The 57,671-nt window shown below is 49.2% G+C and carries 51 protein-coding genes (2 of these 51 cut by a window edge); 48 read left to right on the top strand and 3 right to left on the bottom strand.

The genetic code is table 11. The features are described 5' to 3' along the window. A protein-coding gene (locus SPSPH_RS16655) for an MFS transporter (protein WP_233139145.1) crosses the window boundary here: on the bottom strand, positions 1-622 show its start. Its footprint begins 665 nt before the window's first position; only the first 622 of its 1,287 coding nucleotides appear in the window; its start codon is at positions 620-622; the stop codon falls past the left edge of the window. Positions 623-1,028: 406 nt separating this feature from the next. On the opposite strand from SPSPH_RS16655, the gene larA reads away from it, so the two are divergent. The 46 genes from larA to SPSPH_RS16425 all read left to right on the top strand — a co-directional run bounded on the left by larA (position 1,029) and on the right by SPSPH_RS16425 (position 54,350). Continuing rightward, a complete protein-coding gene (larA, locus tag SPSPH_RS16650; RefSeq protein ID WP_075757124.1) occupies positions 1,029-2,324 on the top strand; it encodes a nickel-dependent lactate racemase in 1,296 nt (431 codons plus the stop codon). Positions 2,325-2,597: 273 nt separating this feature from the next. After that, positions 2,598-3,368, top strand: a complete 771-nt coding sequence (locus SPSPH_RS16645; protein ID WP_075757125.1) for an MlaE family ABC transporter permease — start codon at positions 2,598-2,600, stop codon at positions 3,366-3,368. 33 nt (positions 3,369-3,401) lie between these two features. Next, positions 3,402-4,160: an ABC transporter ATP-binding protein gene (locus SPSPH_RS16640; RefSeq protein ID WP_075757126.1), complete on the top strand. Its 759-nt coding sequence runs from the start codon at positions 3,402-3,404 to the stop codon at positions 4,158-4,160. Further along, a complete protein-coding gene (locus SPSPH_RS16635; RefSeq protein ID WP_233139146.1) occupies positions 4,157-5,428 on the top strand; it encodes an MlaD family protein in 1,272 nt (423 codons plus the stop codon). Before SPSPH_RS16640 ends, SPSPH_RS16635 begins: the two co-directional genes overlap by 4 nt. Before the next feature lie 136 nt (positions 5,429-5,564). Then, positions 5,565-6,914, top strand: coding sequence for a TolC family protein (locus SPSPH_RS16630; protein WP_075757127.1), 1,350 nt, complete (start codon positions 5,565-5,567; stop codon positions 6,912-6,914). Positions 6,915-7,146: 232 nt separating this feature from the next. Continuing rightward, the gene (locus SPSPH_RS16625) at positions 7,147-11,478 is read left to right on the top strand and encodes a translocation/assembly module TamB domain-containing protein (protein WP_075757128.1); all 4,332 of its coding nucleotides are present in this window, start codon (positions 7,147-7,149) and stop codon (positions 11,476-11,478) included. A 20-nt stretch (positions 11,479-11,498) separates the two neighbouring features. Further along, positions 11,499-12,137 (top strand): sigma-70 family RNA polymerase sigma factor, encoded by a 639-nt coding sequence (locus tag SPSPH_RS16620; RefSeq protein ID WP_075757129.1) that lies wholly within the window; start codon positions 11,499-11,501, stop codon positions 12,135-12,137. A 220-nt stretch (positions 12,138-12,357) separates the two neighbouring features. Then, the gene (locus tag SPSPH_RS16615; protein ID WP_143559018.1) at positions 12,358-12,945 is read left to right on the top strand and encodes a hypothetical protein; all 588 of its coding nucleotides are present in this window, start codon (positions 12,358-12,360) and stop codon (positions 12,943-12,945) included. 20 nt (positions 12,946-12,965) lie between these two features. Beyond that, positions 12,966-14,699 (top strand): BamA/OMP85 family outer membrane protein, encoded by a 1,734-nt coding sequence (locus SPSPH_RS16610; RefSeq protein ID WP_075757131.1) that lies wholly within the window; start codon positions 12,966-12,968, stop codon positions 14,697-14,699. A 68-nt stretch (positions 14,700-14,767) separates the two neighbouring features. Continuing rightward, positions 14,768-16,048 (top strand): hypothetical protein, encoded by a 1,281-nt coding sequence (locus tag SPSPH_RS16605; protein ID WP_233139149.1) that lies wholly within the window; start codon positions 14,768-14,770, stop codon positions 16,046-16,048. Positions 16,049-16,133: 85 nt separating this feature from the next. Continuing rightward, entirely contained in the window at positions 16,134-16,604 is a 471-nt protein-coding gene (locus tag SPSPH_RS16600; protein WP_075757132.1) for an OmpH family outer membrane protein, read from the top strand. 68 nt (positions 16,605-16,672) lie between these two features. Beyond that, the gene (locus tag SPSPH_RS16595; RefSeq protein ID WP_075757133.1) at positions 16,673-17,611 is read left to right on the top strand and encodes a hypothetical protein; all 939 of its coding nucleotides are present in this window, start codon (positions 16,673-16,675) and stop codon (positions 17,609-17,611) included. Positions 17,612-17,699: 88 nt separating this feature from the next. After that, complete coding sequence (locus tag SPSPH_RS16590) at positions 17,700-18,122, top strand: OmpH family outer membrane protein (RefSeq protein ID WP_075757134.1); 423 nt, start codon at positions 17,700-17,702, stop codon at positions 18,120-18,122. Positions 18,123-18,138: 16 nt separating this feature from the next. Further along, on the top strand, positions 18,139-19,158 hold the full coding sequence (lpxD, locus tag SPSPH_RS16585; protein WP_075757135.1) for a UDP-3-O-(3-hydroxymyristoyl)glucosamine N-acyltransferase: 1,020 nt from the start codon (positions 18,139-18,141) through the stop codon (positions 19,156-19,158). A 152-nt stretch (positions 19,159-19,310) separates the two neighbouring features. Next, positions 19,311-19,943, top strand: a complete 633-nt coding sequence (locus tag SPSPH_RS16580; protein WP_075757136.1) for a YjbH domain-containing protein — start codon at positions 19,311-19,313, stop codon at positions 19,941-19,943. Positions 19,944-19,954: 11 nt separating this feature from the next. After that, on the top strand, positions 19,955-20,827 hold the full coding sequence (locus SPSPH_RS16575; protein ID WP_075757137.1) for a lysophospholipid acyltransferase family protein: 873 nt from the start codon (positions 19,955-19,957) through the stop codon (positions 20,825-20,827). A 127-nt stretch (positions 20,828-20,954) separates the two neighbouring features. Beyond that, positions 20,955-23,327 carry a hypothetical protein gene (locus SPSPH_RS16570; protein WP_075757138.1) on the top strand — a complete coding sequence of 791 codons (2,373 nt, stop codon included), beginning with the start codon at positions 20,955-20,957 and terminating at the stop codon, positions 23,325-23,327. 34 nt (positions 23,328-23,361) lie between these two features. Further along, on the top strand, positions 23,362-24,135 hold the full coding sequence (locus tag SPSPH_RS16565) for an amino acid ABC transporter ATP-binding protein (protein ID WP_075757139.1): 774 nt from the start codon (positions 23,362-23,364) through the stop codon (positions 24,133-24,135). Between the two features lie 86 nt (positions 24,136-24,221). After that, the gene (gene lpxC / locus SPSPH_RS16560; protein WP_075757140.1) at positions 24,222-25,049 is read left to right on the top strand and encodes a UDP-3-O-acyl-N-acetylglucosamine deacetylase; all 828 of its coding nucleotides are present in this window, start codon (positions 24,222-24,224) and stop codon (positions 25,047-25,049) included. Between the two features lie 27 nt (positions 25,050-25,076). Continuing rightward, positions 25,077-25,505 carry a 3-hydroxyacyl-ACP dehydratase FabZ gene (gene fabZ, locus SPSPH_RS16555; protein ID WP_075757254.1) on the top strand — a complete coding sequence of 143 codons (429 nt, stop codon included), beginning with the start codon at positions 25,077-25,079 and terminating at the stop codon, positions 25,503-25,505. A 275-nt stretch (positions 25,506-25,780) separates the two neighbouring features. Then, positions 25,781-26,602 carry an acyl-ACP--UDP-N-acetylglucosamine O-acyltransferase gene (lpxA, locus tag SPSPH_RS16550; RefSeq protein ID WP_075757141.1) on the top strand — a complete coding sequence of 274 codons (822 nt, stop codon included), beginning with the start codon at positions 25,781-25,783 and terminating at the stop codon, positions 26,600-26,602. A gap of 106 nt (positions 26,603-26,708) precedes the next feature. After that, positions 26,709-27,512, top strand: coding sequence for an LpxI family protein (locus SPSPH_RS16545; RefSeq protein WP_075757142.1), 804 nt, complete (start codon positions 26,709-26,711; stop codon positions 27,510-27,512). A gap of 25 nt (positions 27,513-27,537) precedes the next feature. After that, positions 27,538-28,674 (top strand): lipid-A-disaccharide synthase, encoded by a 1,137-nt coding sequence (lpxB, locus tag SPSPH_RS16540; RefSeq protein WP_075757143.1) that lies wholly within the window; start codon positions 27,538-27,540, stop codon positions 28,672-28,674. A 60-nt stretch (positions 28,675-28,734) separates the two neighbouring features. Then, the gene (gene msbA, locus SPSPH_RS16535; RefSeq protein ID WP_075757144.1) at positions 28,735-30,459 is read left to right on the top strand and encodes a lipid A export permease/ATP-binding protein MsbA; all 1,725 of its coding nucleotides are present in this window, start codon (positions 28,735-28,737) and stop codon (positions 30,457-30,459) included. A 12-nt stretch (positions 30,460-30,471) separates the two neighbouring features. Continuing rightward, positions 30,472-32,967 (top strand): tetraacyldisaccharide 4'-kinase, encoded by a 2,496-nt coding sequence (gene lpxK, locus SPSPH_RS16530; protein ID WP_075757145.1) that lies wholly within the window; start codon positions 30,472-30,474, stop codon positions 32,965-32,967. A gap of 2 nt (positions 32,968-32,969) precedes the next feature. Next, positions 32,970-33,713: a 3-deoxy-manno-octulosonate cytidylyltransferase gene (kdsB, locus tag SPSPH_RS16525; protein WP_075757146.1), complete on the top strand. Its 744-nt coding sequence runs from the start codon at positions 32,970-32,972 to the stop codon at positions 33,711-33,713. 20 nt (positions 33,714-33,733) lie between these two features. After that, complete coding sequence (gene kdsA / locus SPSPH_RS16520) at positions 33,734-34,558, top strand: 3-deoxy-8-phosphooctulonate synthase (protein ID WP_075757147.1); 825 nt, start codon at positions 33,734-33,736, stop codon at positions 34,556-34,558. Between the two features lie 213 nt (positions 34,559-34,771). Further along, complete coding sequence (locus SPSPH_RS16515) at positions 34,772-35,746, top strand: KpsF/GutQ family sugar-phosphate isomerase (protein WP_075757148.1); 975 nt, start codon at positions 34,772-34,774, stop codon at positions 35,744-35,746. Beyond that, a complete protein-coding gene (locus SPSPH_RS16510; protein WP_075757149.1) occupies positions 35,746-36,291 on the top strand; it encodes a KdsC family phosphatase in 546 nt (181 codons plus the stop codon). The genes SPSPH_RS16515 and SPSPH_RS16510 overlap by 1 nt, the downstream gene beginning before the upstream one ends. A 42-nt stretch (positions 36,292-36,333) precedes the next feature. Next, a complete protein-coding gene (locus SPSPH_RS16505) occupies positions 36,334-37,215 on the top strand; it encodes a lysophospholipid acyltransferase family protein (protein ID WP_075757150.1) in 882 nt (293 codons plus the stop codon). Further along, complete coding sequence (gene lptC, locus SPSPH_RS16500) at positions 37,212-37,766, top strand: LPS export ABC transporter periplasmic protein LptC (protein ID WP_075757151.1); 555 nt, start codon at positions 37,212-37,214, stop codon at positions 37,764-37,766. The genes SPSPH_RS16505 and lptC overlap by 4 nt, the downstream gene beginning before the upstream one ends. Then, the gene (locus SPSPH_RS16495) at positions 37,766-38,506 is read left to right on the top strand and encodes an LptA/OstA family protein (RefSeq protein WP_075757152.1); all 741 of its coding nucleotides are present in this window, start codon (positions 37,766-37,768) and stop codon (positions 38,504-38,506) included. The genes lptC and SPSPH_RS16495 overlap by 1 nt, the downstream gene beginning before the upstream one ends. 68 nt (positions 38,507-38,574) lie before the next feature. Continuing rightward, positions 38,575-39,294 carry an LPS export ABC transporter ATP-binding protein gene (lptB, locus tag SPSPH_RS16490; protein WP_075757153.1) on the top strand — a complete coding sequence of 240 codons (720 nt, stop codon included), beginning with the start codon at positions 38,575-38,577 and terminating at the stop codon, positions 39,292-39,294. 11 nt (positions 39,295-39,305) lie between these two features. Next, positions 39,306-40,394, top strand: a complete 1,089-nt coding sequence (locus SPSPH_RS16485; RefSeq protein ID WP_075757154.1) for an LptF/LptG family permease — start codon at positions 39,306-39,308, stop codon at positions 40,392-40,394. Between the two features lie 123 nt (positions 40,395-40,517). After that, on the top strand, positions 40,518-41,789 hold the full coding sequence (locus tag SPSPH_RS16480; protein ID WP_075757155.1) for a DUF3084 domain-containing protein: 1,272 nt from the start codon (positions 40,518-40,520) through the stop codon (positions 41,787-41,789). Positions 41,790-42,173: 384 nt separating this feature from the next. After that, complete coding sequence (locus tag SPSPH_RS16475) at positions 42,174-43,325, top strand: S-layer homology domain-containing protein (RefSeq protein WP_075757156.1); 1,152 nt, start codon at positions 42,174-42,176, stop codon at positions 43,323-43,325. A gap of 214 nt (positions 43,326-43,539) precedes the next feature. Next, positions 43,540-44,568 (top strand): glycosyltransferase family 9 protein, encoded by a 1,029-nt coding sequence (locus SPSPH_RS16470; protein WP_075757157.1) that lies wholly within the window; start codon positions 43,540-43,542, stop codon positions 44,566-44,568. Between the two features lie 157 nt (positions 44,569-44,725). Continuing rightward, a complete protein-coding gene (locus SPSPH_RS16465; protein ID WP_233139151.1) occupies positions 44,726-45,142 on the top strand; it encodes a pre-16S rRNA-processing nuclease YqgF in 417 nt (138 codons plus the stop codon). Positions 45,143-45,381: 239 nt separating this feature from the next. Continuing rightward, positions 45,382-46,599: an S-layer homology domain-containing protein gene (locus SPSPH_RS16460; RefSeq protein ID WP_075757158.1), complete on the top strand. Its 1,218-nt coding sequence runs from the start codon at positions 45,382-45,384 to the stop codon at positions 46,597-46,599. Between the two features lie 206 nt (positions 46,600-46,805). Continuing rightward, positions 46,806-48,107, top strand: coding sequence for an S-layer homology domain-containing protein (locus SPSPH_RS16455; protein ID WP_075757159.1), 1,302 nt, complete (start codon positions 46,806-46,808; stop codon positions 48,105-48,107). A gap of 212 nt (positions 48,108-48,319) precedes the next feature. Beyond that, positions 48,320-49,246: a hypothetical protein gene (locus tag SPSPH_RS16450; RefSeq protein WP_075757160.1), complete on the top strand. Its 927-nt coding sequence runs from the start codon at positions 48,320-48,322 to the stop codon at positions 49,244-49,246. A gap of 142 nt (positions 49,247-49,388) precedes the next feature. Continuing rightward, positions 49,389-50,798, top strand: coding sequence for an LPS-assembly protein LptD (locus SPSPH_RS16445; protein WP_075757161.1), 1,410 nt, complete (start codon positions 49,389-49,391; stop codon positions 50,796-50,798). Between the two features lie 27 nt (positions 50,799-50,825). After that, positions 50,826-51,824, top strand: coding sequence for a bifunctional heptose 7-phosphate kinase/heptose 1-phosphate adenyltransferase (locus tag SPSPH_RS16440; protein WP_422396915.1), 999 nt, complete (start codon positions 50,826-50,828; stop codon positions 51,822-51,824). Beyond that, positions 51,821-52,303, top strand: a complete 483-nt coding sequence (gene rfaE2, locus SPSPH_RS16435) for a D-glycero-beta-D-manno-heptose 1-phosphate adenylyltransferase (RefSeq protein ID WP_075757162.1) — start codon at positions 51,821-51,823, stop codon at positions 52,301-52,303. Before SPSPH_RS16440 ends, rfaE2 begins: the two co-directional genes overlap by 4 nt. Before the next feature lie 21 nt (positions 52,304-52,324). After that, on the top strand, positions 52,325-53,350 hold the full coding sequence (gene waaF / locus SPSPH_RS16430) for a lipopolysaccharide heptosyltransferase II (RefSeq protein WP_075757163.1): 1,026 nt from the start codon (positions 52,325-52,327) through the stop codon (positions 53,348-53,350). Positions 53,351-53,381: 31 nt separating this feature from the next. After that, complete coding sequence (locus tag SPSPH_RS16425) at positions 53,382-54,350, top strand: glycosyltransferase family 2 protein (protein WP_075757164.1); 969 nt, start codon at positions 53,382-53,384, stop codon at positions 54,348-54,350. A gap of 48 nt (positions 54,351-54,398) precedes the next feature. Here SPSPH_RS16425 and SPSPH_RS16420 read toward each other — a convergent pair whose 3' ends face one another. Then, positions 54,399-55,136 (bottom strand): glycosyltransferase family 2 protein, encoded by a 738-nt coding sequence (locus SPSPH_RS16420; protein ID WP_075757165.1) that lies wholly within the window; start codon positions 55,134-55,136, stop codon positions 54,399-54,401. Between the two features lie 102 nt (positions 55,137-55,238). Between SPSPH_RS16420 and SPSPH_RS16415 the strand changes: the two genes are divergently transcribed. Next, positions 55,239-56,429 carry an O-antigen ligase family protein gene (locus SPSPH_RS16415; protein ID WP_083945662.1) on the top strand — a complete coding sequence of 397 codons (1,191 nt, stop codon included), beginning with the start codon at positions 55,239-55,241 and terminating at the stop codon, positions 56,427-56,429. A gap of 10 nt (positions 56,430-56,439) precedes the next feature. On the opposite strand, the gene SPSPH_RS16410 is transcribed toward SPSPH_RS16415, so the two are convergent. Further along, positions 56,440-57,237, bottom strand: coding sequence for a hypothetical protein (locus SPSPH_RS16410; protein ID WP_075757167.1), 798 nt, complete (start codon positions 57,235-57,237; stop codon positions 56,440-56,442). A 283-nt stretch (positions 57,238-57,520) separates the two neighbouring features. Here SPSPH_RS16410 and waaF (SPSPH_RS16405) point away from each other — a divergent pair, with 283 nt between their 5' ends. Continuing rightward, on the top strand, positions 57,521-57,671 hold the 5' portion of the coding sequence (waaF, locus tag SPSPH_RS16405; RefSeq protein ID WP_075757168.1) for a lipopolysaccharide heptosyltransferase II. It continues 857 nt past the right edge of the window; 151 of the gene's 1,008 nt are visible here — the first part of the coding sequence; the start codon lies at positions 57,521-57,523; its stop codon lies beyond the right edge, outside the window.

Here is a 57,671-nt window from a genome sequence, read left to right as displayed (position 1 = left end):
GGACCATTCCGCTCTCAATATGATCGGCCTCAGCCTTGTTGACAAACGGACTTTGGCGCGGATCATTCTTGGCCAGGCACCACCAAGCCAATGCCAGAACAAAGCCCACTGCCCCGAAAATGATAAATACCGACCGCCAGCCAAAAGCCAGCATCAAGCCAACTGTTATTGCCGGGCCAAACACCGGGCCGACAAAAGCACCGCCCAGCATAAACGACGATGCAGTGGCCTTCTCGGCCCGATTAAACCAACGGTAGATAAAATTATTCATAGCCGGGAAGATGGGCCCTTCCCCGAGTCCAAACAAACCACGAATAACAACAAAGGACGTAAAGCTTGATCCCAAGGCGGTAAGAGCAGTAAAGAGCGACCACCAGCTGACCGCCACGGTTGAGGCTATTCGTTGTCCAAAATATTCCGCCATCATCCCACCCGGAATTTGCATTAATGCATAGCCCAAAAAAAATGCAGTCTGCAAAAAACCTATATCGACTTTAGTAAACCCAAATTCCTGCATTATTGTGGGAGTGGCCACCGATAGATTAACCCGATCCATGTATGACATAAAAGTAATTGAAAAAATGAGTACAGCCATAAACCAACGAAAATTTGTTCTCTTCAAATGATTCACCTCTTTTTAAAATGCCCTTAGTTACTGTAATCCGAAAGTTGATATCACCTCCCGGGAATTGCCGGTTGCTGCTAACTGTGTTATTCGTGTAAACAAGTTAACAACAACCGGCATAATAATGTGTTTTTGCAGGATACCATGTTATATTATTTCTTACATAAATACAAAATCCTGCTAAATTTATATAATTTTGGCAGGATTTATTTGTATTTTTATTAAAAATACACTAATTATAGAGTTAAATTGCATTTATGGAAAAAATACTCTGTGTTGGAAATGCTTGTTATATTTTCTTTCTTGGTTTATTCTATAACCAATACTGAGTTTAATTTACACATACCTGCCTGATACTTTCATAAGGCGACCGTACGCTTTCTTTACGAAGGAGGAATTAGCTATGTTCACTGAATTTCACTTGGGGTATGGGAGCGAAGAAATTAAGATCAGTCTTCCCCAACAGCAAATTTTGCATGTCATTGAAGGCAAACATGCCGAGGCGGTGGCAGATATTCCCGCCGCCGTCAAAGCAGCCCTTGCCAACCCCATCGGTACTCCGCCGCTTAACCAAATTGTTAAAACCGGTGATAAAGTATGTCTCATCGCCAGTGACATCACCCGTGCCTGGGTACGGCACGACCTGTTCCTGCCGCCGCTGCTGGACGAACTTAATGCAGCCGATATACCGGATAGCGATATTACCCTGGTCGTGGCCCTCGGCGCCCATCGTCATCATACTGCAGAGGAAAACATCACCACCTATGGTCAGGAAGTGGTTGAGCGAATTACGATTAAGCAAAGTCATGCTCCTGTTGCCGCGGATTTCGTAAAAATTGGCACCACCAGCCGCGGCGTGGATAGCTACATTTATAAGACGGTGGCCCAGGCTGATAAAGTCATTCTGACCGGCGGTATTGCTTATCACCTGATGGCCGGCTTCGGAGGGGGCCGCAAATCGATTATGCCCGGCATCTCAGGCTATAGCAGCATTCAGGGCAATCACAGCTTCTGCCTGCATGACACGGTGGGGCAAGGCATCAGTCCCCACTGCATTTCCGGCAAACTCAGCGGCAACAATATGCACGAGGACATGACGGAAATGGCGGCGATGCTTGGGCCTGCCTTCCTGCTTAACGCCGTGTTAACACCGGCAGGGAAGTTTGCCGGATTTGTTGCCGGGCACTGGCATGATGCCTGGCTGGAAGGCTGCCGTACGGTGGAAGATATCTTCGGGGTACCCATCACTGCCAAGGCTGATCTCGTCATTGGCTCGGCCGGTGGTTTTCCCAAAGACATTAACCTGTACCAGGGCTCGAAAACCATAGATAATGCCTATATGGCCGTAAAGGAAGGCGGCGTTATCATCCTGCTGCTGGAATGCCGGGACATCAAGGAGCCGCCTGATTTTAGCGGCTGGTTTGATTTTGTGTCCCTGCAGGACCGGGAGCTGCAACTGCGCAAAGGTTTTACTGTTCCCGGTTTTATTGCGCTAAAGTGCGGCTTGATTGCAAAACAGGTATCTCTTATCCTGGTTACCCTGCCCCAAAACAAGGATTTCATTGCCAAGGCCGGGATAATCCCTGCCACCTCCCTGGAGGAAGCCATGGCTATTGCCGAACAGAAGCTGGGCGGCAAAGATTACACAATTACCGTAATGCCCCACGCAGCCAACACCGTACCTGTGTTGAAAGGATAATTACGTAACCGCAAAAGTAACTGCAGGCGAAAGACTGCAGTTACTTTAGTTTTGCGTGTCGGCACAAGGCCCGGCGAGGGCGGCCGTCATGCAACGCTGCGCCGCTGGCGCTTAACCTCCGCTTTTGCACAACGGCCGCCCTCGCCTCGGTGGTTTTTCTTATATCGGCCGTTTCCCAGAATTTAAAATAGGGGGTGACGGCAGGGAATTAGAAATTAATATGGAATAGTATTAAAGATTATCTAACATTTAACCGATTTAAGGAGCATATGTATGCTTATTGAGTTTTTCGCCCGTACAGGGAGAATGGTTATTGGCATTCTGGAAAATGCAGGACAGGTCCTGATTCTGTTAGGTCAGAGTATATACCATTTGCGCGGGTTGAGCACCACGCTGCTTGTGCGGCAGATGGCTCATCTGGGGGCGGATTCGCTGCCTATCGTGTTATTAACCATGCTGTTTACCGGTATGGTTATGACTGTCCAGACAGGTCATGAATTTGTCAAATACGGGGCGCAGTCGTCGGTCGGCGGGCTGGTGGCGGTGGCGATGGGCCGTGAATTGTCGCCGGTCCTGACCGGCGTAGTATTTGCCGGGCGGGTAGGCGCTGCTATCACGGCTGAAATTGGCTCGATGAAGGTAACAGAGCAAATTGACGCCTTGCGGGTTATGGCAGTAAATCCGATAGCGTACCTGGTCGTGCCCAGGATGCTTGCCTGTATGCTTATGCTGCCTGTACTGGTTATCTTTGCCAATGGTATTGGTATCATTGGCAGTTATATAATTGCCACAACCTATACCGGCATTACCTCTTTTACTTTTTTTAATTCCATTAAGGTTTTTGCCGTGCCGCATGACATTACCGGCGGTCTGATCAAAGCCATGTTCTTTGGTGCCATTATTGCCATTATCGGCTGCCACAAAGGCCTGACCACCGCCCAGGGCGCGGAAGGGGTAGGCCGGGCGACAACAGGCTCGGTGGTGCTGTCCATTATTTTGATTTTTATCAGCAATTATTTTTTATCAGTTATACTTTATCGCTAGTAACACTACCAATTGTAGAAATGAGGTGCCGCCGTGATTAAACTTATTAATGTCAATATGAATTTTCGCGGCAAAGAAATACTGAAAGACATTAGCCTGACAATTGAACAAGGGGAAATTATGGTTATTATCGGTCCCAGCGGTTCCGGCAAAAGTACGCTGCTAAGACTTATCATCGGTCTCTTGCAGCCCACTGCCGGTGAGGTTTGGGTTAATGGCCGGGAGATTTCCCATATGAATGAGGATGAGCTTAATAAAATCAGGCTGGAGATGGGGATGGTATTCCAATACTCAGCCCTGTTTGACTCCATGTCGGTGGGGGAGAATGTAGCCTTCGGCCTCAGGCAGCATACCGCCATGCCGGAGGAGGAAATTGCCCGGACGGTGCGGCGCAAGTTGCGCATGGTGGGCCTCAGGGGCCAGGAAAATGCCATGCCGAACGAACTGTCAGGCGGTATGAAAAAACGGGTCAGCTTAGCCCGGGCTATTGCCATTAATCCGCATATTGTGCTGTATGATGAACCCACCGCCGGGCTTGACCCCATCATGTCCAACACGATTGACCGGTTAATTGTCAGCACCAGACGGATGATTGACGCTACTTCGGTTGTTGTTACCCATGATATGGCGAGCGCTTTTAGCATTGCCGACCGGATTGCCATGATTTATGGCGGCGGCATTGTGGAAATTGGCACACCGGCCATGATAAAACAATCGGAAAATCCCATTGTGGCGAAGTTTATCCGGGGAGCCACAGGGATAGCGGAAAATAGAGGGAGGTCCAGAGCGTGAATACCGAAGCCAAAGTGGGAGCGATAACCCTGGCCGGCCTAATGCTGCTGGCCGGGATGATTGTATATTTAACCGGCATAAGTTTTGGCGAAAAGGGATATCCGGTCCAGGCTGTATTTAATCAGGTAAATGGTTTGAAGCCAGGCAATCTGGTGCGTTATGCCGGGGTGGAAATTGGCACAGTTGCCGATGTCCGGGTGCTGCCTGAGGGTGTGTCAGCCCATATTATACTTAACCCTGGCGTGAAAATTCCGGTTGGCTCAAAAATTACCATTGGGTCTGACGGGCTATTGGGGGAAAAGTTCATCAATATTGTACCGCCCCGGGAAGTAAACGGCTTTCTGGCCCCTAATGCGCAGGTATTGGGTGAGAATCCTCAGGGGCTGGATGAGTTGATGGTGTCGGCCAATGAGGTGCTGGCTGAAGTTAAAATCCTGGTGGCAGCCCTTAATGATGTGGTTGGTGATGAAAAAGTCCGGGCGGCGCTTAAGGAAACGGCGTTAAACACCAGGGCTGTTACCGCCAACCTGGAAAGGCTGACAGCCACGTTGGCCGGCATGGCCGAGACTAACCAGGTCGAAGTCGCGGCCATGGTCAGTAATCTCAAGGACATGTCAGTCAGCCTTAATTCTACCGCAGCCCGGGTAGATAAAATGCTTGCCGATGTTGATAACAACGGGCAGACTGCCGAAGATTTGCGGGAAACCATTGCCGCCTTCCGGCAGACCAGCAGTCGGGTGGAAAGAATGGCTGCCGCGTTAGAAGGGGTTGTAACAGACCCGGACACTGCCAGCAATCTTAAGGACACTCTCAAGAATGCCAGAGATGCCACCTCCAAGGCCAACCAAATGCTGACAAAGGTGGCAGAGATTAAAACCGAAGCCAGTGTTGAAGCCATATACAACCCGGACAAGCATGAATACCAAAGCAATGCCAATTTTACTATCAATACTTCGCCCCGTGATTTTGCCGTCATCGGTGTTACGGATATTGGCGAAGCCAATAAAGTAAACTTACAGGTAGGCAAGAGCGGCTCAGGCTTCGACCAGCGGATAGGTCTTATTGAAAGCAAAGCCGGAGTGGGCATGGATGCCAAACTCGGCAGCCAACTGCGCATGTCGCTGGATGTATATGATCCAAATGATGTGCGGGTCAAGCTGCGTACCCAGTATGAGGTGGCGCCAGATACTTTTCTTGTAGGCCAGACCAGCAATATCAACAAAAGCGATGAAAAAACGTCATACTACGGCGTGCGGCGAGCCTTTTAACAGGCATATTCTTCAGGCCATTCCGGCAGCGGAAAAATATTGACACTTTCAAAACTTGGACCTATAATTATATGTGTCTGACTGAGTAGTCAATGCTTTGACAAAAGATATATAGTCAAGGAGGTCATGTAATTCCATGACAACATTCAATTTATCCGGCAACCTGGCTAAGCGTGCCACGGCACTACTTGTCGGCGGCATGCTGGCGACAGCTGCACTTCCGGGCTTTGCCGCGCCGGTAGAGCTTACGCTTGATGAAGCCATCGACATGGCCCTCAAAACCAACCCGTCAATTAAAATGTCTGAATCTGATCTGAAAAAATCCGAATGGGATGTAAAGGGCGCAAAAGCAGCTAAATCACCGTCGGTGAATCTTTCTCACAACTCTATCCGGTCTAAGAGTGCCGAATCGAGTGTGGCGGCCTATAATTCGACGACAGGACAGCTTTTTTCAGTACCCATTCCGTCAAGTATTGGCAACAGATACACCAACAGTGTTGATCTGACCCTGCCTTTATATACTGGCGGCAAGCTGGAAGGCACTATCGAAAAAGCCCAGTTGGGGAATAAATCGGCTGCCTTTGGCCTGGAAAAGACCCGTCAGCAGATTAAACTGGATGCCACTACCGGATATTATGCTATCCTGCAAACCCGCAACCTGGTGAAACTGAGTGAAGAATCGTTAGACCAGCTCAATAGTCACTTGAAAAATGTTGAAGCCCAGTATGCTGCCGGAACGGTAGCCAAAACTGACGTATTGCGTTCAGAAGTGGAAAAAGCCAGTGCGGAACAAAGCCTGATTAGAGCTAAAAATTCCTACGAGCTTGCGGTATCCGGCCTTAATAATATTATCGGCCTGCCGCTTGAGACTGAGATCGCGGTTCAAGAGGATTTGCCATATGAACAATATGATAAGACTTTGGCAGAATGCATTGAAGTTGCCCTTGTCAACCGTCCGGATTTAGCGCAGGTCAGGGCGAGCGTCGCCAGTGCCAAAGCCGATATTAAGGTGGCGAAAAGCGGCAATAAGCCGGTAATAGCGGCTTCTGCTTCCGAACAATGGAGTGACAATGATTTTCCCGGCACCGATAACAATAATTGGACTATCGGTATTAGTGCCAACTACAACCTGTTTGATTCAGGCTTAACCAGATCGCAGGTCAAAGGCGCCGAAGCCGGTCTGGATAAAGCCACCGAGCAGCTGCGCCAGGCACAGGATGCCGCCCAGCTGGAAGTGCGTCAGGCCTATCTTAATATGAAAGAGGCCGAAAAACGCATTGATACCAGTAAGGTGGCTGTAACAAAAGCCGAAGAAGATTTTAAAATTGCCCAGGTGCGTTACAGCGCCGGCGTGGGTACCAACCTTGACGTTATTGACTCACAGGTTGCTCTGACTTCAGCCAAGACTGATTATGTGCAGGCACTGTATGACTATAACACCAGCCGGGCAAAACTCGACAAAGCTATGGGAATAGCAGTAGAATAGCCGGTTTTTTCAAGCAAGAGGATTGCTCTTCCGTTAATAGGAAAAGTAATCCTCTTCTTCGGTTCTGAGTCAAATTCCCAGGAATATCATAGAGGAAGACAACCTCATGACGTCGAATTTTACCGGATAGCCATATGTAGCGTGCTAGCTGTTTGTGCAGGCGTCAAGTACTACCCGCCTGCGCCTGCTGTATTTTTTTAGTGCGGAATATCCAAGGCCAAGGAGGCGTGCCATGCGAACCAAAGCTATTGCTGCAATCCTGATATTGTTTGTGCTGGTCATGGCTGCTTTTGCCTGGTGGTCGGCTCACAGCCCCGCAGTGTTTTCCCGGATTGAAGCAACACTTGCCACCGAACTGACAGCGGCACTGGGGACCCAGGTGGAGGTTGGCCAGCTGCACATAGCCGGACTTTCTTCAGCGGCTGTCGACGGCGTTACCGTATTTGATAAACAAGGCCGGAAACTGGCCGTTATCGAGCAAGTTACGGTAGACTATAATATACTCCGTTTGGCGCGCGGTCAAACTGCAATAAACGCCATCAGTCAAATTACCCTTACCCGGCCGGAAGTGCTGTTGGTGGAAGAATCGGACAGTGTCTGGAATATTGCCTGCCTGGCCCAGGAGAGCAAGCCGGATGATTCGGCTTTTACCGGTAAGATTGTGGTTAAAGAGGCCGCTGTCCGGATTCAAGCCTTGCAGGGAACCTGGGATTTAACCGGTGCCGACGGTCAGCTTATTATTAAAAACGGCCAGTCTATCGATATCAAGCTAAGTGCCAGCCTGGGCGGCTCGCCGGTGACTGCCCGGGGGTTTGTTAACACTGCCCGGAAAAGCCTGTCAGTCACTGTGGCGGCTGATAAGCTTCACCCGGCTGCTTACCAATCGCTGGTACCTGCCAAAGCCGGCCTGGTTTTTACCGATGGTGCTCTGGCGGAGCTGGAAGTAACGGTTGTCAGCAATTCTGCCGGATTAAGCTATGCGGGAGAATTTTTATTAGAGGATTTATCGGTACAGGTACAGGGGGTGCCTGTTGCCGAAACGCGCGGTCGTGTGAGCTTTACTAATAACGCGGTGTACCTGCTTGGTACCAGTGCGCTTATTAACAATCAGCCGGTAGCTGCCCGCGGCAAAATTGCCATAGCCGGTGACCAGCCGGTTTTTGACCTCAGTGTGGAATCAGCTAATTTTGATGTGGCGACAATTAGCTATAACCTGCCTGTTGCCGGCATCATTGCATTTTCCGCCAAACTCACCGGGACGCTGGCCATGCCGGTAGCAACAGCCGAGCTTTCGGCAAAAGAAGCTGTTATTGCCGGTTATCAGCTGCAGGCTGCCAGCGCCAAAGTGAATTTTGCGGATAATCAACTGCAGTTAGAGCAGTTTGCCGCACAAATGCTTGGCGGTCAGGTGCAGGGCCAGGGAACTCTGGACCTGACAAGCCGGCAGTATCAGGTACAGCTGGCTGCCAGCAATCTGGATGCTGCCGAGGCCCAAGACCTCCCTGTTGCCCTTAGCGGCAGAGGGGATATCAGCCTGTCGGTTACCGGTCAGGGAACCGACTGGCAAACCATCAATGGCTTAGTGGCGGTAACTCTGGCTGACGGCCAGCTGGCCGGTGTGCCTTACACCAAAATGACGGCACTTGTTGAGCGGACCGGCAGTCTTACCGAGATTAAACACTATGATCTTATCCTGCCCTCAGGTCTGATAACGGCAGCTGGCGTTATGGAAGATGAACAGCTCAAGCTGGCGATTGAGGGGCAAGGCATAGAACTGGCACAATTACCCTTTGCTATAAAAGATATTCACTTTGCCGGAACAGCCGGCTTCCAGGGCCAGCTGACAGGCACGCTGACCCAGCCGCAGCTTGCGCTCACGTTTGACGCCGACGGTCTCAGCCTGAATCAGGAACCCTGGGGCCAGGCCCGTGGGCTCATTACGGCTTCGCCGGACAGGGTGGCCTTTGAAAAAGTTATCCTTACCAATGGTGCTGCCCTGCATGATTTTTCCGGAACAATAACTTTTGCCGGAATTCAGCCGGAATGTAACCTTACCCTCACAACCCATGCTGCCAGGGCGGAAACCTTTGTCCGCCCGCTAATTCCCAAACTCGCGTTAACAGGTAATATTGAGCATGAACTGACAATACGCGGTCCCTTGGTTAATCCGGCCGTGAGCGGCAGGGTGAAATTATCGGAAGGCAGTCTGGCAGGGTATCTTATTGGCAAGGCTGAAGGCACCTACCAATGGCAGAACGGTCTGATAACCGTGAACCAGCTGGATATAGATTCGTTTACTGCTAAAATCAGGCTATCAGGAACGGTAACCGCCGATGAAAGCATGGACTTTGCCGTAGCGGCCGAGAATATCGATATTACCAGGCTAAAAGCAGAATATCCTTATCCGGTATCAGGTATAGCCAGTCTGAACGGTAAGGTGACAGGCAAGGTAACAAGCCCGGAGGTTACCGGTCAATTGAGAGCAAGCGGCGTCTTGCTTAATGGTCAGGCAGTCAGCGATATGTATGCCAGTTTCAGTTACGCTGACGGTCAGGCCGATATCCGGGAATTGCGATTTTCCCAAGGCCAGGGGCACTATGTTTTCGGCGGCGGAGTTAACTTTAAAACTGCGGAAATTGACGGCCTGCTCCGCGCTGAAGGCGGTGAACTCGTCAGTATTATGACCATTGCCAACATGCCGGACCGCGGTATTCGCGGCAGGCTGAGCGGTGAGATTGCCGTAAACGGTAATATGCATAATCCCAACATCCTGCTGCGCGGCGCCATCTATGACGGCAAAATAAAAAATTACCCGCTTGATACCATTGACATTGACGTCGAAATGGAAAATAAAATTATTACAGTCAATACCTTCACGGCTAAACAGGGAGCCGACGGCTTGCTGGTTGTTAAAGGCAAGGCGGATTTAAACGGTGAGATTGAAGTGGAAGCAGGCGGACGATCCATTGATATCGGCATTTTGACGGCGCTCTTTGATACCACGGTTGAAACCAAAGGGCAGTTTAGTTTTAATGCGCAAGCCACCGGCCGGACCCAGAACCCGAATGTTGCGGTATCGCTGGAAGTACAAAACGGCAGTGTGGCCCACACGGAATTTGACAATCTGTACGGGTTGTTGGTTTTCGACAAAGGCAGCATTCATGTTAACCAGTTGTATGTGGCCCGTGGACCGTACAAAGCAAGTGCCTATGGCGTTGTGCCGCTGCGGGCGCTGAACAGTCAGGGCCGCAGTCAGGCCGATATTACCGACACCATGGACCTTATCTTACGCCTGGACAATGCCGATTTGAGCATATTGCCGCTGCTGACCAAGGAAGTGGCCTGGGCAGCCGGACCGACAACAGGCGAGCTGGCTGTCGGCGGCACACTGGCCCAGCCTACGCTTGACGGCAAGGTGACGGTGGCTAATGGCAAAATAAAACTTAAGTCACTTTCCGACCCGATAGAAAATGTGGGGGTTGATATTCAGTTTAAAGGTGATACAATAAATATAAATGCCTTTGACGGGAACATGGGGGGCGGTTCTTACTCCATGAATGGGTCGGCCAGACTGAACGGCCTGGGATTGGACCAGTATGATATCATGCTTACCCTGGACCGGCTGGGTGTAAAACACAACTATTTTTCCGGTCCTATTGACGGCGTTTTTACATTAACCAGCCAGAATAACAGACCTCATATTTATGGCCGGCTGACAGTTGACAATGCCACTGTCAATATTCCGGCAGTGCCTGACGGTGAGGCGATTGCCTTTAACGCCGGTCTGGATGTGGAAGTTACTGTCGGCAATAAGGTCCGGCTGTATAATCCCTACCTGTATGATTTCATGGCCGAAGGGAAGGTTAAATTTGCCGGAACCCTGCAGCGGCCTTCGGCTTCAGGACGAATTGAAGCAAGGCGGGGTACGGTCAGATATTTAACCAACCGGTTTAACATTATCAGCGGCAGTGCCGACTTCATCCAGTTCCGTTCCATTGAGCCGGTAATCAGGCTGCAAGCCCAAACCAGGCTTTCGCGTACAACCATTAACCTGGGAATTAACGGCCCGGTTTCCGCCATGGATCTTAAACTGACCGCCGAACCGGCTATGAGCCAGGAGGAAATCCTGTCACTCTTAACTTTGCGCGGCAGCTATTTTTCCAAGACCGATTCGGGAGCCTCTGACAGCACTTTAGGACGCGATGAGCTTGTCAGCCTGCTGGATGCAGGCCTCCAGCTGCGGTTTATTGCCGAGGTGGAAAGCGTCCTGCAGGAAACGCTGGGGGTTGACGAATTGCGGCTGGTACGGTCGTCGCTGTTTGACTATGGCGGCAGACGCTCGCGCCGGAATGACTCTGACAGCCAGTTAGAGGGCTATAATATTGAAGTAGGTAAATATCTTACCGATAAATTTTTAATCAGTTATAGTATGGGTCTTGATCAGGATAATAACAACAGCTTCGGTTTCCGTTATGATTTGACCAGAAATATTGGCATCGGCGGCAGCTTTGGCAGCGATTCGAAGAACAATCTGCTTACTGTTGAGACCAGGTTTACTTTCTGATGACATAAAGGATTGATAACATGTTACTCAGCGAATACTTGACTGAACTGAAAAAAGTCCGCACACTGACGCCGGACGAAGAACTGGCGTTATGGCAGGGGTACAAAGCAGGTGGCGATTTGGCTTGCCGTCGCCGCCTGATAGAAAGTTACCAGCCGTTGGTTTTCAAAACCGCCATGCGCTGGCGCCTGCCTGAGGCCGTTATCCTGGACCTGATTCAGGAAGGAACGGTCGGACTGATCGAAGCTGTGGAGAACTATGACCATACCCGAGGCATTGCCTTCAGCTTATTTGCCGTACACCGTATCAGGGGGCGGATGCTGAATCATTTAAGCCGCGAAGACGACAGCCTGCTGCATATTGACGGTGTGATGGCGACTGAGGGCAGACAGGTATCAATTGCCGACTCGCTGGTTGATGCGCAGGCGGAAGTAGCGGCGCAAGCTGAGCAAAACTACCTGGTGGAAGAATTGCGGCTGGCTATGGGACGCCTGCCTGCCAAGGAGCAGCAGGTGTTAAGCGGTGTTTATCTTGACAATTGTGAACCGAAAGATTTGGCCGCCAGCATGGAATTAAGCGTGTCCCATATTTATCGCCTGCAGAAGCAGGGAATTCGCCGGCTTAGGGGGATGCTGTCCAAACTGATGGGCAACTGGTAGGAAACGGGCGATAAACGCCCGTTTCCGGGTATTACGGCAGCGTGTTTTACACAAACGCGCCGTAACAATGAAATAGCGAGAAAACTAGTCAAAATACCATGAAATAGTTACACTCAGCGGGCTAAACGCAAAATTTGCCCGTTTTTAAGTATTTGTCACTAACCAGAATCTGGCCTCTTCCCAGGAGTATAATTAGTGTTTATAATAGGGGATGGTGGATGTGACGGATTGTAAACAAAATATCAATAAACATTTAACCTCAGCGCAGCAGTGGCTTTCAGAGGCCGAAGAGGCCTTTGAGAAAGACAGCGATATTCGTGGTGAGCTCAACTTGTTTTTAGCTCAGGCTGAACTTACCCGGGCGAAAGAGACAAACCGTTCGCAGCATTGGCGGCATCGTTATTCTGTTTTCCGGCATAGCATAGCTATTGGCCTTGCCTTTGTTATTGCTGCCGGCGGGATGACTGCCAGCTATTTGTGGGCAACAGGCTCTCATGGAGCTAAACCGCCGCTTACCACTGACACGCCGGCCCCGGTATACCAGACCAGAGCCAGTCAAGTCGATGAATTTTCCGGGGTAATGACAACAACATCATCACCACAGACAGTCGTACCTGAATCCAATGCCTATAAGGCTGTAGCCGAAAAAGACCGAACAACTGCCTCACCGCAGTTGTCTGCGCCGCCGGCAGCGGATAAACAATCTCACCCATCGACTAAACCTCAGCAGGAGCAAGCATTGCCTTTGACGCCTGACGAGGTTGACAACCTTATTCGTTTAGCCGGGAAATCTTTGCGTGGACAATGAAATTACAGAGGAGGTAATGCATGAAGATTCTTAACAAGTCTAAAATATTTATTGCTGCAGCGATTGTGCTAAGCATGGCTGTTAGTTTAGTCTTGCCTGTTAATGCAGCAGACATTGAAGGCAAGACGGCTACAGCGGTAACAGTGACAGGCAATCATCAGGTTGCCGAAAGTACGATTCTGGGTGTGGTGACAATCCGGCCGGGCGATGCTTTGACGGCTGAGAAAGTAAAACAGGACATGCAGGCAATCTATGATTTAGGTTACTTTTTTGATGTTGTTGCCAATTTCAGCGAAGTGCCTGAAGGTGTCAAAGTCATTTACACCGTTATGGAAAACCCGAAATTAACCGACATTGTCGTTAAAGGCAATAGCAAGGTATCTACCGATAAGATTAAAGAAATGGTGACAACAGGCAAAGACGGCGTTTTAAATACCAGAACCCTTAACGCTAATGTCCGCTCGATAGAGTCGTACTATCACGACCAGGGCTATATTTTAGCTAAAGTAAGTGATGTAGCTATGTCGCCGGGCGGGGAACTGACCCTGACAATCAGTGAAGGCGTACTGGAAGGCATTGTGGTCAAAGGCAACGAAAAGACCAAGGAACAAGTTATTACCCGTGAGATGAAACTTAAGCCAGGTGAGCCTTTCAACGTAAAGGACGCCCGTCGCAGTATGCAAAAAGTGTACAACCTGGGTCATTTTGAAGATGTCAATATGAAGCTCAATCCCGGCAAAGAGCCGAATGCGGTTGTGCTTGAGGCCAGTGTTGTTGAACAAAAGACAGGCACCTTCTCCATTGGCGGCGGTTACAGCAAAGCCGACGGTATGGTTGGCATTATCGAACTGGGTGACAACAACTTTAGAGGCACCGGCGACAGAGTCAAATTGCACTGGGAATTTGGCGGTGCCGACGACACCAACTATGAGGTAAGCTATACCCGTCCCTGGCTGGACAGCAAGCAAACCTCGCTGAGCTTCAGCTACTATGATATGACCAATGAATATGACGATTATGATACCGATGGTCATTTGGAATCAAGCTATGATAAAAAACGGAAAGGCTTTGATATTACGCTTGGCCGTCCGCATGGCGAATATATTCACAACTATATTACTTTCAAAAACCGTAAAGACACGCATGTTGAATATGTTGAAGGTCCTTACGATTACTCCAAAGGCCAGCCATATGAAGGCTATCTGGAAGATAACTTTGGCCTGACCCGCAGTATTACGCTGATGCGCGTGTTTGATTCCCGGGATAATGTGTTTAATCCTACCGAAGGAGCCCGTTATTCCCTGTCAGCCGAATTTGCCGGCGGCTCGCTTGGCGGTGACTTTAACTTTAACAAATATACCGCCGAAGGCCGCCAATACCACAAGGTTGGCCGTGATCATGTAATTGCCACCCGGCTTACTGCCGGTTATGCCGATGGCAGCATGCCGGAAAATGGCAAGTTTTCTGTCGGTGGTTCCGATACGCTGCGCGGTTACAAGGACGACCAGTTTGAAGGCGATAAAATGCTGGCCGCTACGGCAGAATACCGGTTCCCGGTTGTTAGCAAAGTGCAAGGCGTTGTTTTCACCGATATCGCTAACGCCTGGGAAGGCGGGAGCTACAAACTAGATGACCTTAACTACAGTGTGGGTGTAGGTCTCCGTTTGACCACACCAATAGGCCCTGTCCGCATTGATTATGCTCAAGGCGAGCAGGGTGGTCGTACCCACTTCAGTTTCGGCGGCCAGTTCTAAACAGCAGTAACTAATGAGTCAGGCCGCCGGCCTGACTCATTTAGTAGGAGGTGTGCATCATTAGCATCATGCATCCACGCCGGTTGATAGTTCTCAGCCTGCTTGGCCTGCTGCTGGCCTTGTGGTCCGGTACCGGCAGTGCCGCAGGCCCAACGGTGGATAACATTGCGGTGACTATTACGGCTGCTGAGCCGCCGCCGGACAAGGTTGCCAAACGGATGACGGCAAGTATCACGGCTGTCGGGGAAGAAATGCTTGCCGGACGAACGGTTGCCGATGTGGAAACAAACCAGGCCAATTATGAAAAACTTGTCCGGGAGATTTTCGACAGGGTGCTTGTCGGCTACAGCGTCGAACAGGCGGTCATTACACCGGGAACTACCACCCGGATAGCAGTGGTGCTGGAACCCTGGGGCGAGGTGGTGCGCAGCGTTTCCCTTGAGCTTGACAGTGGCGGTTTATCGCCGGAAGTAATGAACTTGATTAACCGGGATATTGAGCAGCTGGAGGAGCAGGTAGGCGATGTCTTAATTGGCTTGCCGGTTGACTCGGTAGCCTGGGCAGGCGGAGTATCCAAGGTCGTTATCCGCGATTTATTAGCAAACCAGCTGCCGGAATTTCGCAGCAATCTGGAGATTACTGCCGGGCAGGAGACTCACATCAAACTATCACTGATTCCCAGCGGTCCGGTTGTTGATACGGTTCAGCTTTCCTTACGCTCCCGTACTATCCCCAACCTGCTGCTGGCCGAGGCCGGTACGGCTGTCCGCGAAGCGGCGGGTATGATGCGCGGTTTACCGGTAGCCTTTGTGGAACGGCATCAAAAATATTTTGCCGGAGTGGTGCAAAGTGCGGCAGCCAAGCAATCGCTGGTCAGCAGGTATGGAATAACTCTGACGCCGGTCGTTGAGCCCGGTGTCGTCACCGAAGTAACTCTCAATGCCGAGACTGACAAATACCGGTTGACGCTGGAAGGCAATCTGGATGTGGGACGCGAGGACGACACTACTTCCGCGAAATTACATTTTGGTAAATATACAGGCAGCCGGGATGAAGTCTTTTTGGAGATCAAAGTTATTGCCGATAATCTGGAATGGGACTTTGAGCCAGGCTGGGGTCATAAATTTACCGAAACTACTTTTGCCGGTTTAAAATATAATGTCTCAGACCACCATAGCACCTTATGGCTTAACCACTACATCGGCAGCGACTGGATGCTCCGGCTTGAGGATACGCCGAAGCTAGATTACTATGAAGTTGGGGTCAGATATAAGCTGCATGAATTCCTCAGTGCCGAGTATGTTTTCACCGAAAAAGAGAATTGGCTGAGATTGACCGCCAATTTGTAAGACTTGCTGAATAAGGTGCTTCCTGATATAATTGGAGGGTAGAGGAGAAATTTTATTGCCAGAGGGCAGGAAAGAAGGGTAAAGAATGTTTAAAGATAAGAAGGTTGCAAAAATGGTTGCCGTTGCTGTAGTGGCGGTATTTCTACTGGGAATATTTGGACTGGCGATATCGCAAAGCGCTACAGGTTATGCTGCTTCGGCCGGTACCTCATCCAATATTGGCAAGGTAAACCGGGCGCTAGTGCTGCAACAGCTGCCTGACCTGACCCAAGCCAGAGAAACCCTGGATGCTGAACTAGCACAAGCACAAAAAGACTTTGATGCCAAGACAGCCAATATGTCGGCTAAAGAAAAACAAGATTACTATAATCAAACCATGCAACGCCTTCAATTGAAGGAACAAGAGCTGCTGGCGCCCATTCATGACAAAATAGATGCCGCTATTAAATCGGTTGCCGATGCGAAGGGTGTTGCCGTGGTCTTTGATGTTAATAATGTAGTTTATGGTGGTCAGGATCTGACTGCCGATGTTGTGAAAAAACTTACCGGAAAATAATTGCAATCATTGAGCCGAGCCGCTTTAGCCTGCGCTCGGCTCAAACCTTAACTAGAGAGGGTGATTTGGTGTTTACTTCTCAATTGACACCAGTAAGGTTTCTTGCAGTTCTGCTGCTTAGCACTGTCCTGCTGGCAGGCTGCTCCCGTTCAACACCTGAAACCAAACCGCCCGAAGCACCGCAGCTGGGTGTTATCAGCGTGGATAAAGCCGTTCAGTCTCATCCCAAATACCAGGAATGGCAAAATAATAAACAGCAGGCGGCCACCATAAAAGAGCAGCTGGCTGCTACGGCAGGTAAAGGTATTGCTCAGTCACAAGCGGCCATAAATTTACCCGGCAATATGGCAGCCAGCATACAATCAGCTGTCGAGCAGGAATTCAAGGTAAAAATTGCCGCAAAACAGCAAGAGCTGCAGGCGCGGCTGCTGGAGCAGGCCGGGAAAAAGCGCCAGGAGCTTTCCGCACAGCTTGAGGCTTACGCCGGCGAACTGAACCAGCAATATCAGCCACAGCTTTTTAACCTGCAGCTAAAGTTGCAGACTGTGCGTATGGACGAACAGCAGGCAACTGCGCTTAAACAGGAAATAAATGCCGTAAAAGCGGAGCAGGCTGCTAAACTGTCGGCAAAAGAACAGGAGATGGCTCAGCAAATGGAGGCGGCGCTGGCTCCGGAAAAAGCGGCTATGGAACAGGAACTGGCTGCTTATGCCGCCCAGCTTAACCGTGAGCTTGATAATAAACTGTCGGCTCAAACGGCTGAATTGTCGGCAAAACTGACCCAGCCGGCAGCCGCGCCATCTGCCGCGGACAGCAGCTTACAGCAGCAGCTTGGCATGAAACAGCAGGAAATTAAGGTTCTTGAAGAATTTATCCTGAACGATATCCGGGATAAAACGGCAAAAATAGCTGTTGAACGCGGCCTGGAGGCTGTTCTGACAGGACAGCAGGTCAATGTTCGGGCGGTAGACCTGACAGATGCCGTGATTGACGCGATTAAGAAATAATTTGCCTGCATATACTATGAGCAATATGAGATGCCTATGAGCACAGGGAGAGCTTGTGCTCATAGAGCTTCCTAAGGAGGATTGTCTGATGAACAAACAGATTAAAATGGCATTAGTACTGGTACTCATCTTTGTTGGTGCTCTGGCACTGGCCGGCTGCAGCAGCAGCCAGGGAAATATTGGCGTTCTTGATGTCAACAAGGTTATGTCTGACAGCCCGAAAATTAAACAATTTCAAGAACAGCTGAATACCAAAGGCAAAGAATTGAGCGATCAACTGGAAAAAGATAAAGCAGGCCTTAGTGCCGAGGAATTCCAAAAACGTCAGGAAGCGGCTTATGGCGATTTCCTGAAGGTAAAGCAAGACCTGGAAAACCAAATTGACGCCAGCATCAAACAGGCAGTTGAGCAAGTAAGCACCGAGAAAAAGCTCAGTGTTGTGCTCTACAAAAACAGTGTAGCGCAAGGCGGCACCGATATCACTGATGCTGTAATCGGCAAAATGCAATAAGCGGGAGGCAGCTTGTGTGAAAAAGACGTTAGTTGAGATTGCCGCCCTGATTCATGGTACGGCTACCCATACTGCCGGCATAGAAATTACCGGCGTCACCAATATTGATGACGCCGGTCCGGGTGATATTACTTTTGCAGTGCCGCCGCACCTTGACAAAGCAGGAAAATGTGCGGCGGCTGCCGTAATCATTCCTGATACCATTGAAACCTTTCCCAAACCGGCCATCCGGGTGGCTAACCCCCGGATGGCCTTTACCACGCTGCTGAGCCTGTTTACCCCTAAGCCTGATGTGCCGCCGGGTATTCACCCGGCAGCAGTGGTAAGCGCTACCGCAAGGCTGGGTGCCAATGTGAGCATTATGGCCCATGCTGTCATTGATGAATATGCTGAAATCGGTGATAATACTATCATTTATCCGCACACCTATGTTGGGCGTGAAGCTACTATCGGCAGTCATTCACTCATTTATCCCAATGTTACCGTCAGAGAAAACTGTCATATCGGCGACCGGGTGATTATTCAGAGCGGTGCGGTAATTGGCAGTGACGGTTTTGGTTTTGTTACCATTGACGGCAGACACCAAAAAGTACCGCAGGTGGGCAATGTCATTATTGAAAATGACGTCGAAATCGGTGCCAATACCTGTCTGGACCGGGCTACTACCGGCAGTACGATTGTCAAGCAAGGCACCAAAATCGACAATCTAGTGCACCTGGCACACAATGTGGTTGTTGGCGAAAATTGCTTCTTTGTAGCGCAGACCGGTATTGCCGGCAGTGCCAAAATCGGCAATAATGTAACCTTTGCCGGCCAGGCAGGCAGTGCCGGGCATTTGACCATCGGTGACAACTGCGTGTTTGCCGCCAGGTCGGCACCCATTAACGACATCCCCGCCAACTCCTTTTATGCCGGTTTTCCTGCCCGTCCTCATAAAGAATGGCTGCGTTCTGAAGCCGCTATCGGCAGGCTGCCTGACCTCATCAAAAAAATCCGTGAGCTTGAGCAGCGGCTGGCTGATATAGAAAAGAAATAAGATAACGAGGTATCGCAAGATACCTCGTTATCTTATGGCATCTGCCCACAAATTGGTGCAAGGGCTTTAGCAGGATTTTTGTTCAGGGCGGGGAATTATTATATATTTGTAGCCCATTATTCATTATACAAGGAAAAGTAAGGAGAAAAATCATGAAAAAAACTATTCTCGCAGCGGCTGTTGTACTATTGGCCGCAGCTCCTGCATATGCCGCACCATCCGTTAACGGTTCAACAGGCCTGATCAACACTCCGACCGCCGATGTTCTGCAAGAGGGACAGTTTTCACTTGGCTATTATCATTTAAAAGAAGGCGGCGTTGGCGCCCTTAACCTCAATCTGGCAAAAAATCTGGAACTGGGTGTGGCCGGCTTCCGTTATGACAGTGATGTGAGCAAAGATAACGAGACGCTGGTTAATTTCAAGTACAGTCTGTTATCTGAGACGGTACTGACTCCCGGCCTGGCTGTCGGTGTGGAAGATATCGGCAATGATGCTAAACGCACTCACTATGCTGCGGCCAGCAAAGCCCTGCCTTTTGGCTTCCGGCTTCATGCAGGTGTTGGTGACGGACGCTATGACGGCGTATTTGCCGCTATTGAAAAGACCATCAGCCCGATCGGTGCGGTTACAGGCAACAACATCTTTCCGGCTACGACCCTGATTGCCGAGTGGGATGGTGACCGCATGAACTATGGTGCACGGATGGCCATTGTTCCCGGTCTGAAAATCGATGCCGGCTGGCGCCACAGCGAAACCTACATTGGCTTAAGCTACACCTACTAGGAGCAGCGCCGATGCAATATTATTTAGTAAAATGCATAAGCCGCATCGTGTGCTGTTTGCCGGCCGGCATCAGGCGCGGCCTGGGAACTCTGATCGGGCGGCTGTGCTGGCCGCTGGTTCCGGCTAAAAGAAAGAAGATGGCAACAGCTAATATTAAGCGCAGCCTGGGGGTTGATGAAGACCGGGCCAGCTTGCTGGCCAAGGCCAGTGCCGTACGCTTTGGCCCTATGTTCATGGAAGTGCTCCACATGCCCCGGCTTACCCCTGAAAATATTGGAAATTATGTTAAACTGACAGGCCAGGAGCATCTGGAAGATGCCCTGAAGCTGGGACGCGGCGCAGTACTGGCCACCGCCCATAGCGGCAATTGGGAGCTCTTAGGTGCCGCTCTTGCCATGCATGGCTTTCCCCTGGTGGCTGTCGTACAGCGTCAAACAAGCCATGCCATGGACAAATTTATTAATGAATACCGGACAAAAGCCGGTATGCATGTTACCTATAAAACCGGGGTCAGGGAAATGGTTAAGCTGCTTTGCGGCGGCAAAATTATCGGCCTCCTGATGGATCAGGATAATCGCAGACATGGTGTATTTGTTGAATTCTTTTCCCGGCCGGCTTCTACGCCGCAGGGAGCTGCCGCTTTGGGACGCCTGAATCATGCGCCGATTGTGCCGGCATTTATTACCACCAATCCGGACGGCACCCACACGGCTATTATTCACCCGCCGGTGATGGCGGAAAAAACCGCTGACCGTGACCACGATATTCTGGTGACAACCCAGAATTTGACCCAAATTATTGAAAATCATATCAGACAATACCCGCAGGAATGGTTTTGGCTGCATAACCGCTGGAAAACGCCGCCGCCTGCCGGGAAACTATAGGAGGGTAACCCCCTCTTATTTTTTTGCACTTTTACAATATATACAAAAATTGATTTTTTGATATACTTATGGACAATAAAATGATATACGTGCTATAATGGACTCCGGGAGTGAGGTGACTGAAGGGATGCTGACATCAGGTATAAAAAACCTTAAATTTTTTAAAAGTATCTTCAAGGATTCTATAGTGCGCGATATTCTGATACTGCTTGTTATCAGTGTACTCATCGGTACCCTGTTAGCCAGTTCGGTCTCCATGGCTGCCAACACGTACTTTTCGAAAACCCTGGCCAGCCTTGTGGGCGACTATGGGGAATATGACATATTACTTCAGATCAGAGAAGAAAACCGCGAGGATGCGGCTGTTCATATTGCCAAGATTGTCAATGAAGTATTCCCAGGCGGCAAAATCAAAGAAGGACCAACCATTACCGGTAAGACCCCCTTCTTCATTGCTTTGCCTGAGACCTTTAAAACCAAAACCGTATATGAGGAACTGTCGAAAACCTTTGGCGGCATTCCCGGCGGTGCAAGTGTCGGGGTGATGACTGACCCGCGCCTGACTGTGCGTGGTGTGCCGGAGGGAGCGAGAAATATGCTTTTAGATAAAATCTCACAGATGGACGGCGTTCGCTTCACCTTTCGCGACGGCTCCTCTGTCGGGGTTATTTTAAACTCGCTTGATAAATCGGCGGCTGTCAATACCGCGATTAAGTCGCTGCTGGCAGATTATCAGGTAATTGAAATTAGCTTTCCGGTAGGCAGTGAACCTGCCAACCCGCTGCGTCTGGGAGAAAGCATTGCCGGGGCGATACAACAGGAACTGCAGCTAGCGTATGCGCAGAACGTATCTGTTGACGGCAACAATGACGATATGACGTACATGGTGAGCACCATGCTGGAGCTTAAACGCTTCCTGCAGGCCTATGGGTCGAAAATTACCATTACCCCGGCTGCCGGTACCGAACTGGGCAAAGGGGATATTGTTGTCTTTCAGGGGACTGCAGCCGAACCGCCACAGGCCGGCAGCACGCCTGCCAAAGGAAATGTTGTGGCCGAGATTACGGCAGCAGACACAGGCGGCAAAGTGGAAGGCCGCATAACCGAGGGGGACGCTTCCTGGCTGGCTAATCCGTCAGGCAGCATCCAGGGCTATAAGCTGGAGAACAATATGGTAAGCGGACAAACGGCGACTGCCGTCTACAAGAATCCGCGCCAGGAGCTGGGCCAGGCGCTTGGTGAAACAGGCAAACTGGTCGGACAAATTCCCGGCTTTGCGCAAGATGCTAAGAGTATGAGTGGTATTGCCCTGGGGACTCTGGAACACTATGACAGCGGGATTAACGCTCTAGAACAAACCTTATCCGGCCTGCAGGCAGCCGGCGGCACGATTCAGACGGCCACGAGCGCGCTTGCCGGTATTGATACCAGCAATATTCGCAGCCAGCTTGACAATTCGTCCAACACGTTAGGCAGTTTGGTCAATACGCTGCAGGTAGTCCGGTTGGTCAATGGCGATGTGGATAAAACGGTCAACAATGTCAGCGGCGCGCAGCAAAATCTCATTACACTGAGCACAAATCTAGCTCAGCTTGACAGTGTGGCGGACAATGCCCGCCGCGCCAAATCTGTTCTTGATAATATTGCTGTTAATGGTCAAACCAGCCTCAATACGCTGAAAGCCTTTGACGTTAACGGGGCCAGAACCAGCCTTGCCAGCGCCAATAGCCATCTGGGACAATTGCAGCAAATTGATGTGCCGGTGATTGCCGCCCAAATTGCCTATCTGGCCAGTGCCGTTCCAGACCTTAAAGATGAGGAAATCAGCCATTCCATTAATATCCTGGATAAATTTATTGCCGGACAGGTAATTCCCGGCGCCCGTATTCAGATTCTAACTACCGGCCATATTGACATTAATGCTGTGGCACCGGTTGTGCACAAGCAGGCAGGCCACAACAATGCCTCCCTGTATTCGACGGCGTTAGGAATCATCGAGCCCGACCCGCGCGGTGAGTTGTACCAGGTGCTTACCGAAGTAAAAAGCATTCTGGCCGGGATGACGGCCATTATTGCCACCATCCTGTTCCTGGGACTGGACCATACCGGTATTATGACCGTTATCCGCCGCAAACGGCTCAATCAACAAGTTCCTGCAACCGGTTGGCGCCGGACAGTGGCCCGGCTGACAGGTATCTTTACCGTCCCGGAACGCTGTTATGGAATGGGTGTAGGCGCTCTGCTGCTGACAGCCATCTTCCTGTTGGCCGGCGGCGGCATTCCCTATCTGCCCTGGGTGGGTGTGCCGCTAGTGGGAGCCGTACTTGGCTTTTTAGTGGCCTGTTATACTGAAAAAATCAGTCCGATTGCCGATGAAGAAGTTATGGCCGGTGAAGCTCTGGGCTTGTCGGCAGATGAAATTATGCGCGAGATTGTTATTCCGGGCGGTCGCCCGGGACTGATGCAAAAACTCAATCAGCGCAAAGTGAAATTCAAGTAATATATTCAACATGTTATCTAAGGGGGTGAGCCGTGTGCTCAATATCCGGCACCTAACCAAGAAATTCGGCAGCCTTGTCGCCGTTGACAACCTGAATCTGGCGGTAGCAAAAGGGGAAACCGTTGTTATCATGGGGCCGTCAGGCTGCGGCAAGTCAACCACCATTCGCACCATTAACCGGTTGATTGAGCCGGATGCCGGTTCAGTCCTGGTTGACGGCGTGGAAATGACCCAATTAGATGATACCGGCTTACGCCATATGCGTAAACGCATTGGCTATGTATTTCAACAATTTAACCTCATTAACCGGCTGAGTGCTGTTGAGAATGTTATGCTGGGCCTGGTTATGGGGGGGCAGTCCAAAGAGGCGGCCTATGACAAGGCTGTCGCCGCACTGACCAAAGTGGGGATGGAGCAGTTCAGAGAACACAAGCCCGGACAGTTGTCCGGCGGTCAGCAGCAGCGGGTGGGTATCGCCCGGGCACTGGCCTTCGAACCTGAACTGATGCTATGGGATGAGCCGACGGCTTCGCTTGATCCGATGCTGGTGCGGGAAGTGCTGGTAGTCATGGAGGAACTGGCTAAATACCGTGCAGCCACCATGCTGGTGGTTACTCACGAAATAGCCTTTGCCCTGCATGTGGCCGACCGCATTGTGCTTATGGAAAAGGGCACGATTGTCGAAGCCGGGGTACCCAGCCAGGTATTTGTTAACCCTGTTTCCCACGTCGGCTGCCAGTATAAAGAGCTGATCGAATACCAGCTCAATACCAGCGCCCGTACGCTCTCCGGCAAACGCAGCGCCTGACAATGCCTTCCTCTACAATCCATGCTTGCGTAATTTCTCAAATTCCTGTAGAATAAATTGGTATTAGACAATTCAGGAGGAACCTAATGGAACGCCAAACCACAGTAGCGTCTCGCGTAATGTATACCGGCATTGGTCTGCATTCCGGGCGGGATGTAACCATTGCACTCAAGCCGGCTCCGGCTGACAGCGGTATTGTATTTGTCCGCACCGATCTTGCCGGGCTGCCGCGTGTAGCTGCGCGGGCAGTCAATGTAACCAATGCTATGCGGGCCACTACCTTAGAGAGCGGTGACGCCAAGGTTTTTACCGTGGAACATCTGTTAGCCGCTTTCTATGCGATGGATATTGATAATTGTTTTGTAGAAATATCTTCGGTGGAACCGCCGGTTGCCGACGGCAGCTCGCTGCCCTTTCTCCGGCTGATGGAGTCGGCCGGCATCATCCGGCAGGATGAGCTTCGCCGGCCGCCGATTGTTGTGAAAGAAACCATTGCTGTGCGTTATCCGGACAAATTTATTGCTATTTTGCCTTATGACGGATTTCGCATTACCTTTACTTCCATTAACCCGCACCCGCTGCTGGGCGTTCAGTTTGGTGACTATGAGATAACTCCTGAAGTGTTTGCCCGGGAACTGGCACCTGCCCGTACCATCGGCTTTATGCACGAGGTGGAAGCCCTCAAGGCACAAGGTCTGGCTTTGGGCGGGAGCTTAGACAACGCAGTAGTATATGATGATGAGAAATGCTTAACGCCGCTCAGGTTCCCTGATGAACTGGTCCGGCATAAAATTTTAGATGTAATCGGTGATTTGGCACTGGCAGGCCGGATAGCCGGCCATGTTATTGCCGTAAAGTCAAGCCATGCGCTCAATACCGCACTGGCGAAAGAGATAATAAAAGCAAGTATGTGATTGATTTTGAGGAGGCGTTTTTCCGTGATTTTATCAGCAACCGAAATTCAGGCGATTATTCCGCACCGTTACCCCATGCTGCTTGTTGATCGTATTATTGAGCTGGAGCCGATGAAACGGGCAGTAGGCATAAAAAATGTATCGATTAATGAACACTTTTTTATGGGGCATTTTCCGGAAAAGCCTATTATGCCGGGAGTGATTATTCTTGAGGCTATGGCTCAGGTTGGAGGGGTAGCCTTGTTATATCCGGAAGAAAATCGGGGAAAGATAGCCTACTTCGCAGGCATGGAAAAGATTAAATTCAGAAAGCCTGTAACTCCCGGCGACCAGCTTCGCATGGTAGCTGAGATCATAAAAGTCCGTGGCAGTGTCGGTAAAGTTTGGGCTGAAGCCTTTGTCGACGGACAGGTTGTAGCCGAAGCCGAATTTCTGTTTGCCCTCAATTCACGTTAAAGCCGCTTTAACCGGGGTGTTAGGCCCAACGGTTAGTGGCTCTTAGCCGGAGGCTTAACCTCAGAACGACACACGATAATAGCTGAAAAACCGATATATCCACTGAAATCTGCGTGCTAATCGGCAAAAATGCAGCTTAGTGCTTTGATTAAGGTTATTTTGCCTAATTTTAGCATGCCGTTTTTCGACTGCTCAGTCGGAATATATATAAATAGAAAGAAACGAACTATGAGACCTGCTTACAAGTTCTAATTTAGTGGGGAGTTGATTATCGTATGAAACCGGAAGCGGTTGTAATACCATTACGTAAGATACACGAAACTGCAGTTGTTCATCCCAATGCCCGTATCGGCAAAGATGTTGAAATAGGAGCCTATGCCGTTATTGGCGAAAATGTGCTCATCGGCGACGGGACGCAAATTGGCGCCCATGTCGTAATCGACGGCTGGACCAGTATCGGCAAAAATTGTGTTATTTTTCCCAGTGCCTCTATTGGCACCGAACCGCAGGATTTGAAATTCCGTGGGGAAAAAAGCTATGTATTTATTGGCGATAACACCAAAATCCGCGAGTTTGTGACAATTAACCGGGCTACCGGCGAAGGGGAAGAAACCCGGGTGGGCAGCAATTGCCTGCTCCAGGCATATACCCATGTGGCTCATAACTGCATTGTCGGCAATCATGTTATTATGTCGAATGCGGCAACCTTAGCCGGTCACGTGGTGGTAGAGGACCGGGTAGTCATTGGCGGCTTGACCGGTGTGCATCAATTTGTAAAAATCGGCCGCAACGCCATGATTGGCGGGGCTTCGAAAGTGGTTCAGGATGTACCGCCGTTTGTTATTGTTGACGGGCATCCGGCTAAAGTCTGCGGCCTCAATAATGTCGGCCTGTCACGTGCCGGCATGAATGAGACTACCCGCCGCAACCTCAAGAAGGCCTACCGGATTCTTTACCGTTCAGGTCTGACGTTGACCCAGGCCATTGCCGTAATGGAACAGGAACTTGATTCCTGTGAAGAAATTGAGCATATGATGCGTTTTCTCCGCAATGCTGAACGCGGCATTTGCCGCGGACGCAAGGATGCGGACAATTAACGCATAGCTAAGCCTTGCTTGGCAAAACCTATACTACTAATTTGAAACTATACAGCGCTTGATGCGGCTTTCAGGCTGCATCAAGCTACATAAGGTGGGGACCAGTATGAAGACAATAGGACTTATTGCCGGTATTGGCCGGTTGCCGGTTGAATTTGCCCGTGCCGCTCGCGGCATGGGCTTTGCCGTGATTGCCGTAAGTGTTGCGCCAGGGGTAGATGAGGAACTAAGCACAGCCGCCGACAAATTCCATACTGTCGGTTTAGGCCAGCTGGACAAGCTGCTGGCCCTGCTGAAACAAGAAGCCGTACAACAAGTTACCATGCTGGGCAAGGTTACCAAAGAGCATTTATTCAGTGGTTCGGCCCGGCCTGATGCCCGCATGCAGCAGCTGCTCGCCGGACTCAAGGATTTGAACGACGACACGGTTATGCTGGCCTTGGTACAGGAGTTGGCAGGTGAAGGTATCGGGGTGCTTGACCAGACAGAATTCATCAGGCAGCTGATGCCGCCGGCAGGCGTACTTACCCGGCTGGAGCCTACCCCGGAGCAACTGGCAGATATGGAGTTTGGCCTGGATATGGCCCGCAAAATAGGCGGCCTGGATATTGGGCAAACTGTAATTGTCAAAAATAAAGCCGTACTGGCGGTGGAAGCCATTGAGGGAACCGATGCCTGCATCCGGCGCGGCGGCCAGCTGGGGCGGGGCGCCGCTATTGTCGCTAAGGCCGCTAAACCCAAACAGGATTCACGCTTTGATGTACCTTGTGTGGGGCCTGATACACTGGCAGCCATGCTTGAAAGCGGTGCAGCCGCTTTGGTGATGGAGGCAGGCAAAACTCTGCTGGTGGACAGGCAAACAGTGATTGAACAGGCTGACAAGCACGGAATATGTATTGTGGTAATGTAGGAGAAACCAACTTTCGGAGGATACTATGAAAATAATGATCTCAGTCGGCGAAGCCTCCGGCGACCTGCATGGCGCCAGCGTTGCCGCCGCTTTGAAACTGCTTGAACCCAATATTGAACTTTTCGGGATGGGCGGCAAGGCGATGCGGGACGCCGGTGTTACTGTGAACTATGACATAGCCGGCCTGGGGGTTATTGGTTTTGTGGAAGTCGTCAAAAACCTGGGAAAATTATTTGCGTTACGGGATAATCTTGCGGCACTTATGGATCAGGAACGTCCGGATGTTCTGGTAATTATCGACTATCCGGATTTTAATCTGAGACTGGCAAAAATCGCTAAGGCAAAAGGCATTCCGGTTGTCTCGTATATCAGCCCTTCCGCCTGGGCGTGGCGGCGCGGCCGGGCGAAGGACGTGGCCGGGCTGGTCGATAAGCTGGCAGCCATTTTTCCGTTTGAGGCTGAAGTGTACCGTGAGGCCGGAGCCAATGTAACCTTCGTCGGGCATCCGCTGGTGGATATTGTCAAACCGTCATTGGCTAAAGAAGAAGCTTACCGGTTTTTTAATGTACGTCCAGGTCAGCCGGTAGTGTTGTTGATGCCAGGCAGCCGTGAGCAGGAAGTCAGCAGCCTGCTGCCCGTTATGCTGGAGGCTTGCCAGCAGGTTGCCGGGCAAGTGCCTGACTGCCGGATTTTTTTGCCGGTTGCCTCGACAATTTCCCGGGAAATGCTGCAAAATATGATTGATGGTTATACTATGGATGTTACCCTGACAACTGAGCACACCTATGATTTAATGGGGATAGCCGATGTTGCTATCGCATCCTCAGGCACAGCCACCCTGGAGACTTCGCTAATGGGAGTGCCTACTGTCATTATTTATAAAATGGCGGCACTTACCTATCTGCTGGGGAAACTCCTGGTAAAAATACCGAATATCGGCTTGCCGAACATTGTGGCCGGGCGGAGGATTGTGCCGGAACTGCTGCAAGGCGAGGCCAACCCTGGCACGATTGCCGCTGAGACTCTTGTCTTGCTGACCGATCACACTGTGCGGGAAAAAGTACTGGCAGACTTAGCGGAAGTAAAGGAGAAACTTGGGCAAACCGGTGCTGTGCACAGAGTAGCCGAAGTTATCCTGGAAGTGGCGCAGGCAAGACGGTAGTCTGCCAAGTTTAAACGGACTACTAACCCGCTGTTATTTCAAATTATGAGGTTAAACTAGATGAATCTTTATCTGCGATTGTTACAATATATCAGACCATACCTGCCGCGCTTTATCATGGCCATTGTCTGTATTCTGGTAGCGTCAGGCACCAATCTGGTGCTGCCCTGGATTATTCAAAATGTAATTGACGATGTACTGACCGCCAAGGACATGTATAAGCTGAACATCATTGCCGGGGGTATTGTGGCAGTTTACTTACTGCGCGGTTTTTTCTTTTTTGGCCAAAACTACCTGATGTCCTATATTGGTCAGAGGGTAGTTATTGATATCCGGGAGGGGTTATACCGCCATTTTCAGCGCCTGTCACTGTCGTATTTTGAAAAGCGGCAGACAGGCAGTATTATGAGCTATGTCACCAATGACGTGGCTGCCCTGCAAAATGCGCTTGTTGAAAGTGTCATTGAGCTGGTGACCGAGTCGGCGATATTAATTGGTTCAATGGCGGCCATGTTCTATATCCACTGGAAACTGGCCTTGCTGACTTTGATTACCATGCCGCTGGTGGCGCAGGCCATCAATATTTTCGGCAAACGCCTGCGAACCGCCAGCCGGATAACGCAGGAGCGGGCGGCCGATATTACCTCTGTTCTCCAGGAAACCATTTCGGCTGTAAGGGTCATAAAATCCTTTGTCCGCGAAGAATATGAAATCGGACGTTTTAACCGGGAAAACTATTCGAATTTCCGGGCACAGATGAAAACGGCGCAGCTTAGTGCCACCTTAACGCCGATTATTGAGTTTTTAGGGGCCATTGGTGTTACCCTCATCATTTGGTATGGCGGGCGTGAGGTCATTTACGGCAATCTGTCGTCAGGAGCGCTTATTGCCTTTTTAATCTATGTTGTCAATATTACCAATCCCATCAAACGCCTGAGCCGGGTGTATTCCAATATCCAGCGGGCGCTGGCAGCGGCACAGCGGGTGTTTGACGTTCTCGATACCGAACCTGAAATTAAAGATATGCCTGGCGCGAAGGAATTGCCGCGCATCACCGGCCGGTTAACCTTTGAACAGGTGAATTTTTCCTATAAGCCGGGCGAAATGGCACTTGCCGATGTATCGCTGACCGTGGAACCCGGCCAGATGGTTGCCATCGTCGGGCCGAGCGGTGCCGGTAAAACCACTATTGCCAACCTCATTCCGCGGTTCTATGACCCCATGAGCGGCCGCATAACCATTGACGGCTACGATATTAAGACCGTCACCCTGGCATCACTGCGTGAGCAAATTGGTATCGTGCCCCAGGAAACTGTCCTGTTTAACGGCTCGGTATATGAAAATATATTATATGGCGATCTCAAGGCCGGCGAGGCAGCCATTCTTGCCGCCGCCAAGGCCGCCAACGCGCATGAGTTTATTATAGGCATGCCGGAAGGATATAACACGCAGATTGGTGAACGCGGCTCCAAGCTCTCCGGCGGGCAGCGCCAGCGCATTGCCATTGCCAGGGCAATCCTCAAAGACCCCCGGGTACTGATTCTGGATGAAGCCACCTCGGCGCTGGACACCGAAAGTGAGAAACTGGTGCAAGACGCACTGGACAAACTTATGGTCAACCGCACCTCGTTTGTTATTGCCCATCGCCTGTCAACCGTACAGCGGGCCGATATCATTCTGGTAATGGACAAAGGGCGCATTATCGAACGCGGCATTCATGAGCAACTGCTGACTGCAGGCGGATTGTACAGCAAGCTGTACCAGGTGCAGTTTGCTAATAAATAAAGAGGTATCAATATGTATCTTATTTATAACATTGCAGCAGTATTGCTGTTTATTCTGGCTCTGCCGGTGTTTGTCGTAAGGACAATTCGCGAGGAGGGCTTTGCCGAGCGTTTGAAGCAGAGCCTGGGCAGACTGCCTGAGGAAACGGTGGCTAAACTGGCCGGCAAAGATGCTATTTGGCTGCATGCCGCCTCGGTGGGCGAAATTGTTGCTACCAGTCCGGTAGTCAAGGAGATAAAGCGGGAGCTTCCTGGCAAACCGGTACTGGTATCGGTAGTTACGGCCTCCGGCTATGATATGGCCAAACGGATTATTCCCGAAGCTGACGGCATCATCTATTTTCCCCTTGATCTGCCGTTTCTCAGCCGTGCGGTTATTTCCAAAATCCGTCCCAGGGTTTTTCTGCTGGTCGAAACCGAATTATGGCCGAACTTCCTGAAAACCGCCAAAGTCATGAAGATCCCGGTCATCATGGTCAATGGGCGAATCAGCGAAAAAAGCCTGAGCCGTTACACCTATTTCCGGGGTGTGCTCAAAGACATGCTGGGTACTATTGTTCAGTTCTGCATGCAATCCCCCATTGATGCCGAGTATATTATGAAGCTTGGCGCCGATCCCCGGAGGGTAGTGATTACCGGTAACACGAAATTCGATCAAAGCTATACCACCCTGAGCGGCGAGGAAAAGACCGCTTTATATCATACCCTGCATTTGCGGGAATCGGGTTCGATTATTGTGGCAGGCAGCACGCACAAGGGCGAAGAAGAAGCGCTGTTTACGGCCTTTAGTCAGATTATCGCGGAATTTCCCGACAGCCAGTTGGTCGTTGCCCCACGCGATATTATGCGGGCCGAAGAAATCATTGAACTGGCGGCAGACTATGACCTGCAGGCTGTCCGGCGCACCAGGCTGCCGGCAGACAGGGCTGCCGTTCTGCCCAACATCATTATTATTGATACCATCGGTGAACTGGGAAAAATTTACGGTGTGGCCGATATTGTCTATACCGGCGGCAGCCTGGTTCCCCGCGGCGGGCATAATATTCTGGAACCTGCCGCTCACGGTAAACCCATTCTGGTCGGCCCGCACATGTTTAACTTTAAAACCAGCTATGCCATGCTGTCTGACGGTGGTGCCTGCCTGACCGTAAAGGACAGCGCCGATTTGACGGCAACCATCCGCAGCCTGCTGCACAATCCGGAGAAAATACAAGAAATGGGCCAGGCGGCGCTGGCCATTATCAGCGAAAACCAGGGTGCATCCCGGAAAAGCGCTTTACTGTTGAAAGAAGTGCTTGAAACCTCTCCGGCACACCAGCGGGGCAAAGGCACAGACCATAAGATGCCGCACCGGGAAGCCCCGCAAATATATCTGTACAAACTGGTGCATGGTGAAAAACACGGGCTGTTTGCCGCCGTGCTGCTGGCTGTGCTCCGCGGCATGTCGGTGTTGTACGGGTTCGGTGTTTCCATCAAACTGGCCCTCTACCGGTCAGGAATATTAAAATCCTATCGCCTGCCCTGTAAGGTAATCAGCCTGGGTAATATTACCGTAGGCGGAACCGGCAAAACTCCCACCGCCCAGCGGTTGGCCGCCATCATCCGGGACATGGGTCACCGGGTGGTAATCCTAAACCGCGGTTACCGGGCCAGCTGGAAAGGGGAGGTCGGTGTAGTATCTGACGGCCGGAAAATTTATATGTCGGCCGGTGAGGCCGGCGATGAAGCTTACCTGCTGGCCAAAAGCCTGCCGGGAGTACCGGTAATTATTGGCCGCAACCGTTATATCACCGGTGAATATGCGGTAAACAACCTGCAGGCCGAGATAATCATCCTGGATGATGCCTATCAGCACTGGTTGCTCCAGCGTGATCTCGATATTCTGCTTATTGATGCGCTGAATGTTTTCGGCAATAATTGCTTGCTGCCGCGCGGCACCCTGCGGGAACCGCTGGCTAATTTAAACCGGGCCAATGCCTTCCTCTTGACCAAGGTGGATCAGGCGACAGATGAGGCCAAGGAGACCATCAGGGAAACCCTGGCAAAATACAACAATGAAGCATTGATTGTTGAGAGTACACATACGCCGCAGTGTTTTATTGAAATTGCGGAATGGTCCAAAGGTGTCGCTTCTGAACATGTGCCGTTAACTGTCATCCAAGACCGCTACATTCTGCCATTTTCGGCCATCGGCAATCCGTCCTCCTTTGAAAAGACCATTACGGATTTAGGCGGAGTGGTGGTAGACGCGGTGCGGTATCCTGACCACCATGACTATACCATGGCGGAAATGCAGTGGATTATGCAAAAGGCCATTGACAATCAAGTGGCGGCGCTCATTACCACCGACAAAGACGCGGTTAAAATCCCGTCAGAGTTTATTCACTCCGAGCGGTCGCTGCCTGTGTATGTCTTGTCCATTGAAGTCAGATTCCATGACGGTTGTGAAAAACTTATGGCAATGATCAATGAAGTGGCAAAACCCTATTCCGAATGCGGGGGTATGTAATAATGAAGGTTTTATGTGTAATTCCGGCACGGTATTTCTCTACCCGGCTGCCGGGCAAGCCGCTGGCATTAATTGCCGGCAAACCTATGGTTCAGCATGTGTATGAGCGGGCCAAACAGGCTAAACGCCCGGACCTGGTGCTGGTAGCGACAGACCATGAACTGGTATATCAGGCGGTCAAAGAGTTTGGCGGTCAGGTAATGATGACTTCACCGGCGCATCCGACAGGCACCGACCGCCTGGCGGAAGTTGCCGCAGAGTATCCTGAAACCGATATCATTATTAATGTACAGGGCGATGAACCGCTTATAGCGCCGGAAGTCATTGACCTTTTGGCCGGCGCTTTTGATAATTGCCCGGAACTCAATATGGCAACCCTCATGACGGAAATGGACAAAAGCGAATATAATCTGCCCAGCGCGGTAAAGGTAGTGACTGCTGTCGATGGCTACGCACTCTATTTTTCGCGTTCCCTGCTGCCATATCCCCGTAATGCCAAGCTGCCTGACGGTCAGTTGCCGGTGTACAAGCATATCGGCATTTACGCCTACCGGCGCGAATTTCTCCTTAACTATGCGAAACTGCCGCCGACACCGCTGGAAGTGACCGAGTCGCTGGAGCAGCTCCGGGCATTGGAGCATGGCCACAAAATTAAAGTGCTTAAAACCGACTTTAAATCCATCGGTGTTGATACCCCGGAAGAACTGGAAAAGGTGAATACCTATTTTCAGACTTTACAAAGGTAATATATTCAGGAGGCGAAACTATGCATACCGTACAAATTCAAAACATCACAGTTGGCGGACAGAACCCTATTGTGCTGATTGCCGGACCCTGTGTTATCGAAGATCCTGAACGCACCCTGGCCATCGGCCGGTCTATCAAGGAAATCGCCGGCCGCTTGCAGATTCCTTATATTTTTAAAGCGTCCTATGATAAAGCAAACCGTTCTTCCTATAATTCTTTCCGCGGTCCCGGTCTGAAAGAAGGCCTGAGCATCCTGGCGCATATTAAAAAAGAGCTGCAAGTGCCGGTGGTCAGTGATATTCATTGTGTCACCCAGATTGAAGCCGCAGCCGAAGTTCTGGATATTCTCCAGATACCGGCATTCCTCTGCCGTCAGACCGACCTGGTATATGAGGCGGGCCGCACCGGTAAAGCCGTTAATGTAAAAAAGGGCCAGTTTCTGGCACCGCTTGATATGAAAAATGTCATTGCCAAGCTGGAAGAAGCCGGCAATCGCAATATTTTGCTGACAGAACGGGGCGCTACCTTCGGCTATAATAATCTGGTAGTGGATTTCCGCTCTCTGCCGATTATGCGGTCCCTGGGTTATCCGGTGGTATTTGATGCCACCCACAGTGTCCAGCTGCCCGGCGGCGCCGGCACCAGTTCCAGCGGACAACGCGAATTTGTGCCCTACCTGACCAGAGCGGCAGTTGCTGCCGGGGTTGACATGCTGTTCATGGAAGTTCATGACAATCCGCCGGAAGGCAAGTCAGATGCCGCCAATATGCTCTATGTCGACAAATTGGAAGCACTGCTGCAGGATGTAATCGCCATCGATGATGCAGTAAGAAAACATAAGTAAGGAACACGGGATTGCCAAGTGCTGCAGCCGGTGATGTTATGCAGTATAGCTCCGAGCAGTTTTGTCGCCAGGCGCGGCGGAGGAGCCGCGCATATCGGACATATGTAAGGCGACGACAACAAAGCATGGCGGCAAAAGTGCCGGTGATATACTGCATAACATCACCGGCTGCAGCACCAGGTGTCAATCCCGTGTTTTAAGGAGGAAATTACAATGCCTATTGAACATGCCCGTGCTTGTTTAGAGCTGGAGGCGGAAGCCATTCGTGCCTTAATTCCCCGGATCAATGAACAATTTACCATTGCAATGAGAATGATTATAAATTGCTCGGGCCGGGTGGTTGTCAGCGGTATGGGGAAATCCGGTATTATTGGCAAAAAGATAGCTGCAACCCTGGCCAGCACCGGTACGCCGGCCTTTTTTCTTCATCCGGCCGAAGGCATTCATGGCGACCTGGGGATGGTTACCGCTCATGATATTGTCCTGGCTATTTCCAACAGCGGTGAAACCAATGAAGTGATTGGCCTGCTGCCAACCCTTAAACGCATTGGTACGCCGATTATTGCCATGACAGGCCGCGCCAAATCCACCCTGGCACAGAATGCAGATGTTTTTCTTGATGTGGCGGTAGCCAAAGAAGCCTGCCCGCTCGGGTTAGCCCCTACTGCCAGCACTACCGCCACCCTGGCCATGGGCGACGCCCTGGCGATTGCGTTATTATCGGCCCGTAACTTCACCCCGGAGGACTTTGCCCTCTACCACCCTGGCGGTGCCTTGGGACGCAAGCTGCTGCTTACCGTAGAAAATGTCATGCATGGCGGCAGTGATTTGCCGGCGGTAACACCGGACAAGACGGTAAAAGAAGCATTATTTTCCATTACCGCCCAGGGACTTGGCGCTGTTTTAGTAGTTGAGTCACTGGCGAGCATGAAACTTGTGGGATTGTTAACTGATGGCGACATTCGCCGCAGTCTGGAAAAAGGACATGATTTCCTGGATAAACCGGTAGCCGGGCTAATGACCAGAGAGCCCCGCACCATTACTAAAGACAGGCTGGCAGCCCAGGCTCTTAATTTTATGGAAAAAAACAAACCGCGCCCCATTACCGTGCTGCCAGTAGTTGACAGTGAATTTCGTGCAATTGGTATCATTCACCTTACTGACTTATTACGTCAAGGAGTGGTATAATGAATAGTGTCCCCTATGCTGCCCAGGTTAAGCTTATCATTTTTGATGTGGATGGAGTGCTGACCGGCGGCCATATTATCTTCGGCCAGGAAGGGGAGGCGCTAAAGGCGTTCCATTGTCAGGACGGTATGGGAATATCACTGGCGCACAAGGCCGGCTTAAAGACGGCCATCATCACCGGACGTAACAGTGAAATCGTACGCCGCCGCGGCACCGAGCTCAACATCGGCGACATCCATCAAGGCGCCGCCGATAAAGTTACGGCCATGCAGGAGCTTATAAAAAAGCATGCCCTGACCCCGGAGCAGATAGCCTATGTGGGCGATGACATCAATGACCTGCCTGTCATGGTGCAGATTGGCTTTCCCTGCGCGGTGGCCAATGCCGTGGCCGAAGTGAAAGCAGTGGCCAGATACATTTCCGGCCGGCCGGGCGGCGATGGTGCTGTCCGTGAGATTATTGAGCATATTCTCAAGGCGCAGGGAAAATGGGACAGGATAATTGCCGAATATCTGAGCAAAGACAGGTTCAGCCTGGAACAGTAGTAAATAGTACCAAGAGCATCTCTTGGAGAAAGGAGCAGACACATGGCAAATGAATGGCAATATCATATATGGAAACTAGCCAGCCGCTTGGTGTGCCTGCTGCCACATCCGGTCTTGCTTTCTACCGGCAGGATCCTTGGCCGGCTCTATTACCGGATCGCCAAAAAACAGCGTATCCGGGCCATTGAACAGAGCAGGGAGCGGCTCGGGCTGTCGCAGCCTGAAGCCGAAGCCATGATAAAAAAATCTTTTATCAAATTAGGTCAGACCTTCCTCGAAGTCCTGCATATGCCGGCTTTGACCCAGGAAAAGGTCAGGCGCTATATCACCATTGAAAATCGCCATTACCTGGAGGAGGCGCTGGCCGGGAAAAAGGGCGTTGTTTTTCTGACAGGCCATCTGGGCAACTGGGAATGGTTTGGCGCAGCCTTGGCGCTGGAAGGTTTTCCTGTTGCCGACATCATAAAGGCTCAGCCCAATGAGCACCATACCAGGATATTGAATGAACACCGCGAGTTGTTTGGCATAGAACTGTTTGCCAGCGGCACCAGTGAAATTATCGGCGCCGCCAGAGCATTAAAAAAAGGCAAAATGCTGGCTTTTTTTGCCGATCAGGACGCCGGCCATGACGGCGTATTTGTTGATTTTTTAGGAAAACCTGCGGCAACCCCGCTGGGGCCGGCCGTTTTTGCCCGCAAATTCAAAGCCCCTGTGGTACCGGGCTTTATTGTCCGCAACCCTGACGGCACCCACCGCATCATGCTGGAGCCGCCCATTTATTTTGAAGACACCGGCAATCCGGAGGCCGATTTATATACTATGACCGAACGCATGACCAGAATCATTGAGTCAGCAGTCAAAGACTATCCTGATGAATGGCTATGGTTTAAAAAGCGCTGGAATACTGAGGTGAAGTCTTCTTGAAGAGCAAGCGATATTTTGCAATTGCCTGCGCGCTGCTGATCCTGACAGGAGGAGTCTACTACTTCTTCTGGGGGAGTGCCGCCGATTCAACCGATTCCCCGGCAACCCCGTCTCAAGCTCCGCTTAACCTTACATTTTCCGGAAGCACCATTGTCGAAGAAGAGGATGGTAAAAAACTGTGGGAACTGAATGCCGATACCATTGAGGCTGCTCCCACGGGAAACACCATATATCTGAATAACCTTAAAGGAACCTTTTACCGGGAAAAAGACGGTACAGTGGATATCAGCGCCAACCGGGCGACACTTGATACCAAAACACGCGACATTTCCATGCAAGGGAATATCAGAGCCATAAACAGCAACGGGGCGGTATTTACCGCACCTGAGGCCTGGTGGTCGGGGGAACCCAAGCACTTTACCGGTGTTGGCGGCGTTACTTTGACCAGAGGCGATACCACCATTACCGGCGATAAGCTGGAAACCGATGATAAAATGGAAAAATTCAAAATCTATGGCAACGCTAAGGTCGTTACAGGAGGGAAGAATTAATGAGAAACAATAAAAAGTGTACATTACTCACTGTATTTACGGCGATAACCTTAAGCGTCGGCAGTTTGCTTGCCGGGGCTGCGCCGCAGCCTGCAGCCAAAACGCCTGTCGAGATTACGGCCAATGCCATTGAATACGATGCGCCCAGCGGTATCATGCATGCTACCGGCGGGGTCCGCATCACCCAGGGCCAGACAGTAATGACCGGCGCTGAAGCCAAATACAATGTTAAAAGTCAGGAAGGCCAGCTTACCGGCGGTGTACATGCCGTGAATCAGGATGCCACCCTGAGTGCCGTCCAGGTACAGACCTACAAAAACAACTCCCATCTGATTGCCAGGGGGGATGCCGTTCTGACTAAGGGCGACAAACGCCTTACCGGTCCGCAGGTGGAGTATTTCCCAGAGACGCAATATGTTCTGGTGCCGGAAAGCGGCAGGATTGAAATGCCTGACGGCACCATGACTGCCGATAAAATTGAAGCTTTTATCAACGAAAATAGTGCCACCGGCACCGGCTCGGTTCATATTGTCAGCCAGGTGCGCAAGCTTGACGCCACCGCCAATATGGCGACCTACTACGGGGAACCCAAGGGACAGAGCAAGGTTATCCTGACAGGCAATGCCCGTGCCGTCCAGGATGGCAATGTTCTGGTTGGAGAGACACTGACCCTGCGGCTTGATGACAAGGCCATGGACGCCAGCGGCGGCCGCAACCAGCTTGTCATTACCCCGCAGTAACCGGGGAAACGATTGCGCCTGTAATATTTGTTAATGCCGAATAGATAGCTAGTGAGGATGTTGGCGATATGTATATCGAAACCCGTGACTTGATCAAAACCTTTAAAACCCGTAATGTGGTCGACGGTGTCAGCCTGCGTGTGGACCAGGGACAAATTGTCGGTCTCCTGGGCGCAAATGGTGCAGGGAAGACCACCACCTTCTATATGATTGTCGGCCTGGAGCGTCCCAGCAGTGGTCAGATATTTATTAATGATGAAGAAATAACCCATATGCCAATGTATCAGCGTTCCCGTTACGGCATCGGCTATTTGCCGCAGGAAGCCTCCATTTTTCGCAAACTTACGGTAGAAGACAATATTATGGCCATCCTGGAAACCACCAGGTTAACTGTTGATGAGGCCAACGTCAAAATGGAAAGCCTGCTGCAGGAATTTCATGTTGACCATGTCCGTAAGCGCAAAGGCTCCGAACTCTCAGGCGGCGAACGCCGGCGGGTGGAAATCGCCAGAGCGCTGGCTACCGACCCGGGTTTTATTCTGTTGGACGAGCCCTTTGCCGGTGTTGACCCGATCGCGGTAGCCGATATCCAGGCAATTATCAGCTATCTCAAACAACGCGGCATCGGCGTACTCATTACCGACCATAATGTCAGGGAAACCCTGAGTATTGTTGATAAAGCCTATATCCTTAATGAAGGGCAAATCCTTATTGACGGCGACAGTGATACCATTGCCAACAGCGAAGTCGCGAGAAAATACTATCTTGGCCACAACTTCAGCTTGTAAGGGAGAATTTCATGCGTATACTTGACAAATACATCCTCAAAGAGCTGCTTGGCCCGTTTTTTTTCGGTATCGCCGCCTTTTCCAGCATTTTTATCGGTACCAGCACGCTGTTTAGGATTGCCCAATATGTTACGAAATATGGTGCACCCATCACCACGGTCGTCAAACTGTTTGTCTATAGCTTGCCGGGGATTGTCGTCCTGACATTTCCGATGTCCATGCTGCTGGCGGCGCTATTGTCTTTTAGCCGGTTGTCCAGTTCCAGCGAGATAACGGCCATGCGTTCAGGCGGACTTAGCTTTTTCCGGCTGACCATTCCGGTTATCATTACCGCGATGGTTGTCAGCGTGGCCGCCATTGCCCTTAACGAAAAGGTTGTGCCGGCCGCCAATGCGAGTTATAGTTATATTGTGCGGTATGAAATAGAAAAACAGTCCCGGCCAAAATCACAGGAGCACATTATCGTCAAAGACGTTAAAGGCAGCAACATTGAACGTTTGACCTATGCCCAAAACTTCATGGCAGATACCAACACCATGAATAAAGTATCTGTTCAGGAATTCGAGAACGGACGCCTGGTAAGGGTGCAAAGCGCTGAGACCGCCAAATGGGCGGAAGACCGTTGGGTTATGTATAATGGCACCATCACCGACCTTTCTACCGAAGGCAAGGTCGGCAGGATTCTTAAGTTTCAGGAGCAGGTAATGCCGATTGAAAAAAATCCGCAAACCATTTCCCAGGAGCAAAAAAAACCGGATGAAATGACCATGCAGGAACTGAAAGAGCAAATTGCCGTTCTGAAACAAGAATATGTCAGTACCGGCAAATATGAAGTCGAACTCTATCAGCGGGTGGCTATCCCTATGGCCAGCTTTGTTTTCGCCCTGATCGGTACGCCGTTGGGCCTGTCGCCTAACCGTTCAAGCTCCTCCATCGGTTTTGGGTTAAGCATTATCATCATTTTCATGTACTATACGGTACTGACCATATCCGGCGCCTTAGGGCAGGGCGGGGCCCTGCCGCCGCTGCTCGCAGCCTGGCTGCCCAACATTGCCGGTACCATTGCCGGGATATATTTGATTTACAAGGCCTCCAAGTAAAGAAAAACCGTTACCATTACTGAGGCGCGGGCGGCCGTTATGCATAAGCGGAGGTTAAGCGCCAGCGTCGCAGCGTTGTATAGCGGCCGCACGTGCCAGGTTTCTATAGAGAGGAGGGATACCATGTATGGTTTGGCATTGATTGCTATAATTGCCGTGATGGGCGGAGCCATTGCCTATATTGGCGACAAACTAGGCACCAAAGTGGGAAAGAAAAAACTCAGTATCTTTGGTCTCAGGCCCAAGCACACCTCAATTATTGTTACCATTGTTACCGGGATTCTGATTTCAGCCGCTACTCTGGGCTTAATGACGGCTGTATCCTGGGATGTCCGTACGGCGCTGTTTGGCATGGAAGAGCTCAAAGCCCAACTGGTATTCCTAAACAGCGAAGTAGGTTCAAAAACCCAGGAACTAGAACTAAGCCGCGCCGAGCTTGAAACCAAAACGGCTGAATATACAGCCGTCAGCACCAAGGTCAAAGAAACCGTTGACCAGTTAAACCGCAGCAAGGCTGAGCTGAACGAAGTAACCAGCGAACGTGACAAGGCTTCGGCTGCTTTAGCGGTGCTCCAGACAGATTATGCCGCAGCCCGGCGTGATTTAGTCGCCTACCAGCAGAATATCAAAAGCCTGCAGGCCACCAAACAAGAATTGGATGACCGCGTTGCCGGTCTTACTACTACAATAGATGAACTGAACACCGCCAAAACAGAACTGCAAAGTGACCTTGACCATTTGAACGAAGTGGCGACAAATCTCAAACAAGGCCTCCAAATTGCCAAAGAAGGCACCGTGGTATTCCGTACCGGTGAAGTATTGGCCACCACCGTGGTGGAGGGCGGCAATGGGCCGGAGGATACCGCCGGAGCATTAGGTGAAGCTATCTACAAAACCAATGCTATGCTTCTGGATAAACTTAATGTAGCTGACAAGAAACTGGAAATATTATGGGTTGCCCGTGCCGACTTCGAACAAGCAGCGGCTTTGATTGCCCAAACCAACCAGGAGGTCATTGTCCGTATCTCGGCAGTAGGCAACACCGTATACGGCGAACCGGTTATCGGCCGTCTGGAACTGTTCCCCAACCACCTCATTTACCGCAAAGATGAGACCGTCTACCGTGAAGTGGTTACCATGACAGGTGAGCCGCAACAGGCTGAAGAAACCGTCATGGCGTTCCTGCAGCAAGTTAATATGGCCGCTGTCAAAAAAGGCATCCTGCCTGACCCCATCCAAGGAACAGTCGGCAGTATGAGCGGCTCCGAACTGTTTGAAAACATCAACAAAGTCGGGCGGCACCGCGGCAAGATCGAGCTTTCTGCCGTAACCGAACAGGACACTTACACCGTCGGACCTATACGAATCAAAATTGGCATTAAAAGCGTTCCATAACTTACCACCTGAGAATCCTGCTTATCAAGCAGGATTCTTTCTTTTTTAGGCGAATCTATAGTAACATGAAAGTTGATTATGTAAACAACATAACAACTGTCAAGACACGAAGGCATTGCCAATAAATGCTTATAAAACAAGGATTTTACCAAAACTTACAACTGCGGTTTTAGCAGGAATCCTTGAAAGAGTGTCGAAATTATGTTAATATAAAACCTGCGGAATGCGGCAGGTGCGTATCGAGAAAAAAGCCCTGCAGAGAGGAAGGACAGATTGAGGAAACGTGGACACTCATTCGAAAGCCTCCCCCTTGAACGGGTGGACCTCCCGGTATGCCGGTGGCAACACCCGCAAAATTAAAAATATCTCAAGGGGGATTCTCTAATGAACAAAAGACTTCTTAAACTAGCTGTAACCAGCGCTCTCACCGTAGCCTTCGCTGTTCCTGCTTTCGCTAACCCCTTCTCCGATGTTCCTGCAAAACACTGGGCTTATGATGCAGTAAACAAATTGGCGCAAGCCGGTGTGGTAACAGGCTATGAAGATGGTACCTTCAAAGGTGACAAAACCGTCAGCCGTTACGAAATGGCTTCCATTGTTGCTGCTGCTATGCAAAAGGACCTCAACAGCGACCAAAAAGAAACTGTGGATCAACTGTCCAAAGAATTTGCTACCGAACTGAACAGCATGGGTATCAAAGTAGAAGCTATTGACAAAAAAGTTGACAACATGGTTAAAATTTCCGGTGACGCTCGTGTACGTTATGGCGCCAGCGACAGCTATGACAACACTGATTTCCGTGCCCGTGTAAGCTTTGACGGCAAAATCAACGACAACCTGAAATTCAATGCCCGTCTGACTAGCGACAACATGAACTATAACGACGACTTCACTACCAAAACCGGTATCAAACTTGACACCGCCAATGTAAGCTTCGACGCTCTTGGCCTGACTAACACCATTGGCCGTCAGGACCTGGTACTTGGCAATGGCTTCCTGCATGACGCTGCGATGACTGGTATTGCTTCCGAAATCGGTAACCTGAAACTGTTTGCCGGTCATTTGAAAGACAGCAACGAAGTATATGGTGCTGAATACGGTATGAAACTGGGCGCAGCTGATATTACTGCCGACTATGTAAAATATGACACAGCAACCAATGATGTAGATGTGTATGGCGCTAACGTAGGCATTAAGCTGACCAACAGCGTAACTGCCCTTGGCGAATTCTACAATGTTGACCAAGGCAACACTGACGCCAATGCTGCCGCTTATGGCCTGAAATTCAACAAGCTTGGCCTGACTGCCCTGTACCGTGACGTAGAAGACGGCGCTAACTCCGCATACTCCGGTATGCACAATGATATCCAGACCCTCAAAGACGAAGACGGTTACAAAGGTCTTGAAGTAAGATATGACCGCGCACTTGCTAAAAACACTACTTTGAACCTTAAATACCAAGACTTCGAAAAACAAGACGGTACTGAAATCGACGGTGGTGCTCGTACTCAGGCTGCCATCAACGTTAAATTCTAATAATGCATTCCGCAGCATTAAGGACGCCTTCGGGCGTCCTTTTTGTATGCTATGCTACGTTACTCGCTAGGTATTTCTACTTATTCGAACGTACATAATATTGCATTTGGTTGCTCCCTTCTGTCATGATATGATAAAATACCTTTGAATTATGGTCCAGCCCGAATCAACGTCAATAGAAGTTCCATTTTTAACAAAGAGGAGGACTTGTTTAGTGCACGATCAGATAGAGAGCATCCTGATGATCCGGCGAGGCGCTATCGGGGATATTATTTTTACTCTTCCTGCGTATTACCTGTTGCGGGCTAATTTTCCGAACAGCAAAATCAGTTTTTTGGTGAAGGAAAACTATGCTCAGGTTTTAAAAGGATTTCCCGGTCTTGACGAGGTTTGGGTTACTCAAAATAAAAGTGAAAATGTTTTAAAGCTTTGGAAAGCAGGCAACGACATACTAGATAAAGTAAAAAATAGTAAATTTCAATTGGCAATAGATTTTTCCGGCAATAGCGGCAATGCGGTTTTACTGTGGCTGAGCGGCATAAAGCATCGCTGGGGCTCGATTAAATCCAGCAATACGCTGCGCGAGCGGTTGTATACTAATACAGCCGTCAGACTTTCTTCGCTGGCTTCTTCCGTCAGCGATTTGCCTGACCTGCATCGGATTGACCAAAATCTGCTGCTGCTGAAAAAAGGCGGCTTAACCTGCTTTCCAGTTAAGAATGAATATATCATCCCACCGGAAAATCAGGAAAAAGCAAACACGCTGTTTAGTAATTGGGGACTATCCTTGCAAAAACCGGTTGTATTTATTCAGCCGTTTACCGGTGACGGCATTGCCGGTAAGGCCTGGCCGTTAGAGCGGTATGCTATCTTAGCGGAGTATTGGAGAACTCAGGGCTTGCAAGTGATCTTTGGCGGCGGACCGGAAGATCGGGAAAAACTGAACGCCGTTGCGGAGCAGTTTCCGGTAGCGGCCGGGCAAACCGACTTTGTCACAACTGTCGGGCTGACGACACTATCCTCAATCGTTATCGGCGGCGATACCGGTTTAATGCATGCGGCATTGGCGGCAGGCAAGCGTACGGTTATGCTGGTTGGTCCAACCGACCACCGCCGTATTGGCCCTTACCGGCATCTTGAATGGGCGATAAGACCACAGCAAGGAAAGTTTGTAGCAGATATCAGCATAGAACAGGTGATATCTGCTACAAAAACTGCACTGGATGAGGTATCGATAAGATGAAGGTGTGTGGGTACTGGAAAAAATACTTGACAAAAAAGGGTAGGTTTGCAATAATGTATCTAGCTTATTGAAAATGATTCTTAATAAGACGCTGATTTCTTAAATACCAGGAACTTTTCACTGGTTTTATGCGTATAAATGAGGAGCGAACAATAACGTGGCGGAAGATATGGTGGTAGCCATCGACCCGGGCAGGGAAAAATGCGGCTTGGCTGTAGTACATAAAGAACAGGGCATTATCTGCAAAACCATTATTGCAACCCCTGGACTAGCCGCTGCTGCAGCTAACCTGGCTGCAACCTATAAGCTCACCACTGTAATTATTGGCAGTAGTACCACATCGGCCACCGCTCGGGAAGAACTTGATACAATTCGAATAAACGGCCACAAGCTAACTGTAATTCCTGTTAATGAATACCGTTCCACCGATGAGGCCCGCAAACGTTACTGGCGCGATAATCCGCCCCAGGGCCTGAAACGTTTCATCCCCACCACTTTGCAAGTGCCGCCGGTCCCGGTGGACGATTACGCTGCCGTGATTCTGGCTGAACGATATTTTGCCGATCAGCTATAATTACTGAAAATTTATCAATAAGCAGGAATTATGTTTCCCATGTAGAACATTTCACAAATATAAGAAAAAAATCCTATATTGTTAAAAATCCTTGTTCTTTGCGTCTGAATAAAAGCAGGCGTTAAGATAAGAGCATAAACCCAAGAAGAATTTTTGAGGAAACTTGGACACTCAATTGGTTACTTCTTAGGCGACTGCTCAAAATCGAAATTTCCAAAACCTAAGGAGGTACAATCACAATGAAAAGACAAACCGCTATGGCTCTTGCAGCAGTATTTGCGATGAGCGTTGCCGGCACCGCGCTGGCAGCACCTGCCAATCCGTTTGTTGACGTTCCTGCAAAACACTGGTCCTATGACGCTGTTACCAAGCTTGCCCAAGCCGGTGTAGTATCCGGTTATGGCGACGGCACCTACAAAGGTGACAAAACCATGACCCGTTATGAAATGGCTACCATCATCGCTAAAGCTATGGCTAACAGTGAAAAAGCCGATGCTGAAACTCAAAAAACTATCGACGCTCTTGCTGCTGAATACGGCGCAGAACTGAATAACTTGGGTGTTCGTGTGGACAACCTGGAGAAGAAAGTTGGTAATGTTAAATTCTCCGGAGAAATTCGAGCCAGATATGAGCATGCAGAGTTGAAAAATAGTGGGGTAAAAGGCAGCAACATGGGCCAAACCATGCGGGCCCGGCTGAATGTAAATGCGCAAATTAATGAAGACTGGGCATTTACAGGAAGATTTTCGGGTGAAGAAGATGTAAGAGCCAGTGGCACTGATAGCGATGCTGAAATGGATCACTTATACCTGACCGGCAAGGCGGGAGTCTTCGATGTTACAGCCGGTCGCTTTGACGCTGTTCCTGCTTATGGCATTGCCCTTGATGATTATGTCGAAGGCGCCATGGTCAGCTTTGGCAATAAGCTCAGGGTAGACCTGTTTGCCGGTAATCAAGAATATACATCAGATCCCGGTCAGGATGACCTCTATATTGCCAACCTGGGCTATGCATTCAGTGATAAATTGAACGCCAAAGGCGCGTATTTCCATATTGATTCCCAGGATGGTGAAAAAGTGAAGCTGTATGAAGTAGGCTTGGATTATCAATTTAATCCTAACGTCAATCTCAGCGGCGTATACTTGAAAAGCGATACCGATGAACAGGATAAAGGCTTCTTCACGCAGCTTTCCTATAAAGGGTCGGATGTCGAACATGCAGGCAGCTTTGGCGTTTGGGCCAACTATCGCGATCTTGAAAAGAATACCGTGCTTTCCTCCACTCTCGATACCGGCATTCTGGATGATGGCGAAGGCGGCAAGGGGTATGAAATCGGCTTTGATTATGTGCTGAAGAAAAATATCCTGTGGACTACCTCGTATACTGATTTGGAAGGTACAATCAATAAAAAAGATAAAGGTGAATTCTTCAGAAGCGAAATAGAATTCTTCTTCTAAAAACGGTTGAAAATTTCCCGTCAGCAGTGGCGGGAAATTTTTTTTACAAAATTTGCGTCTACAGCAGGAATATGCTTCCTGCTGTAGAATATAATAACATGTAAGAGCGGACTGAGAAGAAAAAGCAGAGGAAACATGGACACTCTGATCAGACTTCTTAGGAGGCTCAAAACAAAAAAACAAAAACCTAAGGAGGCACAATCACAATGAAAAGACAAACCGCTATGGCTCTTGCAGCAGTATTTGCAATGAGCGTTGCCGGCACCGCGCTGGCAGCACCTGCTAACCCGTTCGTTGATGTTCCCGCAAAACACTGGTCCTATGACGCAGTTTCCAAGCTTGCCCAAGCCGGCGTAGTATCCGGTTATGGCGACGGCACCTACAAAGGTGACAAAACTATGACCCGTTATGAAATGGCTACCATCATTGCTAAAGCTATGGCTAACAGCGAAAAAGCCGATGCTGAAACTCAAAAAACCATCGACGCTCTGGCTGCTGAATATGGTGCAGAACTGAACAACCTGGGTGTTCGCGTTGACAACCTTGAAAAGAAAGTTGGCAATGTTAAGTTTGACGGCGATGTTCGTTTCCGCTATAATAATACTGATAAAGACTCTGCTGGAAAAAGCAGTGACTTAAAAGCACGTGCCCGTATATACGCTCATGGTGCTATCAATGAAGATTGGACTGCCAATATCCGCTACGAAGCATTCGAAAATATGAGAGAATCAGGAACCAGTAACGCGGATAATAGGTTTGATATCCTTAACGTACAAGGTCCTCTTTTGGGAACTAAGGCAACCCTTGGTCGTTTTGATGTAGTTCCTGTATACGGTACTGTTATTGATAGCTTTGTTGACGGCGCGAAATTCGAGTTTGGCAAAAAGTTGAAAACCACTCTGATATACGGTAAAGAAGATAACAAAATGGGTGGAGTAGAACTTGATGGCGCTGGAAATATCACTGATGCTGGGATAGCCGATGTTAATCTTGCTTTTGTTGGATTAGGTTATGCCACTTCGAAAGCTACCAACCTTAATGCTGCTTACTATCATGCTGATCTTACTAATAAGGACAGTCTTAGTGGGAATTTCTGGGATGGAGCTGAGAATACTCTTAAAATATGGGAACTTGGTTTCGACACTAAGGTAGCCAAAAATTTGGTTCTTCAAGCTTCTTATGCTAAATCTGATGCAGACGAACAAGACACTGCTTATCAGGCAGGTCTCTGGTTCAAAGGCGCTAATAAACAAAACAAAGGCTCCTTCGGCACTTGGGCAACTTATCTGAATGTTGAACAGGCTGCAACTATTGATTCCACTTGGATGGTCAGCAATACCTTTGGCGGCGATGGCTTCAAAGGCGTAGAAGTAGGCTTTGGTTATGTTCCACAAAAGAACATTCTTCTCAAGGCTCTGTATTTCGATGGCGAAACCAACAATGCTGTCGCCGAACTCGATAAAGTTGATTTGAAAAAATTCCGTGCCCAAGTAGAATTCTTCTTCTAAACTGCAAACTGTTAAAAAACTCCTTTGCCTTATTGGCAAAGGAGTTTTTTGCGGTAAGGTGAGGGGCACACCGTGACTGGGACAAGGGGACAGGTCCCTTGTCCTAAAAAGAGCACAACACTAAAAGGCACGATAACATTTTATTAAGCAGGAATATTTATCTTTCATGACGAATTAATCATATTACACAATTTTTCATGGGAGGAATCTAAATGTCCAACAAAAAAATAACAGCCTTGTTCACCGTCATGATGCTGCTAATCACGGCACTTGCCGTTCCTGTATCGGCTCAATCAGCTGACCTTACCGTTATCGGCAAACTGGCGGTAGTCGAAAAAGCCGTTTATGGCACACCCCAAACCGGTGCAGTGGCTGACCGGATAACCAAAATCGAAGAAGATGTCTATGGCAGTGAAACCCAGGAAGCTTTACTGCCACGCGTTGACGAGTTGTATACCGATGTTCTTGAAACAAGCGAAGCTACTCCATCTATGCTTACCAAACTAAATTCAGTGGAATGGACATTGACCCATAGTGTAAGCGATAACTCCATCAAGGCGAGAATCGACAATCTCGAAACTATAATGAATGGCAGTGCTGAAGCCGGCTCGTTACAAGGCCGCCTGGACAAACTTCTCCAGCTTGCATATACCGACGGAGAAGTTGAAGTTGCCAGCACTCTCATTCCCCAGGATACCTTAATCAAAATCAAAACCCTTTCCACCCTGCACAGCAAGCAAAGCCGCGCAGGCGACCGTGTGGCCTTAGCCGTGGCTGAAGACGTATATGTTGGCAATGTCCTTGTCCTGCCAAAAGGAAGTACCGGAAGCGGCAAAGTAGTAAAGGTGAGTCCCAGGAAAAATTTTGGCCGTGATGCCAAGCTCGAAGTAAGCTTTGATACCCTTAAAACCGTGGATGGCAAAACCATTGCTATCTTTGTTGGCGAAAAAGCCGAAAAAGAAACCAAATCACTGGCCACAGCCGCGGGCGCCAGTGTTGCCGGCATGATTGTCCTTGGACCGGTAGGCGTTATTGGTGGTGCTTTTGTCAGTGGCAAGGATGTCGAAATTCCTATTGGCAGCCAAACCTACGTACAAACCAAGGAAGACGTCGAAATATATGGCATTACTGTAAATTAACAGGTAAATATCCTAAAAAAAAGCCGCTTTTTAGCGGCTTTTCTACATATTACTAGGTATCATATAAAGGAATAGCGCGATATATAGCGAATAAAAATTAGATGTGTAACTTTTTATCTAGGATAGGAGAATACTAAGCGCTATGCCTAATAATAATAAAATTATTCTGGGACTCTTGGCGTTAACCATAGTCTTTAGTGCACCCCATGCCAGCCAGGCGCAAGAAACCCCAACAACCCAACCTGCGCAAACAGTTACTGCGGAGCAAGCCCCACAGGCTCCGAAAGCTCCGATTGTAATAGAAGCCGACAACCTGTCCTTCAGTGATGAAACAGGTGATATTCGCGCAGAGGGAAATGTTGTAATCACCAACCAGGGGCAGAAGGTGGAAGCCGAACTAGTTAACGGCAATGCGAAATTAAGTGAAATCTGGATCAACGACGAAGCTCGTTTTTCCCAGCCTGATTCTCATCTGACAGGTCACCACACTCTGTATAACTACAAGCTGAAAACTGGCAGCATGGAGAATGTCAAAGGGAAAATCGGCCGTAAATATGTTGCCGGGGATGTTATCAACATCTACCCAGAGCAGTATGTCATCGACCACGGATCCACCACCAATTGTCCGGCCAAAGTACCTGACTACCACGTAAGCGCCGATAAAATTGAAATCTGGCCTGGCGATCAAATGATTGCCTATAACGCTAAGTTTTGGATTGGCAATAAGGTTATTTTTTCTTTGCCGAGATACCGGCAGTCTATTGGAGAGGGGGGGGAATCTTCCTTTCCCCGAATCGGCTATGACAGTGAACAGGGGATATATATAAAGCAGCATATTGATTATCCGCTGACTAATAGGCTTTCTGCCTATGCTAATCTTGATTACTATACCAAAGCAGATTTTAAACCGAGCTTTGGTATTATTCAGCGCGAGGAAAATTACTCTATTGGAGTAGCCCAAGGACATTTTCTTGATGACGACGACAACTGGATTAAGAAAGAGCCGGAGTTCAAATTGACCTACCATCCGCGCCAACTGGGGAGGATGCCTGTCAGCTACTCCTTTACGGCCATTTACGGCAAGTGGACAGATGACGATAAAACAAGCTGGCATCAGGAATACGAGTTGTACTTTAGGCACAATCCTATAAAACTGAATGATACTATGAACTTGTATCTGGGAACCGGTATTGAACATATACGTGAAAGCTATGATAACTCTTCGCAAAACATCTTTAAGTTTGATGCTACTGTCGATAAAAGATGGTCTGAACGATTCAATACCTGGGTAGGCTATCATTATACCAAGAACAATGAGACCTTGTTCGAGTATGATAGTGATGATCTTAGCCGTGAGCTTGTTTCCGGCTTCACCTACAAAATTGACAAAATGAATACAATCGGCGTAAGACATAGCTATGACCTGGATAACAAACGCGTAGAGGATGTAGACTACACCTGGTACAGGAATCTTCATTGCTGGCAGGCAGCCATCACCTATCGGGCCGAACGCGACCAAATCAAATTTGACATCAGTACCACCCGCTGGTAATCTATTTTCCCGAAAGGAGCCTAACTTGTGTCCCAACACTTAGCCCGGCTTATAGACAACTTCCAAAATAAAAAAATCATGGTCATTGGCGACATGGTAGCCGATATCTATCTGGAAGGAAAAATCTCCCGCATTTCCAGGGAGGCACCTGTCCTCATTCTTGAGCACTGCGGCGAAACAGTGGTTCCCGGTGGTGCGGCCAATGCTGTTCATAATGCGGTAACCTTAGGAGGACAGGTGCATGCTGTCGGCATCATTGGCGGCGACAACGCCGGTCAGCAGCTTACTCAAGTCTTAAATAGCAAAAACGTCAATACTCAGGGATTTATTATTGATACCTCCCGTCCCACTATTACGAAAACCAGGGTAATGGCGGGCGGGCAGGCAACTGTGCGTCAGCAGGTTGTCCGGATTGACTGTGAATGCAAGCGAGCACTGGCCGCTGGTATTGAGCAACAGCTCCTCGGCTATGTCCGGGAAAATATCCGCAATATGGATGCCGTAGTCATGAGTGACTACGGCGGTTTCTCCGTTTCTCCGGACTTAAAAAAAATGGTTATTGAAGCCTGTAACCAGACAGGGATACCCTCAATGGTGGACTCTCGTTATAACATTATGGACTATAAGGGCATTAAGCTGGTTAAGCAGAATGAATCAGAAGCGGCCAGTGCCGTGGATTTTGCCGTCCATGACCAAAAATCGCTCAGTAAGGCTGGGCAACTTCTGCTTGAGCGGCTTGCTGCTCAAGCTGTATTAATTACCCAAGGTCCGGAAGGCATGACTTTGTTTGAACGCTCCGGCTCAGTTTCTCATATTCCGGTCAGCAACAAAAGTGAAGTCTACGATGTCACCGGTGCCGGGGATACCGTTGTTGTCACGATGATGCTAGCGCTAGCCGCCGGTGCTTCCTACTATGATGCCGCTTGTTTAGCCAACCTTGCCGCCGGTGTTGTTGTCCGCAAACCAGGGACAGCCACTGCCACCCCGGCAGAACTTAGAACAGCCATTGGAGAATACACACAATGAAGATCATCACCAGAGCAGATATAGCGGCAATTGCCAGGAACATAAAGGCAGCCGGTAAAACCATAGTTTTTACTAACGGCTGCTTCGATATACTTCACGCCGGACATGTCCGCTATCTCGCGGCTGCCCGCGCTTTAGGCGACTGCCTTATCGTCGGCCTCAACAGCGACCAATCGGTACGCAATCTCAAAGGCCCTGCCAGACCGGTTAATTGCCAGGAAGACAGGGCTGAAGTACTGGCTGCTTTGGCTGCTGTGGATTATGTAGTTATCTTTCAAGAGACCACTGCCGAAAATATTGTGACCGAGATAAAACCTGATATCTACGCCAAAGGCGGCGACTATACCATCGAAAAATTACCTGAAAGCAAAATTGTCGCCGCCCAGGGTGGCCGTACGGTACTGGTACCTGAGGTGCCTGGACGGTCGTCAAGTAATATCATTAGCAGGATGAACGATTATAACGGCACTGAAAAGTGAGATTCATGCAGGAGGTATTTCTTGAGCTATCACAACATTCTTATTGTCAAACTAAGCGCCATCGGTGATTGCATTCACGCCTTGCCGGTGGCGTCAGCCTTAAAAGCCTGTTACCCTGAGGCCCGCATTACCTGGATAGTGGAGAAACCGGCTTATGATTTGTTGACTAATAACCCCAATATCGATGAAATTATTATTTTTGATAAAGCCCAATGCAAAACTCCGGGCGGCTTCTTCAGCTATGTTCCCGGTTTGGCTAGTACATTGCGTAAACAGCGGTTTGACCTTGTCCTCGACCTGCAGGGCTTATTTAAGAGTGCGGCAATTGCGTATTTGAGCGGCGCACCCAAGCGGCTTGTGTACTGCAATGCCCGGGAATTCAGCGACAAAATAAGTCAAAAAGTCTGCGGGCCGAACAGCGCCGGTCATGTTGTTGACCGCTATCTCGATGTTGTCAGAGCAGTAGGCTGCCACATTACTGAGCCGGAATTTACCGTAACTATTACCGAAAAGGAAGCTGTTTTGACGCAAGCTATCGCTAAACAAGCCGGACTGGACATAACGAAACCCTATGTCGTACTAATTCCGGGAACCAATTGGCCGAACAAATGCTGGCCGCCGGGACATTTTGCCCAATTAGCCGAAAAGCTATTTGAAAAGCAAATAATCCCCGTCTTTGTTGGCACCCATGCCGATAAAACCGCTATGGATGAAATTATTGCCAACATGACAATTCCGCCGGTGGACTTAACAGGTAAAACCACTCTGAAGCAGTTAGCCTATATTCTTAAAAACGCCAAGACCGTTGTTGCCGGTGACACCGGGCCCATGCACCTGGCGGCAGCGATGAATACTCCGGTAATCGCGTTATTTGGCCCGACGGACTCATTAAGAAATGGGCCTTATGGAGACAATCATCAGGTATTGACAGTAAGCCACGCATGTCAGGGATGCTGGAAAAGAAAGTGTCCGCAAGCCATTGATTGTATGGCTGAGATAGCGCCTGCGGCGGTTTTTCAAGCCGTTAAGAACTTTATAAAAGTGTAGTATAAGAACAAAAATACGGGGAAGTGTCAGGATGAGTGAACGAATATCCATCATTATGCCTGCCTATAATCTGGAGAAATACATTAGTGACAGTATTATGTCTGTGCAGCGCCAGACGTATACTGATTGGCAATTGTTGGTCATTGATGATGGATCAAAAGATGAAACACCAAACATTGTGCAAGCGATAGCGGTAAGCGACCAACGGGTTCAATTGCTTTGTCAAAAGAATAGCGGCTCAGCCGGTGCAAGAAATGCCGGACTTAATGCGGCAACAGGGAAATATATTGCATTTCTCGACGGTGACGATTTATGGGAGCCAACCTTTCTTGCTGAATTGCTGGCCGCTAAACAGGCGGCCGGCACAGCAATGGCTTATTGTGGCTATTTGCATCTGTATGATGTGGGGTTAAAATCTAAATTTAGCTATCCATATGTCAGTGGTGATATTTTAGAAGCTGTAATCCGAGGCAAGACCCAAGTACATATAGGGTGCTTGCTTGTTGACAAGTCGGTGATTGAACAAAATAATATCCGGTTTACCGAAGGGTGCCTTATCGGGCAGGATCAGGAATTTATTATTAAACTCGTTGCTGTTGCTGAAGTACAGGCTGTGCCACGAGAATTAATGCAGTACCGGATTAGGGCCGGATCTGCCATCAATTCTCAATGGAATTGGCAGAAGCACATCCATGCCATCTTGGGCCTAAAAAGAGCGGCAGCGGCAGTACTCGTACAGAAGGCAGGCGTAGACAGCGTTTCACAACTGGAAAATATATTTCAGCAGCGTATAGCGTATAAAGTATTTAAGTTTCTGTGGCGGATGTTAAAAAAAGGACATCAAGCAGAAGTACGTGAGTTAATGGAAGCTGATTTTGGCAAGGATTTTGCACAGCTTGATGTCGAACAGTTAAAACTGGTTGACAGGATCAAATACCGGGTTGTTTGTTCTCAAAACCCCTTGCTATGGGATTTGGTTGCCAAACTCAAAGTTATATAAGTCAGAACAAAAAAAAGATAGGGCGCAGTGCTCAGCCGCGCCCCATCTTTATGATTTCTTATGCAACTCATATAGTTTTGCAAACCTGGAAAAGGTATAGAATGCCCGTAAAACTGCCGAAATAAACCCAGGCATACCATCGCGAAAACCACCTTTTAAAATATAGCGCTTTAAAAAATCAAGCAAGGGGCGAACCACCAAAGCAAGAACTCCATATTTTTTGTTAGCGGCATAGCGTTCCCGGGCAGCCAGGGTGGAATAGGTGTTCATTTTAGCAAGCTGAGCTTCCAAATCAGTATATTGGTGGTGAATCAACGTGCCGCCGGATAGATGGCCGGTAGAGCCGTTAAAGATAGCGGCTTCGTGTACCTGACCATGAAAGGTTAAAATTCCGCCCTTAAAAAGGCGCAATTTTTTTTCAACATAGGAATTGAGGACTTTTCCCATAAAAATATTTTTTCTTGTAATCGTAAAGGCAGCATGATTGGTTGCAGCCTGCGTCATGTGCAGGATGGCATTCCGTAATGCCGGTGTTACTTCTTCGTCAGCATCAATAATTAAGATCCAGTCACCGGTTACTTTTGTGAGCGACACATTCCGCTGCTCGGCAAACCCCAGCCAATCCTGGTGGTATATCTTGTCGGTATACTGTCTGGCGATTTCCAGTGTCCTGTCAGTACTGCCGGAGTCTACGATTATAATTTCATCCACCCAGGTGATGGATTCAAGGCAACGTTTAATATTTGCTTCTTCGTTACATGTTATAATGGCTGCACTCACGCCCACATTATACCCTTCTTTCTATTGTCTTTGGCCATTACTTATGGTATCACTCCACTAAGGAAATTACAATCAGGAATACAAAAAAATTAATACAAAGGAAGTGCTATGATGAGTAATATCGCTTTTTTGGACAAGGCAATTTTTTATATGCTAACTTGTTATGCCTTGTTTTCCTGTATTTCAATTGCCGGAACCAGTATTGCGTTGTCGCTGGCGGTTATTTTAGCGGTTATCCGACTGGTGAAGCAGCCGGAAAAACCGGATATGGACCGGGGACTGGTGCAAGCGCTGCTATTTTTCTTTCTTACCTTACTAATATCAGCTTTAGCCGCTTATGATTCAGCAACTGGTTTCGCCCAGGTTTGGAAATATTTTTACCGCATGGTACCGCTCTTTCTGGTGGTGCTTTTTATAAAAAAACCGCAACAAATGGTTGTAGTTCTGCTGGCTCTCAGTGTATCCATATTTATTGCCGGCAGTTATACTATTTGGCAGGGGATACATGGACAGCAGCGGGCAGCGGCATTTGGCGCCAATGCCATGATCCTGGCCGGATATCTGGTTCAGATGATTCCGTTATTATTTGTAATGGTTACAGCTAAGGGATATTTAGAGAAAAGGAAACGGATGCTATTAGCGATAGTTCTCCTGATTTCCCTGCTGGCGCTGGTCTTTAACGCTACCAGAGGAGCCTGGGTGGCGGTAGCTGTTAGCCTGCTGCTCTACGGACTTATGAATATAAAAAAGCATAAGTATATTCTGCCAAGTATTGTAATAGTTTGTCTGGGAGTAGGTATAGTGATCGGGGCAACGCCGGCGCTGGAGAAAAGAGTAGCTAGTATTACCGATCTTACTGAACGTTCAAATGCCGAAAGGCTTCTGCTTTGGCAAAGCGGCTGGAATATGTTCAAGGATCATCCGTTAACAGGTGTCGGACCCGATAACTTTGAAACCCTCTATCAGGGAAAATACGTTTTACCGGCGGCAAAACAACCGGAGTTATCACATGCTCATAATAACTTTGTCCATATGGCAGCCGAAACAGGAATTCTGGGCTTGACAGGCTTTGTATATATGTTCGGATACATTTTGTATATTTCCTGGCATCGGTACCGGTTATCCCCGGCCAATATCTGGGCGGCAGGTTGTTTTTTTGTTACTGTCGGTTTGCTTATGCAAGGACTTACCGAGTTTAACTTTGGCAATTCTGCGGTTACCCGGTTATATTGGTTTATTGTCGGGCTGATGCTGGTGTCAGGCAGTATATATAATAATCGGGAAAACAGACGCTTGTGAGGCTGGCAGTTTAGTGTGATTTCTTAATGAAGTGAGATAATGCAAGCTGAAAATACGGGGAACCCTGGCACGCATTGCATCGCGGACGAAACTCATCAAGAAATAAATCAATTTCAGCTTGTGTTGCCGCAAAACTATTGGCTTGTTTGCTTCTAAGCTTGGATAGATTTTTCATTACCAGCAGTTTTTGTGGTAGATAGGGTAATGAATAAATATTATCAATATCGATTAATTCAAGCTGAAGATCGCTTTTTATAGGATAAATCATGAAATTCCCCAGCCAGGGATCCAAGTGTACCAGATTATGATTGACTAACTTACTCCAGATGACAGCGATCTTTTTAATAAGCATTGTCCGCAGTTGGAGATCACTGCTGTTTTTTGATAAATAGGTATATAAATCTATGCCCGGAACTTCCGGGGTTACAAAGATGCTGTCAACTAACCATGCATTTCTTCTCATCGTTAATGACAGTACCGGTTTAGCTGTTGCTATATCAGCATGCAGTAATTTCATCCCTATTTTAAAACATTTAAGGGCATCTACCGGCCTGAGCATATTTTTGATGACTTTGGAACTATTCCGGTAGGCATAGTTTTTCAGGTAATAGGTCTGGTTGCCAAACTTCATCCGGAATACCCTGGCTTTTGTTTCCTGAATCAGTTCGAAATCCTCTTCCTGTTTAAGCTGATCAGGATTTATCCAGACACAATCAATAATTTTTTCCGCCAGCTTATGAGGTAAGTCGTCCTGATAGTATAGTTTAATAGCAGAATTATATTGCTCACTATGTAGTTTTGTATTCATTTCATCTCTCCCTGTTTGAAAGCACATTTCAAAAAAATATCTTTTTACCCTTAGTTAACACCAAATTGGCATTTTAATTTTTAATTAACTCGATATGGATTAGGGGAATCCTTCGCAGATTTACGGCTAGTAACTTTGATATAGGCAGATCTGTAATTGACACCAAATTTAAATTCAAATAAAATGGCTCTAGCTGTATATGGACAATCCGGGTGGAACATTTATGGCAGAAAGCAGCTAGCAGAGCGACAAGTCGACACAGTGATGTAGGGGAGGTCATGTTGTGCCATATAAAAAAATTCTTATAAGTAACCGGGCGGGAATTGGGGATACGGTGTTAACAACACCGGTATTAAAAGCTTTGAGAGAAAAATTTCCTGATAGTAAACTCACGCTGATGATCTCTGACTATGCGCTGCCAATAGTTGATGGCC

This window comes from Sporomusa sphaeroides DSM 2875 (assembly GCF_001941975.2).
In the GTDB taxonomy this organism is placed as follows: domain Bacteria; phylum Bacillota; class Negativicutes; order Sporomusales; family Sporomusaceae; genus Sporomusa; species Sporomusa sphaeroides.
Note: the sequence above shows the minus strand (reverse complement) of the source record. Positions and strands in the feature narration are given on the sequence as shown.

Excerpts from the sequence above, each read along its gene's own strand:
- SPSPH_RS16625 (WP_075757128.1), top strand. The coding sequence starts at position 7,147 with ATGCGAACCAAAGCTATTGCTGCAATCCTGATATTGTTTGTGCTGGTC.
- SPSPH_RS16620 (WP_075757129.1), top strand. The coding sequence starts at position 11,499 with ATGTTACTCAGCGAATACTTGACTGAACTGAAAAAAGTCCGCACACTG.
- msbA (WP_075757144.1), top strand. The coding sequence starts at position 28,735 with ATGAATCTTTATCTGCGATTGTTACAATATATCAGACCATACCTGCCG.
- SPSPH_RS16610 (WP_075757131.1), top strand. The coding sequence starts at position 12,966 with ATGAAGATTCTTAACAAGTCTAAAATATTTATTGCTGCAGCGATTGTG.
- SPSPH_RS16425 (WP_075757164.1), top strand. The coding sequence starts at position 53,382 with ATGAGTGAACGAATATCCATCATTATGCCTGCCTATAATCTGGAGAAA.
- SPSPH_RS16545 (WP_075757142.1), top strand. The coding sequence starts at position 26,709 with ATGAAGACAATAGGACTTATTGCCGGTATTGGCCGGTTGCCGGTTGAA.
- SPSPH_RS16505 (WP_075757150.1), top strand. The coding sequence starts at position 36,334 with ATGGCAAATGAATGGCAATATCATATATGGAAACTAGCCAGCCGCTTG.
- larA (WP_075757124.1), top strand. The coding sequence starts at position 1,029 with ATGTTCACTGAATTTCACTTGGGGTATGGGAGCGAAGAAATTAAGATC.
- SPSPH_RS16645 (WP_075757125.1), top strand. The coding sequence starts at position 2,598 with ATGCTTATTGAGTTTTTCGCCCGTACAGGGAGAATGGTTATTGGCATT.
- SPSPH_RS16475 (WP_075757156.1), top strand. The coding sequence starts at position 42,174 with ATGAACAAAAGACTTCTTAAACTAGCTGTAACCAGCGCTCTCACCGTA.
- SPSPH_RS16515 (WP_075757148.1), top strand. The coding sequence starts at position 34,772 with ATGCCTATTGAACATGCCCGTGCTTGTTTAGAGCTGGAGGCGGAAGCC.
- SPSPH_RS16480 (WP_075757155.1), top strand. The coding sequence starts at position 40,518 with ATGTATGGTTTGGCATTGATTGCTATAATTGCCGTGATGGGCGGAGCC.
- rfaE2 (WP_075757162.1), top strand. The coding sequence starts at position 51,821 with ATGAAGATCATCACCAGAGCAGATATAGCGGCAATTGCCAGGAACATA.
- SPSPH_RS16450 (WP_075757160.1), top strand. The coding sequence starts at position 48,320 with ATGTCCAACAAAAAAATAACAGCCTTGTTCACCGTCATGATGCTGCTA.
- SPSPH_RS16445 (WP_075757161.1), top strand. The coding sequence starts at position 49,389 with ATGCCTAATAATAATAAAATTATTCTGGGACTCTTGGCGTTAACCATA.
- SPSPH_RS16415 (WP_083945662.1), top strand. The coding sequence starts at position 55,239 with ATGATGAGTAATATCGCTTTTTTGGACAAGGCAATTTTTTATATGCTA.
- kdsB (WP_075757146.1), top strand. The coding sequence starts at position 32,970 with ATGAAGGTTTTATGTGTAATTCCGGCACGGTATTTCTCTACCCGGCTG.
- lpxB (WP_075757143.1), top strand. The coding sequence starts at position 27,538 with ATGAAAATAATGATCTCAGTCGGCGAAGCCTCCGGCGACCTGCATGGC.
- SPSPH_RS16630 (WP_075757127.1), top strand. The coding sequence starts at position 5,565 with ATGACAACATTCAATTTATCCGGCAACCTGGCTAAGCGTGCCACGGCA.
- SPSPH_RS16510 (WP_075757149.1), top strand. The coding sequence starts at position 35,746 with ATGAATAGTGTCCCCTATGCTGCCCAGGTTAAGCTTATCATTTTTGAT.
- SPSPH_RS16460 (WP_075757158.1), top strand. The coding sequence starts at position 45,382 with ATGAAAAGACAAACCGCTATGGCTCTTGCAGCAGTATTTGCGATGAGC.
- SPSPH_RS16410 (WP_075757167.1), bottom strand. The coding sequence starts at position 57,237 with ATGAATACAAAACTACATAGTGAGCAATATAATTCTGCTATTAAACTA.
- lpxK (WP_075757145.1), top strand. The coding sequence starts at position 30,472 with ATGTATCTTATTTATAACATTGCAGCAGTATTGCTGTTTATTCTGGCT.
- SPSPH_RS16485 (WP_075757154.1), top strand. The coding sequence starts at position 39,306 with ATGCGTATACTTGACAAATACATCCTCAAAGAGCTGCTTGGCCCGTTT.
- SPSPH_RS16495 (WP_075757152.1), top strand. The coding sequence starts at position 37,766 with ATGAGAAACAATAAAAAGTGTACATTACTCACTGTATTTACGGCGATA.
- kdsA (WP_075757147.1), top strand. The coding sequence starts at position 33,734 with ATGCATACCGTACAAATTCAAAACATCACAGTTGGCGGACAGAACCCT.
- SPSPH_RS16605 (WP_233139149.1), top strand. The coding sequence starts at position 14,768 with ATGCATCCACGCCGGTTGATAGTTCTCAGCCTGCTTGGCCTGCTGCTG.
- lpxA (WP_075757141.1), top strand. The coding sequence starts at position 25,781 with ATGAAACCGGAAGCGGTTGTAATACCATTACGTAAGATACACGAAACT.
- lpxC (WP_075757140.1), top strand. The coding sequence starts at position 24,222 with ATGGAACGCCAAACCACAGTAGCGTCTCGCGTAATGTATACCGGCATT.
- SPSPH_RS16600 (WP_075757132.1), top strand. The coding sequence starts at position 16,134 with ATGTTTAAAGATAAGAAGGTTGCAAAAATGGTTGCCGTTGCTGTAGTG.
- SPSPH_RS16455 (WP_075757159.1), top strand. The coding sequence starts at position 46,806 with ATGAAAAGACAAACCGCTATGGCTCTTGCAGCAGTATTTGCAATGAGC.
- SPSPH_RS16570 (WP_075757138.1), top strand. The coding sequence starts at position 20,955 with ATGCTGACATCAGGTATAAAAAACCTTAAATTTTTTAAAAGTATCTTC.
- SPSPH_RS16590 (WP_075757134.1), top strand. The coding sequence starts at position 17,700 with ATGAACAAACAGATTAAAATGGCATTAGTACTGGTACTCATCTTTGTT.
- SPSPH_RS16575 (WP_075757137.1), top strand. The coding sequence starts at position 19,955 with ATGCAATATTATTTAGTAAAATGCATAAGCCGCATCGTGTGCTGTTTG.
- SPSPH_RS16580 (WP_075757136.1), top strand. The coding sequence starts at position 19,311 with ATGAAAAAAACTATTCTCGCAGCGGCTGTTGTACTATTGGCCGCAGCT.
- lptB (WP_075757153.1), top strand. The coding sequence starts at position 38,575 with ATGTATATCGAAACCCGTGACTTGATCAAAACCTTTAAAACCCGTAAT.